This window comes from Nostoc sp. CALU 1950, from assembly GCF_051172895.1.
In the GTDB taxonomy this organism is placed as follows: domain Bacteria; phylum Cyanobacteriota; class Cyanobacteriia; order Cyanobacteriales; family Nostocaceae; genus Nostoc; species Nostoc edaphicum_A.
The window spans coordinates 1-57,671 of sequence record NZ_JBDNJQ010000017.1; the positions used below are offsets into that span (position 1 = coordinate 1).

Sequence of the window (57,671 nt, forward strand, 5' to 3'; positions counted from 1 at the left end):
CTTATAACTTTATTTTAGAAGCTCTTTTCTATGCAGCTTCATATTAAATTGGTATTAGACGATAAATTTACCTTTAAAAGGTTCAAAGAAGAACTGACTCAAAATAATTTTCCTATTGTACATATTACTACCCACGGTCAATTCAGTTCTGATCCACTCAAAACAGTACTGGTAGCCTATGACAAACTAATTAATATTAGAGACTTTGACAGCTTAATCAGAGACAAAACTGAAAATAGTCAAGATGCAATTGAGTTACTTGTCCTCAGCGCCTGCGAAACTGCAAAAGGCAACAAGCAGTCAGTGATGGGAATTGCAGGGATAGCTGCCCAGGCAGGTGCGCGTAGTACTGTCGCTACTTTGTGGCGCGTGGATGCCAATTCTACCGCTTTGCTTATGCAAGAATTTTATAAAGGGTTGAATAATGGCTTACCTAAAGCAGAGGCACTACGTCAGGCACAATTGAGTTTACTGTCAAATCCCCAATATCAAAAATCTTACTACTGGGCCCCGTTCCTCCTAGTGGGAAGTTGGTTGTAGAATTTCACCCTCTTCAAACCTTCTTGCGCTTTTTGTAACTCTTTTGAATTATTACTACTTTTCGCTATCTCAAAAGCCTTGGTGTATTGGCGTTTAGCTTCGTTTGTCAACCAAGCCCTCAGATAGCGATCGCCCAGTACTCTGTAAAGAGTTGGATTTCGGCTAGGAGTTGCGGTTTCCGTGTGTGACTTCAGCATCTCAATTGTTTCATTTAAAAGATTTTCTGACGCATAGATTGCGTCTATATCAAGAACAGTCTCCTCTGGTGGTAGTCCTAATTCTTTAATGCGTTTAATATTTTGTGCAATTTCTTCTTGTGAAGCTATAGACAATAGGTTAACAGGCGTTGAGTCATAGCTAAAAGCATTACCATCTTTGTAAGCAAAGACATATATTGTATATATGCCCTCCGGTTGAAACTCCTTTTCATCACTTGGGTAGGCAAGCAGAGTTTGACTTACAATTTTTTCCCATCTTAACTCGTAACTTTCTACTTTGACTTTGTAAGAAGTAGCACCCTTAACAGGAGTCCAAGTTATTTCCGGGCGAGGATTCAATGTTGAAGTACTGTAAGGAGAAATAATTGTCGGCTCATCGCTTTCTTCTGTGCCTCCTTTGGGACGGAAGCATCCTACGACATTGTTAGGGTTGCAATTAGCATTAATAGTTTCAATCTTGGGGCATTTGTCTGAAACAATACCACTAGATAATTTTAAAATTTTCCCAGAACTGTAACAGAGAAAGTCAATAGTACCACCGTTTAAAACTTCTATGCTTTCTTTTTCACAAATCAAGCTTTTAGTGCCAAAGCGTTTCTCGCCTCTGCCCATTATCCTGCCAATTGCCTCACAGCGAACTTGGCTTCTTTTAACTCTTATTAGTGGTACACTTGCGACCAATGGCACATCTTTTAGTATCAAAAAAGTCAAGCAGAAAAATGCCCAATATTTTGTACTTAATCCCACAAAAATTTCTCTATTTTTAGTATTATTTCCTTTTATTAGCTTATCATTTTTCCAGTATACGATCTAGTAATTCTTGTCTCCAAATAGTAACGTCTGAATCTGTAGAATTAGCAAGTAAACAGAACTCTATAGAAATTCTGGCATCATCGATTTTACCTAATGTTTCTTGCGCTTTAGCTAATAGGCAATAAGCATCTATTCTTTGATTATCTAAACTCAGTGCTTTTTGTAAATATTTTTCAGCATCACTTATTTTATTTTGTTCTAAGCTTGCCCAGCCCAAATTTTTATATAATGCGGATTGTATTAATGGGTCGTTATTTTTTTTTAATCCTGACCGAGCTAAAGAAATTGCTAGATTGTAGTTACCCATTTTAATCTTAAGTCTGGACAAGTTGTTAAGAGCTATCATCGCTGAACTACTACTGTTAATAGCTATACTATATTCTTTTTCTGCTAATTTATAATCTCCTTGCCCATCATAAAAACGTCCTAAATTATAATGCACTGTCCAGTCGTTTGGGTTTAATTGAAGCAATTTTTGATAAACATATTCTACACATTTATTATCTGATAATTGCTGACAGTTTATTCCTAAGAGGTTGTAGGCATCTATATTTTGATTGTTATATTTTATAGAAAGCTCATAATCCTTTTTAGCCGCGCTAAAATTACCTATTAGCATGAGCTGAGAAGCTTTATTCAAATAATACTTAGATATAGCCAGTTTAGTTGAAGGATTAGTTTGGATTGCCCAACCAAAAAAATTTTCTGCGCTTTGATAATCATTCCTTGCTACTGATTCCTCTCCTTGAGCAACTAAATAATTAGCTACACTAGGTGCAGATAACTTGCCTATTACAAAAATTATTAATGCACTTGCTACAAATCTTCCAATCTTAAAAACTTTAGACTTGAGAAAATGATGAACTTTACTTTCCCAAGGAAGCTTTTGTATTCGTTCAGTTATTATTTCTGTAGTTTGTGGTCGAAACCCTGGAAAAGGATGTATCATTTCATCGATTAAATCTGCTACAGGCTTATCAATCTGCGGTGCTTTATCTCTCCAGATTAGCTTTCCTGTCCTATCTTCTGTTGGTAACTGCAACATTGCTACGCCAGTAACCAAATTGACGATAGTTCGTCCCAACGCATAGAAGTCAGATTGCGGTAACGCTCGACCATCCATTTGTTCAGGTGCAGAGAATCCAATCGAACAAACTGCTGTTACCTCATATCCACTTCCTCCTCCTCCTGTTATGCTATCTTTTCCGCTAGACCCCACTTTCGCTAAGTAAGTTCTAGTAATTTTCCTTACAGTACCAAAGTCAACAAGTGCCAGATTACCCGTTGGTTGATAAATAATGTTTGTTGGTTTAATATCTCTATGGAAATATCCTATCTTGTGTACATGATCAAGAATGTCCAGCAATTGCAACATCCATTCTAGTGCTACATTTTGAGAAATTTTGCCATTCGTTTCTAACCACTGTTGTAAATTCTCTCCTTCCATCTTCTCCATTACTAAGCAATGCAATTCTAGACGTGGTTCCTTTGGTAGTGTAAAAGTAAAGTAATCACTACTAGCAGCTTGAGGAATTCCCGGATGAGATAAGTTGATTAATGCTAGTACTTCTCGTCGCACTAGCTCAACGTATTTAGGTTCATTCCACCTTAATACTTTCATCACTCTTGTTCGAGGTTTTGTTCCCCATTTTGGCTCAATATCTTCAACCTCGAAAACATCTGTATAGCTATCTATATCTTTTTCTAAAGGTCGTAATGGTCGCAGCAAACGAATACGTTCATTTATTAGCAAAGGAGTTCCGCAGGCTAAACAGTTTTCAATATCATCAGGGTTATGGCGCTGATTACAAAGGTGATTTATACAGTAAACCACTTTTACTCCTGAATATGATTACTTGCTTTTAAGCCATTAAGTTTGTTATTTGAACTATTAAAATTTTTATAGATTAAGCTTAATGGATCGACTAAGATATACTTTCTAATAGCTGGTTCCAAACTATAAGAAACTTCATCTTTAGGAGATTTCTGATTTATTTCAATTAAACAACGCTGTTCTAAAACCTCTATAGCATCCATCATATTAGAAATTGAAATTTCACAATTATTTTTTTTCCTGATAATATCAATCATATCTGAAAACTTCAATGGAGGTAATTCTTCTGATGTATGTTCTGCTAAACAAAGCATAATTTGTTTTTGAATATCATTTAAAAGTCCATTTCCTCCAAATTGTTGATTTAACATCTTCAAAATATTCTCGCTAATCAAAGTAGTCTTATAATCCAAGAATTTGGTTATATCCCCTCCAAAAAATTTATTAATCCGGCTGGCAACTAATTCTAAAAGTGATGGATTTGCACGGTAAATTTTAATCAATTTTTTACATTCTTTCTCTCCTTTCAAATCTTTTCTACGTAATATTTGCATTGCTGCATTTTGTTCTAAACCTTGTATCTGCACGTATGCTGGTAGGAGAGTTGTAGCCGTGTAAGCAATTTGATCTAAAGGTAACTGACTCGTCACTATTATGCAGCTTTGATGCTGCTCTTCTATAAGACGACGAAATAAATTTCCACACTCTATTTTCTTTTCAAATACCTCTATTTGTGCTAAACCTTCCAGCCCATCTAGTATTAGTAAACATCGATATTTTTTTAGTTGGTCTAATATCAAATTAAGTTTTGATTCCCTAGATTTATTTTCTATTTTTAAATTTAGTATTTTAATTATTTCCTCTAAAACATCCTCAAGTGAAGAACCATAATTGATACTTTTCCAGATGACGCAATCGTATGAATTTGGTTGCTCTAAAAGTAATTCTTCAACTATTTTGGTAGCAACAAAAGTTTTTCCAGTACCCGCAGATCCAAACAAATATACACAATGATGATTAAAAAGCTTAATTTGGTTTTTTAAATAATTAATTTCTTTTTCTCGCCCATAAAACAGATTTATTTTAGGCAACTCTCCATAAATTTTAGTCTTACCTATTAAACTATCGTTTTGATTAAGGTAATCTTTTTTTACTATTTCAAGCAAAACATTTTTCACAGTTGCTTTTTTTATTTGTACTCCACCACCAATAGCTTCAGAAAGCATTGTCCATAAGTTTGGCCCTACTGCTGTCCGCAAATAATGCATATTATATCCTGAATTAGCTGCTATCTCTTGATAATCTTGACCATTCCAAGCCCCTTTTATAATAGCGATTTCAGCTTTTGACAAATGCTTACCAGTAGATTCAAACACTTGTCCATCTAGACCTTCAATTATTTTCTCTATGTCTAAATTTTTATATGAATCCATATCGAGCAGTAAATTTACTTTAATTTATCAATACCTTTACCAAAAATAAGAGCCTACAAAAATTGGCAAAGTTTAGCTTAAAAGGTAGTTGGACTGTCAAAACCTTGATATTACAAGCAACATATAAAAAAACCTTGTGGGAAAATTTAAAGGAATTTTTAGAGCTTATTGTTTTTGCTAAACCTCAGAGAACGGGGAGTTATATAGTGAAACATCATCAACTCACCCTCGTAAATTGGCATAAGTATTGATCTATACTGTAATCTATTCACGTTAAATCTAACCTATACTTTTTTAAAATAACCTATACTCCTTCACAAAAATTCATAAAATTATTCCTTCCTAGTTTCCTTTCTAAGGTGTATGATTTAATGGCTACATCCCAGAAGTAGTATTACGCTATCTCAAGTTACAGTTACATCTAGCTCATATTCGTGAAAAATAAGCAAGGCTAGCAGCCAGGAACCACCCTCAGTGAGTATCTATAATTGCTAGCTGACTTCGTTAATAAACGAAGATGAGCTTGTATCAAAAGAGTCGGCACTTATGATGCTTACTCTGAAGCTTGGCATAGATAATAGTTAAAGTAGTTTGAGCCAAAGCTACTATTAAACCTAGTAATTACATACAGAGATGAGGAGGCTTGAATTAAAAATTAGGATAACAGTAGATCCAAGACGGGTAGAACTTCTGCAATATCAAGCTAATTGAAGGTAGGTATGGAGGTGAAGAATTTATGACAATACCCACATTTAACGTACAAAGCGCCACTAAGGAGTAGCGCTTTGTCCGTGGTTTAAATTGCATATAACCTCAGAGCGGGGTTGATCTCGAAGGAACAAAATAAGTAGACGTTGAAGTTTGGCGACAGAGACGACTACTAAATTTGTCCGAGAGTTTTTACCACGCTGCGATATCTATTATAGGATCTACTGCTTAGAAAGTCTATTTCTTGCAGTATGTTTTGGCTGTCGAAATTCCTTAAATTAGTTAAATGTAAGTTTAATGAAGATAAAACCTGAATTTTGGAGCAAAGAATATTAGCAGCGTGAATAACCCCCTCTGAAGCTTGAAAACCAAGTAATCAGGGGAATAACCGTGTTAAATAACAAAACTCCCAATAGCTCAGTAGTTGAGCGTGTGGGATCATGCATTGCAGTGTTCGCACTTCAGCTTTATGCTGTGGTGTCAGGTAGTTTTAAGAATATCCTTGCAAAAGCTAAAGTTTCACAGCTTTCAAATTGGTTGTGTTTAGATGATAGCGACAGAAACATTACTGGAGTAACTGTCGCAGGTGATTGCAACACAGGATTTTACTGGCAATTCTTGCTCGTAAACGCAGTTCTCTCTAAGGAACCGCAAGGGGAGAACTAATGAACGCAGTGACAACTGAACATCCAAACAACCTCACTGCGGCTGAGTATCATGAGTTAACAGTGGGTAGCGCCATTCATCCGGCGTTGATTGAGCGCAACTTTTTCCATGTAGAGGGAGAATCAGTTTATGATTTCCTGTTCATATCTGATAAAATCCCACGTAAGAATGCGGGTCGGGTAACAGATGGATACATAAAAATGTATCAGCACCTATTACTAGGTGGGACGTGGATTCAGTCACTTGACCCCTTTAAAAACTGGCAACCAATGGACTGGGGGCGGATTAAGCCGAACTTCCCTCGCATTGATTGGGAAAAAGGCAAGCCAGTTAAGTACGAATCACCCCCCAAAACCCCCAACCGCGTTACCTACTTTGATGTCGCTAACCCTATCTGGGACAGAGTTACAAAGCGTTATTTAATTAAGCGCTATCATTCGCTTTTAGCATTGCGCTTGCTGGATCAACTCAATCCACTAATATTTTGGGAGTGGGTGAAACAGCATCCAGAGATTCCGATAATATTATGCGAGGGTGAGAAGAAAGCCGCTTGCTTGCTTTCGTTGGGGTTTGTAGCGATCGCACTTCCGGGAATTTGGAATGGGCGTGTAGGCAAACAAGATTTTGATGAACGGTTGCATCCTGACTTAGTACCAATGACTCAGGCGGGGCGCAAGTTCATAATTCTTTTTGACTACGAAACTTCTTCTAAAACCAGGTGGTCGGTGTTTCAAGCCACTGTTCGCACTGCAAAAGCAATCTTAGCTGCTGGTTGTGAATGTGAAGTTGCGCTGTTACCAGGCCCAGAAAAAGGCGTTGATGATTTCGTGGTTGGTCGCGGTGAAGATGCTAACGCTCTACTGACCGCAATCATCGATGATGCTAAATCACTTGCTGATTACAAGCGCTCGTATCGGGCTAAAAAATGGGGACTAAGTAAATATAAACCAGATGTCACAGTCAATATTAAATATTTGACCCAAGCACTCTGCATTCCGGATCTGGAGGAAAAATGTTCATCTGTCCCGCCACTTTATGATATTGCAGAAGAAAAATTGTTTACCCCAAGTGTTAGCTCTACAAGCTGTGGAGAGGTAGAAGGAAAACAAGAGTTAATAATTTCTGACTGCCCTGACCACAAACCCAGTACCCAAAATCCCAAAAAGTCTTTCCGTTTTCCAGAAAAAGGACTAGTCGTACTCTGGAGCGACATGGGCACTGGTAAAACTGAACTTATGCGCTGGTGGCGTGACCAAAACCCCGATGCCAGATTTCTCAACAATGGGCATCGCGTAAATTTGCTGAAAAATCTTGCCGAACGCTTGCGGACGGCGATGTATTCAGACTTGGGTTACACAGGTTTAGCCCAGGCTCAAGCCCTTAGTATTACTATTGACAGCCTGCATAAGCTGAATACTCAGTCTCTCACCTACGGCTGCATATTTATAGATGAAGCCTGCCAATACCTCACTCACCTACTACACAGTAATACTTGCAAACAACACCGTGCAGCAATCCTAGAAGTACTGGAATATATAGTATACAACGCGCCGTTAGTGGTGATTGCCGATGCACACATGGATGATTTAACGGTAAACTTCTTTCTTGCAATGCGACCAAAAGGTGAAGTACCTTACATCATTAAAAACGAGTGGCGAAACGGTTCACGCACAATTTATTGGTACGAGGGGGATAATTCTAGCGCTCTAGTCGCCCAAATCTCGGCAGCGCTGATGCTTGGTGAGAAAGTCATGGTTGCCAGTGACAGTAAGCGTTTTATCAAAAAACTCGACAAATCCTTTACTATCAAATACGAAGAATCTAACTCCGAAAAATCACATACACCACAAAAATGGCGCATTTGGTCGGTTCATTCCGATAATTCTGGCAGTGATGAGAATGTCGCTTTCATCAAAGATATCACCAACGCCGTCAAAAACTTTGATGCCTTGTTCACTTCCCCTAGCCTGGGGACTGGTGTCGATATTTCCGAGTATCATTTTGATTTAGTGTTCGGTGTCTTTCACGGCGTTTCCCAAACCGCTACTGAGTGCGCCCAACAACTGTACCGCTATCGCCCGAAAGTCCCGTTTCATATTTGGGTGGCCCCGCGTCCTCCCTTTGGTTACAAGGATACCAATGCTACCAAGATTAAAGAGCGCTTGCTCCAAACCAATGAAATGACCGCTTTTCTGTTGCGGATTGACCGTCAAACAGGCAAGCGGGGCGCAGAGAAAGATTGGGCGCTTGAGGCTTACTGCCAAATTATGGCTAACCGCCACTATTCTCTGAATAATCTGCGTGATGACTTGCGATCGCTTCTCACCGAAATGGGCAATACATTTATATATGTGGGCAGTGAAGATGATGAGCAATCTCTTGAAAGTCTAAAAGCAGCAGCACAAGCTTTGGATCGTGCCCACAATTCGGCTGTTGCCAAGGCTAATAATATTACTTTGAGCGAGTACCGTGCCCGTCAGAGCAAAGATTACCTTGACCCTAATGAAATTTTTGAATGTGAAAAGTTTCGCATTTCTGATTCTTACGGCATCGAAGTAACCGAATCGCTCGTAGAAATGGATAAAGGTGGTCGCTTAATTAGAGCAATTGCTGGACTTGAGGCCATTTTAGCCCCACCCGAAGAATCGTTTACTGACCCCAAAACCGGGCAAAGTTATCCTACCCCACCAACAATTGTCACCCAAAAAGACCGCACCGAGCGCGACAATCTACCTTTGTGCATCGACTGGGGCAATTATTCCGCACGGTGGCTGGCTAGATTTAACCTGGGGCTGCATCAAATTCTCACTTCTTTAATGAAGGGTGATGAAGTTACCGCCGATGACCCCACTTTGCTCAAGATGACGGAGATCGCTATACATTGTGCTGCTCACGTCAAAGCAATTCTTGGGTTTACTATTCCCCTAGACTGTAAACCTATTTGGTTGCTAGCCACTTTAGTAGAGCAGCTGGGGCTAAAGCTGACCTTCCGTAAGCAAGGTAAACGGGGTCAACAGGTGAAACTTTTCTCTTTATCTAAAGAGGAATTAGAATTTGCAATGCATGTAATTGCTCATCGCGTGGAAAAGCGTAATCAAAAAGAAAATCGAACCTATTATGCCCCCAAAACCCCTGCTGCATATAGTGTAAACCCCAATCAGCAGGCCGTATCCGCCCCCCCCCTTGATGCTATAGGGAACTCCCATTGGCAAGGGGAGGATACTACCGTTTATGTTCCGCCCCAAACTGACCGGATTACTCTACTTCATTGTGTGGAAATACTTCGCTCTGGTATTTCTCGTGGAGTTGAGGCAATTAAAGGCATTCTCAAGCGATGGGTTGAGGATTTGCGCTGGGAGACGGTACTGGAACTTGAAGCGATCGCAGCGAGTGAACTGCGACTTGTGGAATCTCTTGTCCCGGAATTTTACAGCTTGCTAAGTGAAGAGGTGTTGCCGATGGAGTTCTCCTAAACTTTCGTCATAACTAACCGCATCCTTGAAGTAATTTCTACTTTTGCTTTCAGCAATTGTGCTGATGCTGCTTTGCTAAATCGATTTTTCGGTAAAATGGGGTCAATGCCTTTTCTTTACTGAATTATCGGTCACTTCGACAAAGAGGGGTTTCCCGAAGTCGTCTTCATCAACCGGAGCAAGTAGTGCTAAAGATGATACCGCTCCCAATACTTGATCTTCTCTTACCTCCAGGTACTTGTATAGCTCGTCCAAGGTGCGATGCCCAGAGATTTCCTGAATCACTCTTAAGGAAATTCCGGCATTACTCATCGAGGTGAGTGCTGTACGCCGAAAGCTGTGAGAGCTTACGCCTTCAACTCCTACTTTTTTGCAAGCGACTCGCAATATCCACAGTGCCGAATCCCGGTGCAGGTGGTTATTGGCTCTTGAGTGGTCAGCATTTCCAGGGAACAGCCAAGGGGAATCATCACGTGGTTTATATGCTTGCAACCTGACTCGCAATTCTTGAATTACTGGGATGGCACGGGTAGCCAGTTTCCCTTTCGTGTTACCTTTGCGAAAGATGATTTTGGCTCTGACTTTTCCTTTGGCATCATATACGTCGCGCTTAAGCAACGTCACTGCTTCATTCACCCGACACGCTGTGTAAAGCATCACCGCAAACAGCGCTTTGTCTCGTGGCGAGTCTACCCCCTGCGAGAACAGAAGTTGGATTTCCTGCAAAGACAGAATCTTTGCTTGACCATGCCTATCAATTTTCAAGGTTGCTGTCCCATCAACACCCCGCCCTGTTCTTATTATCCCAGTCCACGGGACAGGAATTGCTACGGGGTGCAATTTTCGCAGCTATGCAGTATGGGTATTTTCAGGCAAGTCAATTTTCCCGATTTGGGTGGTAAGGCACTTACCCGCTCATAAAGATACGAAAGTACGATCCAGATCCACGCCACACAACGGGCAATTAACAACAAGGCTGGTATCTTTTTTTGTGGTTCCCCCTAAAAATACACCTTTAAAAGAAAAACCTAAAAATCGATGAAAAAAATAAACTAAAAATGACTTTATAGTTAAAAAGTAATGCAATAGGTTAAAGAGCATAACAGTTAACTACACAAATATTACAGGTGTAGGTTGGGGTTAAAGAAAACGGGCAAAGGTGCTTATTTTAAGAAACTTGTACAAAATTTCCCCCTGCTTCAGTGCCAAATGAAGCCTTATCCAAATAGCCCACTATTTAATCGCTATCACGCCATAAAACTATAGAGTCATTTTTAGTTTATTTTTTGAGAGTGGCTTGATTCCTCTATAAAAAATTCTTCAAGAAACGGGTAAAACTTGCGTGCCAAAAACTCAAACTTTTCGGACACCACCAGGGCTTAAAAGCAGGGGCAACTTTTAGAGACGCTATGCGTAGCAAGATCCCCGTAGTAGTTCGCTTTCGTGACTTGGCGGGGTAAAGGGTAAGGGGGAAAGGTTTCAAATCCCTTACCCCTTTCCCTTACCCCTTTCCCCAGTCCTCACTTAGCATTTTTGGGTTAGCAGACTAGTAGGGGTACAGACTGACTGTACTGGATGCAATTATTGCTTTCTTACTCAGCAATCTAACTAGGTACTCAGCACTGTTTCGATGAGCAAAAATTAGATAAAGGAATCCTGCAAGTGTTTAAACCTGAGATAATTGTTGATCGCCAATGGTAGCCGTTGGCAGTAGCATCTCTTTACAAAAGCCATCGCTTGAAGAATGCGCTGACACACTTGGCGATGATAGCATCAAGGTAATTCATCATGATGAATTACACGATTTAATAAGCGTGGAGAGTCCAAGTTTACCTAGATGATACGCTTTACATGAGCAATACAGGGCGGAAAAAAAAATTAGCATCTTTCAACTGTGACCAAAGGAAGTGGGAGCAGTTTATCGCCTGTTGCAACTCGAAAGGCACAACAGCAACAGCCACGCTGCTCGAATTTATCGATCTCTACTTAGGCGATTCCCAAGATAACGCTGGTGCAATAGGTGGTAACGATTTAGACGAACGCCTAGACTCTCAGATTAAGGCAAGTGTTGAGAAGTACTTAGTTACGAGTAACAATAGTAACGCCAGTCCGACCAACGAAACAATAATAGCTATTTGCGAAAGACTTGAGAAGCTGGAGTCAGAGTTTTCAAATGAATCTAATGAATCTAATAGCAACCAAGCCACAGTAATTGATAATCTCGCCAATTTAGAACAAAAAATTGAAAAGATGACAGCCCGAATGACACAGTTGGCTGAGGCGATCATTAAAATTCAAGACTATCTCAACAACCAACAAAAGCGGGGGCAAAAATCGTACTACAACAATTCATCCTATTCTGGGCAAAGTCCGCGAATGCAACCGTTAACTGAAGAAGGTTTGGCCAAGAGGCTTGGTGTAAGCGAGGAAACTGTACGCAAGGAGCGAATTAATCTTCCCCCACCGCTTTTTGTAGCATGGTGTAAGAACAAGGATAGAGCGGGATTAGGATGGGAATTTAACGAAAATACGGGATTCTATCAGCCAGCAAGTTAGTATTTTATCGAAACAGAATACATGCGTCAGTCGCCAGAATACAGGAAAGGTATTTTGAACTTCATAGTGGATGAATCCAGGGCGTTTTTGCACCCCCACTAAATCTTTTATTTAGTGGTCAAGAAGACAGTGGTGGGTCTGAATCCCCCACTGATTCATTGTGATTCCTGAATTCTGACTTCTGACTTCTGAATTCTTCTTCAATAATTTCAACTTGTCGCAGGGGATGTGCGCTCTGCTGTTGCCAATTTGAATTTTTTAAAATGTGATTAGTTCACAACCTTCAAGCAATTCGTCGTAAACAGTGAGTTGCTGTGTTTTTAAGTGATTTGGTAGTGAATCATCATCAAAGGTCAAAGTAACAATATAAGTATTTTTGAGACTAAGAGATGATTTGCTGATATCGGTTATTGCTGCACTCATGCCGCTTCGAGTACCGATTAGATACTTCACCGATTGCCCGATCTTTAACTGTGTTGCTGGAATAGCCATAAATGTTAAAAGTGTAAATTAAGCAATAGTCTGGTTGGATGCGATGGATCAAGCGCCCACGCCCAGGTGATCGCCTAATCGTTTCTACTTATTAATCAAATCCAAGTCCCAGGTATAAAAACCAATCTGCTCAGGAACCCTAGTGAATCGCCCTGTGCGATGACCCCGTGATAACTCATTCAATACCTTGTTTCTCACTTCTCCAATCTCAGTCGCAGTGAGTTCGCCATAGATTCCGTTGATAATTTCTGAAACCCCAAAAACTTTACCGGAATTATTTTCTAAAAAAGTTGTTAGTGCATCAATTAAAAACTGACCCTGAAATTCTTTTAGCATTGGTATGTCTTTGGCCTGGGGCGGCAAAACTTGTTTCTTATTTTTGCCTTTGACTCTGGTGGACGAATTCTTCGTCTCCGGTTTTGGTAGCAAAGTTAAAGAGAGAGTATAATATCCGGGTGATCCTGGGACACTGAACCATTTGTTAGTTTCCCTGCCTTTAGTGAGGGATGATTTAACTCTGTGTTTAAGCACTTTAAAGACTTCTGGCTCTAATTCCCCATAGAGCATTTTGACAATAAAATCGATGTGAACAATTGTGCCAATGTGTTCTGCCAAAACGTGTTCAATAGCTTCCGGGCGAGACAGGGATTGAAAAATAGGCAGCATGGCCGTCTCGGTTCCATAGAGCGCTTGCTGTTGAGTTGATGTTTCTATCGGTGGCTCTAGGAGTACTGGAGTATCTGTAGCTGCATCAGATTCTTCACCTGACCAAGCTTGTATAAGTGTGAATATGTTTTGTTGAGTGGAGTCTGACGGCTGGATTGCGACTGTTGAGGAATAATCCTGTGAATTGTCTAATAAGAGATGCGTAATAGGTTCAACATCGTCATTAACAGATTCCTCACTTAAGAATAAGAAGAAGTTTTTTCCTTTTTCAGATGTGAATTCTTCATTAGCCACCTCCTCAGCCAAAGGCCAGTTAGATAATAGAGCTTCTACATGAGTGAGATTTGCTTTGGCTAGGGTATATAATTTCTCATACTCTTCTACCAGAGGTGCGTAGTAATCTCGCAATGCGAATAGTGACTCGATTGCTTTTTGGGGAGGTGATAAAGGAACGGGGCTATTCATCAAGTTTGAAATTAACTATACCTTGCGACACTCGTATAGTTATGAAACGACATCGAGTGAATTGGAAAAGAATTGACAGTTTCAGACCTATTGTAAAGTATTTGAGTAATCAGATATAAAGCGATGGCATAACCGTAAGAGTGTGGATGACAATGCTCCGCCCCGCGCCAAGTACCGCCACTGATACGCCGAAAGCACTGGCGATCGCTGTTGACTGCGCTGCTCACATCAAAAATTTTGGGTTTCACTGTTCCCTCTGTCCCCAAAGCGATTTGGCTGTTGGTGCTGCAATTGGAAGCGATCGGTGCGCTGGACTATTTAGATATCTGTGGCTGGTGATGCTGGAATGGGAAGTAATTGCAGAGGTTGAATTGCTCCCTCTCTAACAACTAGTGCCTAATTTTTACGATTGCGTCTTCTTCCATTCGTCTACTGTTAAGCAAGTTTTTCCAGTGGGTATTAATCCTGTGGTTGCTGACACACCGAAATTTGTCAGCGCATAATTTTCTACTTCTGCGTCCTTGAAGGCAAGTTCCACTACCTTTTGCTTCTCTTGTTTTGACAAAACTTCAACTTTCACATTCTCTGGCGTAGGAGTAGTGCCTGTCTTCTTGAGCATGAAATTTTTCACATTGTACAAGCCTTCTTCTCGCGGCTTCCCTAAATTTAAGCATCCTCTTGATTTCACAAATAGTCCTGTAGTCCAAAAATTACTTACAAAATCCTGTTTGTTAACAAACTGAACTCTATCCGCTCCCCACACATAAACAGGCTGGAAATATCCCTTAGTTCGAGGGATTTTGGTTTCGTTGCACCTTGTTCCGTTGTTGTACGGAGCGTTCCAGTCTCCGCATACCTTCCAAGTTATTCTATATAAGTTAGGTGTCTCTTCTACATATTGCCTGATTTGCTCCAGTACTTCCTTATCTTTTTGGCTTTGCACATCAGTTAACTTAGCCCCAGAATCATTCTCTGCCTGAGCTACCAAGTCTTTTTCAGACTGGCAAGCCCCAGTACCCGCACCTATCAAAACAAGGGCTATAAGTAAACCTATTTTATTCATAAAAAAACTCCAACAATCAATACGCGAAATTAATTAGCGATTTTCTTGTTTAACAAGAAAGAATTCAGGAGTCAGTCGCCAGAATGGGCTAAACGCCCCGCTTCCGCTAACAGAATTAAATTTTGAATCGATTTAGCGTCTGAATAAACGGGTTTAAGTCCCCCACAAAACAAAAAACTTTGGTGGTCAACTTTCGTAGTGGCGGATCAGAATCCTCCACTAATTGATTCTGACTCCTGACTTATGACTCCTTCTTTAAGCAATATCTAATTCTAAGAATGCTTGACTACAAGCTGCAAATATTATACATATTTGTTGCATATATGCAATCAAGTTTTAACAGTTTTTAGTCATAGTTCTACCCTTCCACAGCCATCGGCAACTGAAATCACATAGAGGCAATGGCGCACAGAGCGTCCAGATATATCGTCGCACTACTGTTTGATACAGTTCACAGCCCTAATTAATGGTAGGTGAGGTGATAGCGACCTCTGGATCTTCCTATAGCGCAGGATGATTTTGTGTTACTACGTTTTGTAAAAAAGCAAATAAAAAATAGTACAACAATTATGAAGAAAGAACAAGTCACTTGAGTACGGAAAAAAACAGTACTAAAGTTTCTTCATCTTTTTAGTCGGAATATGTCATAGATAAAAGAGCAAAGTTGAGAAATAATTTGTGCGTGAGCATAATTGGCGTAAGTAACATCTAAATCAGCAATGAAAAAAATATGGACATTTTGGGAATTTGACCATACTTTGGGTAGCGCGGTTCGAGTAATATCAACCCCATTAGGGCTAGAGATATTTGCTGAAGATGTATTTCAGATTATTGCACCAGAATTAAATAATGAAAAAGTAGTGCCTCTGCATATCCAAAGTCGAGAACGTCATGTGGTTATTGGTGAGCAAGTAACAATAGTAAAAACTTTAAATTCGGGAGATATATATAATTTAAAAGGCATAGTGGAAGAACAAATGATTAATAATTTCACGCAATGGATAAGGAGTAATGTCTTACCGATATTTCAAAAAGATTTTTTTTTAGAGAATTGAGAACAAATCTGAATTATGAGGAGAAGAAGAAGAATGACACAAACTATCAATAACAGTCAAAATGGAAATATTAATGGCAAAGCTGATATCTCGGCAATTGAAGCAGAAGAAATAAAGCTAAATGATTTAACACCAGAGCAGCAGTTAGAGTTAGAGAAACTAAAGTTAGACCCGGATATGGCCTCAGATGCAGATAAAGAGGCAGGAGAAATTAATAGAAAAACAGAAGAGGTAACTAAAACTCCCCCAAGAAGATTAGTAATAGTAGACGGGGGGAAAGGTGGAGTTGGTAAATCGATGTGGACGAGAGGATTTTTACAAACTTGTATAGATGAGAAAAGAAGAATTGTGGCAGTAGATGCAGATAATTCTAATCCAGATCTGTTGAGATATTATGGTGAGAACGGTGAGCATTGTCAAATACAGCAGTTAAATATTTTTAAAGATGGAAGTATAGATAGATTTTTTGATCAGGTAAAGATAATGATGGAGCCAGAGCTAGATACATATAATCAGCTACCACCACCAGAATCACTGTTTTTATTAGAATTGCCACCGCAATCAAGACAAATATTTAAAAAGTTCATAGAACAAGAGTTCTTGGAAACAGCCGCCAATGATTATGACATTAGAGTAACAATGGTCGTGGTAATTAGTCGAGTATCAGATTCGGTAAAGCAATTAATAGATTTATACAGCTTTTGCGGAAATAAAGTAGATTACATAGTCGTTAGAAATTTATTTTATGGCGAGGAGTCAGAATTTTCTAGATATAGCAACTCATCAATAGTTCAAGAGATAAAGCAAGACCTATTAAAAGCAGAAATCCCTTTATTTGATATTACAATGCCGGATTTGCTTGAATATGCCTATGATTATTTAGATGAAAAGTCACTAAGTTTTTCTGAAGGAATAAAGCAAAAAGAACTACCAGGAGTGAAAATGCGGGTGAAGAGTTGGCTAAAAAATTTTAAACAGCAAATTTGTCCAGTTAAGCATCTCTTAGGGCTGGAGAGTATAAATGTTGAAATCTTCTAAAAGAATGGTAATGACTGTAGGTGACTCTCGTGTAGGCAAGTCTACAGTTATGAAACTATTGCTGGAAATTTATCAACTTCAAGGTAAAAGATTGAAAGTTTATGATCATGATAATCGTGACAGACTTTTGGCTTACAAAGATTTAGTGTGTATTGAAAAGATAGATTTTTTCAATAAACAAACGGACAGAATGTTTATTGATCTGGTAGCTGATGATATAGATATCATTTTAGTGGATATGCCGGGGCAACACATAGACAAAATTTGTCAGTATATTGTTGAGTCTGAACTATTAGAAGCTTTAGCTGAATATGGATGGAAGCTAACGTTTCTGCAACCGATATCACATAGAACGGACTGCATAGACTACTTAACTCAAATCATCCAAACTGCTACTAACAATGCCAACTATGTGATAGTGAAGAATTATCATTTTGCGCCAGAGTTTAGGGAATATGACGAAAAAATGCGGAAAACTCTGTTAACAATAGGAGGAGCAGAAATAAATTTGATGGCTTTACATCGAAATCACTATCAAGCGATGGAGAAAGCTGTCAAGCCATATTCAGAAGTTTGCCAGGATTTCTCAATAATATTGTTCTGGAGAAGTTTCATTTTTCAGTGGATTAAAAATTTCCGCAATTCAGTGATAAATAACAATTTGGCTATTAAATATTTAGGGCTTGATTGATGACACTACAAGACACATTACAAGGTTATTCTCAATCAGAACAAAGGCGCATAGTTGAAGGGGCATATCAACTAGGAATTACACCAGATGATCCAGTTTTTAGGATGATGGCGACGCTGGGCAGATATGAAGAAACGATCATAGACCTCCAGGCAAGAATGGAGGCAATGATAGAAGCATGGGCAGCACTGATAGACCAAAAACTTGAGAAGACAAGCAAACAAGCCGAGTCAATGCACTATACGGTTGTCTCCAGTGCTGTGCGTGATGAGATGAAAAAAATTAAGCCCACCGACTCAGGTATGAAAGTGCAGGCAGGCTGGGGATTGGGGACAGTATCTCTTGTGTGTGGATTAGTAGCGGCTGGCAGTACCTTGCTGGGTTCGCTGACCACATGGAATCTGGTGCAAAATATAGGAACGAATCAGTCAGTAGTAGTCTCACGTAACGAGATAAAGATTCTCCAATGGGCAAAATCTCAAGAGGGTAAGCAAATGTATCAAATAATCTTAAAGAATCAAGCAGCAATTGAAGCCTGTCAAACACAGCAGAGTAAAACCCAAGGCTATTGTTTAATTCAAGTAGGTAAGTGAAAAGCAGTTAACTAACTTGGGTAACAGTGTTTGAAATATAGCCGAGTTCAGAGGCTTTTAGAATAGCATTGATGCGATTATCAACACCTAATTTAGAATAAATATTCCTAGCATGATTTTTGACAGTGTTTTCACCAATGAACAACTTCTGACCTATCTCCTTATTAGATAATCCAGCAGCGATTAATGACAAAACATTAATTTCTCGCTCGGTTAAGTGGTCATCAAAGATTTTCCCTTTGATTTTGGGCTTGTGAAGAAGATTTAACAAACCTCTTTTAATAATTTCGGAATCAAATAAACTTTTATTATTATGAGTGGTTCTGATCGCCTCTAAAATCAAAGAAATGTTATTTTTTTTGAGAATATAAGAATCAGCGCCACTGCCGATAGCAGCATTGACAATTTCTTGAGAAGAATTGCAGGAAAGGACAACAACTTTAGTGTTACTGCGATAAATCTTGATTTGCTTAATGACCTCGACTCCAGAAATGTCGGGTAAACCGATATCCACAAGGACAACATCAGGCTCCCACTGTTTGACGATATTAATACCCTGCTCACCAGTAGAAGCATTAGCGACCATCTCCATATCTGGTTGCTGTTGAATAGCAGTAGTGATGCCGAGTCTGAATACCTCTTCATCCTCAATAAGTACTAATCGAATCATATAAAGTTTTGATTGTTTCGATTGTTAGATACTAAAATATTTATATCACATTTATTGATGCTAAGTGTTTTAATATATATATATAAACGTAAACTGAAAACAGTTACTTTAGAAAAATATGGCAGTCAAAATTAAGTAAAAGTATTAGTACTAAAGTCTGAGTGGATAAAAATTTGTAAGAATTCAGGAGTCAGGAGTCAGGAGTCAGGAGTCAGAATGGAATTAGCATAGCGTACTAATTTCTCAAGTTGAAGCATTAATCCTGAAGTTTCACCTTGCCAGACTATCAAATCTTGAAATGTTTTAGCTGGCTGTCTCCTAAATTCTGAATTCTGAATTCAGGATAGCTGAATCCTTACAAAAATTTTTTCAGTCTAAAATAAAAATATTCGAGATTTTGAAAATTTAATTAGCATTCATAAAAGTAGGGAAAATCACAATCTATCTTGGGAAGCATATATGCAGCAAGAATCTCTAAGCAAGCAATTGGATTTATCATCTTTGTTACATGATGTATCAAGCAGTTTTAGAGCCACATCATTAGTGCTGAATCAGATAATTGATGGTGCTTATGGACAGTCTTTAGAAGAAATCAGACCTCTTTTGATAGGTTTGCAAGAAATGAATGAGCGAGGACTGGGCTTGGTTGATAGAAGAACGCCTTATTTAGAACCTAGTCTAGCAACGTTAGGGCAGTTTGATATGTTAGATTTTTTACAAAAGCTATATTTTCAATACAAGGTAATAGCACAGTATCATTCCTTAAATCTCCACTATGAAACGCAAGTAACATACAAGCATGAAACGCAAGTACGGGGTGACAGCATAAGTATTGACAGAATGTTATGCAATATCATAACTAATGCTATTAAGTACACCTTGCGAGGAGATATATTTATAAGACTGCTCAATCAAGATGATGATTTAATTGTTGAGATTGAAGATACCGGCTGTGGGATTGCCGCCGAACAGCTATCAAATATATTTATTCCGTTTTGGAGAGCGCCCCAAAGTAAGTTATCTGATAAGCCGGGCAGAGGAATGGGGTTGTATATTGCCTGGATGGTGGCTTCTGCTCACGGACTGAGTATGAGGGTAGATTCGGTAGCCAAACAAGGAACCAAATTCACCATTATATTTCCTTACAAAGATGACGAGATATATGGGGTTGATGATAGGATGTTGTCCAAATCACCAAAACAAGTCGGAAGTCGGAGTTCGGAAGTCGGAAGTTTTGAGTTTAAAAAGGTTTGAAGTTCCTAATTTTAATCATGGAGAAAGATCAGAATTATGGTGAGACAAGAAGAAGTATGAAGTGTGAGATCGAAAGTCGGAAGTTTTGAGTTTAATTTCTGACTTCTGACTTCCGACTTCCGACTTCTAAAAGAGGTTACAAGATGCGTTACTTATATGATGTAAAACTTTGGGACAGGATTGAAACAGGAGTGGAATTTCTAATTTTTGCGGCTTTGATGATAGCGGCAATTATCAAACTGGGGCACAACGATTTTCTACAAGCATTGTATTACATAGTATTAGCTGTTATCATCTCGCCCTGGTCACAATTCGAGCGGGTGACTAAGCGATATGTCTTAGTAAGTGCGTACATTCTTGGGTTGTTTGTCGGGTATTTTAGTTAGTCTAACTCTGGGCCGTCAGAAGATGGCTCGTTTTGTTGTTGCTGTGGCTGTTGCTGTTGTTGTTGCACTCTTATATCAAAGTTGATCAGCTTTTGTGTTTCTTGTGGTGAAAGGTGATTGTGTATTACTTTGTATTCTTCGTTATCATCTACTTTATAAGCACTAAAAGCCGATTGATTATCACTTTTGCGCCAAACAGTCAGACGCTGCATACCTTCTCTCATCAACAAATTTAATTGATAAGCCATGCCTTCATAGACTCGACCGCCAATAGTATCTTGTCCCTTTGTAACGATAATATTCATCAGCGCCGGAATCAGAGATTTTTTAGCAACCTCATCATTTTCACTCTCAAGCGATTTTGACTGTTGGCTGTCAACAAAAGGCAGTTTGCGCCCTTTAGTTTCTAATATCTGCTGCAAAAATGTCTTTTTCTTTTCATTGATCAAATCTTCAACTCTTGTTGAGTTATCTTCTATATCAGGTGTTTCCTCGGATTTATTTAAACCAAATTTTTGAGTGTACTCTTGGTAGTATTTTTCCTTAAGGGATTGCCTGTAATCTTCAGTACTTTGAGCATTTTGGGACAGGTCTAAAGTATTTCTCACCTCACCAATAATATTTTCGCGCTGTGTGGGGTCTAGTGCGGGGGTTATTGACGGTGAAGGTGGGTGTTTTTCCATCATCAGCGCCAGTCTGTAGGCCAATTGGTTGTCAGAAAAGCCACTGTTGCGGTTGATGATAGTAATGGTTTCGGCTACTGAGCTAGATTGCATAGCGATTACAATTCTAATTCCTGTGAATTAGTAGTAGGTTGTTGTGGAGTGTGAGATTTCTGGGAATGTACTTCAACCTTTGGCGTATAAGTATTGTTAATAATCTGGCTACGAGTATTGAGCAAATCTTGAATAATATCACTCAAAGGAGGAAGTGAGATATTCGTTTGCCCTTTATTGTGCTGCTCGAATTGACTTTGAAGGAGAATTTTCTGGTAAAGTTCACGTTGCTCCCCAATAGTCAGCTTGCCAGTTAAGACAAGTTTTTCCCGTAAAGGGTTGTTGTACTGATTGGCAACACTAGACCAAGTATTATTAGTTTCTAAACCTTGCCAATGAGAGGCAATGTCAGGGTGAAGAGGCACGGTTGTATCACGTTTTGGGTCAGAATAAAACTGTGGCTGTGCTTCCTTTTGAACGTGCGATCGCAAATCATTAACAATGTGGGCTAATGGTGGAAGCACAATATCAGTACGCCCTTTGTGATTTATCTCGCTCCAGGCAAGATTTTGAATCTGCTGGTAGAGTTCACGCTGTTCACCAACAGTTAATTTTCCAGTTTCCTGAATTTTAGATTGAAATTCTAAATGTCCTTGCGCTACAGTCTCATCACTTGAACCATCTTTTTCTAACTGCTCCCAATATTGTTTTAAAACTGGATGTAGTGGTAGCACAGCGTTATCTAAGTTAGAAGAAAGATTGGATCGTTTTGTTGGTTGTGATGGTGTTGTGCTATTAGGTGTAGTTGAATGTGATACAGCGTTCTGTTGTTTTGGAGAATTAGAGCTTACTCCTTGTGGGTTTGATTGTGTCTTGCGATCTGGTGCGTTGGGCGTAGATTGAGTAGATTGGTGTGACTGATCATCGTTTAAATTACGGTTAATTTCGGGGTGAACGGGCAAGTCGATGTCACGGGTGTCTGTCGGGTTGCCAAATAATGTTTTGTAATTAATATGCAGTTTTTGAGCCAACAGTCTTAACTTCTCCAAATCAGCTTCAGTGATAGCCATCGCTTGGACTTGATGAGTCATACCAGTGTCAGTTTTCTCAAACTGAAAGCGAACAGCTTCCCGATTTGTACCATTGTGTTCAGTTTTGAGTAATTGCAGAGTAGATGTATTGTCACTAGTTTGCCGAAAAATAATCCGGTAATTGCCCAAGATTAAGTCGTCTTTCTCGAAGCTAGTAATACTTTGTGTGAGTATTTTTAATACCTCGTTTTCTTTGAAACTTTCTAAAATATTGTGTGTGCCTTTAGGAGAGACTGAACCAACGACAGAAGCTATTTTGCGAGGGTCTTCATCAACAGAGGGCAATTCTTTCCCAGTTTTCAGGTAGTCAGCCACTAACAAAAACTCCTGCCTTTCAATAGGCAGAATGTTAATTTGTTTTTCTCCCCAAATTTTTGGCTCAGACTCTATTTCTGTGTAAGAAAGTTTAATATTGCCTACGTGTCCACATTTATCAGCTTGAAAAGTCATTAACTCTATATCATCATGACGACGATAGATGCTGTATTTATCAGCACCATGATTCTTGATTACAAAAGCATCAGCATGGTAGATTTTGCCACTAGTCTGCTGTTGTTCATCTTTAGCTTCAACACCATACTTTTTTAACAAAGTATAAGCAGCAAAAGCTATTTGTTTATTCTCGCTAGCTTCTAGGCGCTTTCTAAAAAAATTAGGCTCATAAACTGTAACATTTTCTTTTTTAGACCAAGAAGAACTAGTTACAGGAGTTTCAGTTGGTTGGGCTAGCTCCGGGGCAACATCTATATGGATAATGTCTGAATCAATAACTTTTATATCTATAATCTGTGAACCAGGGTCAATAGGTGATTTAGCACGACTTTTTTTAAATACACCAATGTTTGCTTCTAATTCGGGATCATCTATCACAGTAGAGTCTCCTTTTTGTTGATCAACAGGGGAGGCAGGAGGCAGAGGGCAGGAGGCAGATCGCGCTTCTCTGCGAGACGCTCCGCGAACGCGTCTCCCCTTGGGAGAAGGAAAACTGCTTTCTGCCTCCTGCCGCGACCAGAGGGAGCTTGGATTTGAGTCTCCCACTGAATCAGAGATTTCAGTGGCATTCCTAAAGTGGGGGTCTAAATCCCCCACCAAATTCTTCCCTTCTGCCTTCTGCCTCCTGCCTCCTGCCTCCTCTTCAATTTTTTTGACTGTGCCATCCTTGAGCTTGATAGTAAAACGTAAATTATCAAGTTGATTTTGATGCCACTCCTCTAGAGATATAGCCCCGGCAGATAACTTTTCAAAAGCTTCTTTTCCTTGTGAAACTATAAAATCATCTACACCTTTATCCGGCCCTGGCAGCGTTATTACTTTAACGACAGCACCAAATTCTTGTAATAAGCTTCCTGTTTTCCAAATATCTCTTTGGATATTGAGCTTAGTTTCAGGCTTCGTTTCATAATCAAAGCAGATTTTGATTTCTCTACCAGAAGTTGCGAAAACAGCTAACTCATCAGCCAGATAGGAATCACCAATTTTCTTGCCCCACTCGTTTTTAGGTGAGCGATAGCCGGAGGAAATTCCCGGTAGTCCGATGGCTGCGTGACCATGTGATAGTAGACTAGCCGCCTTCTTCGCGCCCTCTGTAATGACAAGTGGAATATTGTGTTTGCACACACAATACCAAAAACCACTCAAGCGATCGCTATCGGTGGGGTTTACTCCAGCTTTTGAGTAAATATTTTGGGCAATCACGCCTGGGACATCTAGCAAGAAAATACTCAAATCAACTGATGGTGGATGCTCATATTTGATGAACTTGCCTTCAACCGCAACAGTGAACCCATCTTTTTTTACGGTTTTGAGTCTGGGGCGGTTTGGCTTATAACATCCCCATTCTTTAATTTGAGGTTGCTCACCAGGGGTAAGATTAGCAAATGTGCGCGGATCTACTCCAGAATTACACCACCAGCCACCTGCATCTAAGTGGGAATAGAGTTCTAAAAGCCTAGTAGAGAGGCTACCTGTATTTGTACGTGAAAGTTTGTCGCTGATCATGAGCCGTTCCCAAGCTTCATGTTCGCCACCGACATAGCTAAAATGAAGACTAGAAAAGTTGAGATGTGCAATTTCTGGTGCGATCGCACTGCCTACTACTAGCTCGTGCCAATGTTGCGGATCAATATGTTCTGGGTGATGAGGGATATGTTGAGTATTTTGTGGCTCAAGTTTTTCACTAGTTATGGGAATTGTGTGGTCGCTAATCAACTCTACTGTTAAATGCTCATCGCCAACTTCATGAAAATTAGTTACTTCACTCTGCTCATAGTCTTCATGAATGTCATTCTTTTGCACAACATCTTTTTCTAAAATGGAGGAATTATCTACAATTTGAGCAAATGATATATCTTTGATTTCACCTGCATCCGTGACATCATCATTTCTGTTTGTAAAATATTGATATTCCAGAGTATTATTGCTTTCGACTTGTATACTTAAAAAGTCAACGACTGTACCCGAAGGAGGAAGGTTTTTAGGAAAATTCGGGTTGGGTAAAACTGGAGGTAAATCAGGAACAGGAGGAAAATTTGAGGGTGTTATATCATTACTACCGGGGAGAAGTTTAGGCAATAAATATGCCACCATCTCTTCTACTTGTTCTATTTCCTCATCTGTTACACCTTCAAAGTTATTTTTAGACCATTTCCAGCCACCATCCTCATCAGGAGTAAGAAAATAAGTTTCTTCTCCTATTTCGATTCGACATTTTAGGTCGATAGCTGATTCGATTGATTTATAAATAAACTCTCCTAAAGGGTAAATAAAAGCTCTAATAAAATGCTGACTAGCTCTAGCGTAAGCGGAAGTGAGTTGCAAATGTCGTTCATCAAACATATTTATTTGGGTGTAGCAGAGTAAAGGATAAAGGGTCAAAAGAGGCACTTGAGCAGGGGAGCAGGGGAGGAATGAGAAAAATTTAACCCTGTTTTGTCAATCTGGGGAAAGCTAATCCCTGTAAGGCTTTTGCAGCTTTAGTTTTCAGATTTTGGCAAGAAATTTTAGTTACTGTTAGAAAATAAAGGTTCAAACCTTAGCTCAATCAAAGTTTCAGACTCTTGCTTCGATTATTGTTTTCCGAGAGTGAAGAATAGAATAGGGTTAATTCTCTCCCTGCTCAAGAACAGCTTTTCTTTCTACATTCTTGTCTAACCACAACAGTTACAGAATCGTCTTTGCAAATATTTGTTATGAACAGGGTTGTCGATGATGAGAGAACAAGATTGGCGTAGAACCTCATATTGTTGCCAGTTAGCCCCCAAGCATTTGATATCGATGAGTTTACCTTGGGGCGTAATGCGATTAAAAATAATATGAATATAAATATTGCCCTTTTGAATATCTAAAAAACAGATATACTGCAAATCATGCCAGCCGATACCGTGAATATATCGGTTAACAATTTTCAGACAAGATTCTTGATTTAGTTGGATGTAAGTGTTTTTTAGGTTGATGATAGTATATATGCCCAAATTCCTCAGCTTTCGTCTAGTTTTAGATAAAGTCTTAAACTCCTGAATAATTTGCAGGGGAGGCAGACTAATATCAATAAAACTACCATTTGCTAAAATTTTCTCTTGAGATAGTGTCTGAATTAGTTCAAAACTGCTAATTTTTAATTCTTCAATAATCATTTTCATAATAATCAAATTCCACTGTTAGATTTGTTTTGATTAATCATGCTGCCGACTTCTTTGAATGTTAGTCCCGAATTATTAGAAATAGCTTGAGGGTTTTCGGGAAGCGGAAAGCGTGAATCAACTTGCTTAACTCGCAAAGCTAAATCTTGCTGTGAGGGAAATTTTTGTGTACTCTTTCTAGCTAATAAACTGACAATTCTTGTCCATTTAAGTTGATTGTATTTCTCAATATTTTTGAGTGACTCATTAATTTTGATAGTTTTGAGTAAAGGAACAGACCCCTCCTTTTGATTGGCATAAGCCGGATTAATAAAAACACATTTGCCAGCAATTAGTTTGAGAAATTGAGCCGATTCAAAAAGCTTTTTAGTTTTCTCTTGGTCACTAATACTAGTGCTATTATTTTTACTACCAGTAGAACGGCTTTTTTGCTTGTACTTAATCTCTTCATCACCCAAGAAGTTGGAGAATAATTGGGCTGACTCGTTCTCACCAGGATTGAATATAAACTTAGTGCTGCAAGCCCCCAGGATCGCCTTAGCAATATCCTTACCGTAGTTCTTCTCAAGCTGCCCCATATTTTGGAAGCCGATAAGACCGCAGAAGCCCTCAGAACGAGATTCATTCAGCCATCTATATAAATCAGGCAGATAAATAGACGGTAATTCATCCAGTGCAACGATCAGTGGATCTTTCCGTTTTTTGGCAATGTTACGGGCGATGGTCATGTGTAAAATGCTGGTCATGAGAGGCCCTACTGCATCTCGGCGTTCTCTGTCCAACCCAAAAATAATCATCTGCTTACCTTTAATTTCCAAAGGTAAAGTTGTCTTACCGATGAAACAGCCCAAGGTGTTTTTCGCCATAAAGCGAGTGAACATAATACTGGCGGTAGCAACAATGCCTGCAACAGTTTTTTCAGATGCAGCAGAACTGAACAGTTGCCCAAAAGCAATTTTTACCCAAGGATTGAGAGAAGCAGCCATCAGGCGTTTGACCATTTGTTCGCTAGAAAGTATCGCGGCGCAAGTCATAACATCTGCGAATTGACCGAACTCTTTAGCTAACATCAGAATTGCCTGAGTCAGCTGATCCCCCGACGGGCCAAAGAAACCATCTTCAGTTGAATTGCCCAAAAGTCGGAAATTCTTATTGATCACAGTGGAAATTTGTCGGGACGATTCGGCATCACTACTATCCCGAAGAAAATCTAAAGGATTGCAAACTTCAGATTCAGGAAATCCCGGTGCAAAGATGTGAACATCATAGCCCTTATATTTAGCATAAGCAGCAACTTTCGCTTGAGATGGGTATTTGAAGTCATAAACTATACATGGAAATTCCTGATCAATTGCCGAGTAAATCATCGGGTTAATGGCGCTGAATGTTTTACCGCTACCGGGAGCGCCAATGACTGCCGTACCTCTTTGCACATCAGGAATATAAAAAGTAGTATTAGCACCTTTTCCCTGATGCTTACCAATGTAAAGTGCCGCACTATCACATTGGGGATTGGCGATTTGCAAGATGGCTTTTTTCTGAGCAGTAGCAGTTTCTTTAGCTCCACCCCAATAAGAGGTAGCAATTTTCTTCTTGTTAGAGTCGCCAAAAAATACCCTGAGCAAAATGTAAGCGCCAAGCAAGGATAAAACTGCTAGTCCATTGGGGGTGAAAAGAGAGTGAGTGTACTTGCCAATTGCGTCTGAAGGATTTTGTAATTGCTCAAACTGAAATGTTTGAGGATTAGCGCTATTTATTTTGAAAGATTTGCTCATATTTAAGGTAGAGAATTAGGTTGACCAAGAACGATAGGGTCTTTCTCTCGGTACTCAATAAAAGGTACAGGCCCAATGAAGTATGGACTGCAAGTGCGACCAATGAAGGGTATAGTTTTGCAGATGCGGAAGAACATAGTAGTCTCCACCTTTCCACTGCCTTCATCAATATTCCAAACAACTTGCTTAAAACTAGAGCCAAAGGGGTTCCTGCCAGTAGGCTCTTGACCATCATTGAGAGCTTTTAAAATGCCAAATCCACCATTAACCTTTTGGAATTTCCCGGATATCCACTGTGTTCCAGTAGTCTCACCAATGCCGGACATTTCCGCATGAGCGCAATTGCTTTGTAGACAGGGAACATTAAAGCCATCTTGATAGCTACCAGATATGGAACGGGTACGGTTAGCCTCAATATCTCCCAATGGCAGATCAAATGAAGCAACAAATGAAAGGTCAAGTGTTCTCAACCCCGGTAAATTATCCCAGGTGAGTGTTGATAATCCTGGTACACCATCAATTCTGGAGTCTTGCCAATTCCCAAATCGGTTAATAGATGTGTTCTGGATATTAGGAATGGATGTCAAAGGATAATTTTTTAAATTAATTACTCGACCAAGTTGAACATTACTTAAATTGTCATAGCGGCTGAGATTAGCAATTGTGCTGCCATTAATGCCAAATCTTCTAGCAAAATCACGGATAGGTATAACACTATTAACATTTCTATTACCCAAATTAGGAACGGCTTTGACCAAATTTGGTAAAGTTTGCCATTGAGTTAATTGAAAATCATCTAATGTTAACCCACTTAAATTGATTCCTTGCGCTAAAGCTATGGTTGAGAGATTTAAATTTTCTATTGCTAATTGAGGTGTTTCAAAATCTCCCAGTTCCATAAACTCGCTAATGCTTTGTCCTGCCGTCCAAGTTCTAGTTTCTGTACCTCTTGTGCCTGGATAGCTAACACTCCCACTAAGAGAAATAATCATGTCGCTAAAACGCAAGCGCGACCAATCAGGAGTAAACCCATTAGGAGAATTGATAACGGGTACTTGTGCTGAAGCCTTGGGTAGCAAAAAGCCTACAAAAGAGTTCAATAGCCCATATCTTATGAAACTATGAAGAAATAAGCTACCTAATAAACCAAAACAAATGAAGTAACGTAAGGCGTTATCATTGAGGCGAAAAGATGATTTCATAAACTATTACCTTGTCTTAAGTTATCAGAATTATTATTCAAAGCAATTAATTTATTAACTAAGTCTTGAGAGACAGAAGCCTTATTAGTAGCAGTAGAAATGTCATCACCTGCTTGTAAATAACCGATTAAGTTTTGCAATCGTTGATGTAGTTCATCTTGCTGATTAATCCATCCACTTCTAATAGCGACAACAATACCGCCTCGAATTTGATTAATTGTTTGCTGTGTTTTAACTAATGATTGGAATTGAGGCTTTGGGGCTGTTTGTTCTCGTGCCAGATCATTCTGGATCGTTACCTGACTATATTTAGGAGTGCCATTACTTGTTGCTAGCCGAAAACTGTAAGCTTTACGCTCCCCAGAGGATGACTGCGTAATTACTGTTAACAAAGTAGTAGATGTTTGCGGTATTCCGGGAATGTTTACTCTCTTGATCCGCCGCAGGTGAATCAGTCCAGCGCCGGGGCTAGAGCAATTCTGATCTAGTCCCGATAAACAACCATCTGTGTCAAGCAGAATTTGCGACGGATCATCTAACCAAACCTTTTTAATTGTCTCGCCAATTTCATAGAAAGAAATTGCTACACCGTGACCATTCCAGACGTTGATAGTTTGTAGTTTGGCCTGCGTCCCACTAGCTTGAGTTTGTTTGATGGTGCGAACGACTGGTGCAGCAATTGTGGATAGTGGAGTCGCGGCGAGAGCCAACGCTAGAGTGCCGCTTGTAACTGTGTTAATTATGCTTTTCATGGCAACTCTAAAGAGCGATTTACATTAAAGGTAACTTTGGTTCCCTGTGGAATAAACCAAGTATTAGGGCGAGAAGTAATTTCTTGAGTATTACGTTGATTACGTTGGCTGATGTTTTGGCTAACTTGACCAAAAAAACCTTCTACTAACGCACCAGTGAGATTGCGCTGATTGCCACTACTACGTCTGCGAATCCTGCCTGTGAATTCATCAGAAATTTCTTCTTCACTATCCGGTTGGTTCATAATCTCCCCAACCTTCCCCAATGCAGACACAGCACCACCAAACAAGTCACTACGGGCAATCTCGCCACCCCTGTCCTGAAATCTTCGAGCTATTAGGGGTCTACCACCAACTCCTGTCACGGAAATCGCACCCGCAGAAATAGGATATTCTGTATTATCTAATATGATCGCTCTGACATAAGCGACAGCGTAACTGCCGCCATCAACTGAAGCTAACTCGACTGCTAGCATTGTTCCCGAAGGAATTGCCACTTGCCCATAGTTATCGCGTAAATCCTCTTGCAGTCTAGCGACAGACCTAGTGTTATTAGAGGTTGGTGTTTGTGTCTGTGTCTGCCCTGAATTATTAACTGTGGCTTGAATTAAAGATGTAACAAGGACACCACTAGCAAAAGTGCCAACGGTAAGGTAGCGAGTTTGTTTGCCTTGGAGAATTTGGCTTTCTTGAGGTAAATAATTGTTAGCTAAAGTAATCTTGTTAACTTTAGAAGTTGCTTGCCACCTGGGGCGGATCTTTTCAATCGAGTCGCTTGAGTTTTGCGGCGTGGTTTGGTCAAAATTATTTGTATCTGTTTGTTCATTCGGTTGATTTTGAACTGCTTGAGTAAGATCCGGATCTAATAAAGATTGTTTGCTGGTGCTAGTTTCGGCGTATGCGATTTTGCCGTAAGAACCGATGCCACGGAGTTTGTTCAATTGCTCAAGGGGATCTAGGGGCGTTACTGTCCGTGCAGATATAGAGGATCTTGGAGAAAAACTCGTGCGTGTTGGTGGCGGAGTGTAGGTTCTAATCGCTTGTGGAGTAGTCTGAGTTACGCGACGTGATTGTGTATTTTGAACACTCCGTGGCGCAGGTCGTGGAGATGGTGGGTTAGATGGCACAACCTTTTGGTCTACTGAAACTGGTACTGGCGCTGGTTGGTCAAATCTATTTTTGTTAATGCGACCTAACTCATCTTCTTGATCCGACAGAGCGAGTTTTGCACGCGCATCACCGTCTCCATCATCACTTTCTTGGGCTTGTTCAGTGGTCGGTATTTCCTGCGTTTTCAGACCAATCTTTGGTGATGGTGCGGGATTGAAAACACCATTGAGCATCAAAAATATCGCTAAAAATCCAACTCCAAAAGGGACAGCAATTATTGCTAGTCTTGACCAAGGAGAAGTAACAAATGTGTGCTTAGTTGGTACTAATAAACTTTTTGGTTCTGGTGCTTTATTACCATTAGTTTTATTAACATCATCTATTTTAAGCAAATCCTCTAAAGTCGATACAGATCCATTTTTATTATTCTCTTCACTCATTTCCTTCTCCCGAAGTTTAAATCTACAATTTCGGTAATTTCTAATCCGGCGCGACGGGCTGCATAAATCTTCTTGGCTAAATCAGTGGTATTAGCTGGGATATATTCTGGATTAGAAATTGAAGAAACTGTAACGGTTTTGTTGAAAGCAATTCCTTTACCTAAGTTATTCTCACGGTCAAAAGTTACCAGCGTCCCAATAAAATCTATTTCCCATTTCCCTGCTTTAATTTGGCGTGGTTGAGATATGAATCTGGGGATTAAAGATACTTGAGTATCACCATTGAATACACCCGTCGGAGTGATTGATGCTAATTTCTTGAGAAAGGCGGGGCGAAATCCTTCATTTTCACTTAAAGCAAATGCAGCATCATAGGCTCTAGTCGTAACCTTACTATTAGATTTTTTATTAAGTCTACCTACTTCTACCCCAGTATCTTGCTTAGTGATAGGTTCTCCTTTCTCATTAAATATTTTTACTAATCCATCCCAATTAAACGTAGTAATAAACGTATCAGATACAAATTTTTTAATTACTTCATCAGACCGTTCTTTTGGGTCTACTGCTCTAGCGGTAATTGTCTCTCCTGATGAAAGTTGTACTAATGCCAATTGTTTTTTATTTAAAACACTAATTGCTCCATAATTTAGGAATTGTAATAGCAGAGAAAGCGCAGCCATTGAAAATCCAGCTAGAGAAATTATTCCAACTCTTGTTGTTACATATTTGTTGTAATTAAGTAATTGTAATGGTTCTTTTGGTTGAGTTTTATTTTGATGATTTAGCATAGATTTTATTGTCAGAATCCAGGAGTCAGAATCCAGGAGTCAGAATGTTGGAGAAGAAGAGTGAATCCTTTTCAATCAATAGAAGAGTTATGCGCTCATTACTTTTAAATTCTGGCTTCTGAATCCTGAGTGCTGAATTCTTACGTTTTATTTAGCTAATTTTCCGACTAAACTACCACCTTTAGTAGCAACACCTTTAGCAACCTCAATGGCAATCCCACTGTAAGTTTCAGCCGCTTTATTAATTTGAATTAAAACAGAAATACCACCACCAGCCGCTAAACCTGTAGCTAAGAATGGCGCAATTATACCAATTGTAAATAGGAAAAACATTGGCTGATAAGATTTAGAATCAGCGACTAATTGCCCGGCGAAACCAACAATGATATTGAAGCAAAGTTTGCCAAAACCTATACTGAAATATCCGACTAACCAACTGTAGATTGATTTAGCTCCGTAAGGTAGCAGAGAGCCACCAACAGCTATAGGCCCCAGCAGTGCTGTTACGAGCATAGTCAGTTCAATTCCCCATTGGTAAGCCCCATTCATTCCGACTAAAATTATCGTAACTATGTCAGTAACAGCAGACCCAACAAAAGCATTAATAGGAGATAAAATTAAATCAATTCCATTTGCTTTACCATCTTTCACATCATTAAAAGCATCGATAGCGCCATCAATTGCATCTACAAACCAAGAAAAAACTCCATTATTTTTGTTAAACTTATCTGGATATTTTTTGGTTAAATCTTCTTTAGCTTGATTCAAACAGTTGATTTCTTCTTGTTGACTTAAAGATGAATTTCTACATTTATTTACAGCAAGACCAATAGCGCTACGTGCTGCTTCAGTTCCCAATGCACTTTCATACGCTTGCTTGAGGTCAATTCCCGCAGCAGCCTTGCTAAGAACTATATTATTTACATTATTAATATAGTTTCTAATCCCCAAAGTTGATTTTCCTAAAACATCTCCGCTATTACTTAGGAGATAGACAACTATTAACGGCCAAATAAAATCAGTATAAGCTCTTTGTTCTTCCCCCGCCATCATTTTTTTTGTCCATTCAACGACGAAGAAAGTTAGTGTTGCTATAGCGAATAAAGCTCCGACTGTACAAATTGCTGAATAAACACCACCTGTAATAGTTTCGTTCCAAAGCTCATCAAATCCTTGTGCTACTGAAGCTGCATTTTCTCTTGCTAAATCAGCTAAATCGCCACCATCTAATTGCGCTAGTAAAAACATGATTTGAATCCTTGCTCAATACAGTAATTTTGAAAGATATTTGAACGCTACATCAGTCAGCAGAAGTAGGATCTAGCCGTGCATTAAGTACGACTTCATGTAGTAGAGACAATCTGCCATCTTCTTCGGAGTTCTCCTTTTTCCGTTGGGAGTCAAGATGCTCCGCCACTTGTGTCAGCATCAGGTTAGAGTAAGCATTGTCCTGTCGGGCTAACAGCGAATCAGTACGTTGTTCTGCTAACATCGACACAATTAAGCCGTTCTGAGCAGCGATCGCTTTGAGAACGTTTTGAGAGGCATCCATGTCCTGAGCTTGATCAGAAATATCTTTTGCTTGCTGGGCAATTTGTGCAGTAGTATGAATTTTTTCTTGAGTTTGCTGCTGTCCTTTTTCGCTGACCACGCTAGCGACAGAAGCCAAAGCTAGGTCACGTGAGAGCTTCTGTGCTTTTTCTTGGGCGACAGGATAAGAATAATCGTCCTTAAGTGAATCCTTCAATTGATCAGCCGAAGCAATTGGGTCAGGCGCACCCAATTGTCCGATAGAACTATCAATTGCCGCATTAGCGTTTTCTTTGATGTCAGCCCAAGCACTGTTAATCTCATCAGATGCCCAGGTTTGAATTTCACCAACTTCACTTTGAAGATCCGAAACAATAGAACTAAAAAAATCGTTAATGCTGATGCCATAGCTAGGTGCAGTAATAAGTAAACTGCCAAAAGTAGCAGCAGCTATCGCACCAATAGTCAATTTCTTCATGATTGGTTTCATATTAGGCAACCTGTTTGATATTTGAGCGGGAAATCAAATGTTTAGCCAAGTCTGATAACTCTTCCCCCCGAATCATTCTGATATAATCCTCACTAAATTTGACTAACCCAAGCAGAGGATTATCTTGATAGTGTTTGAGAAACAAACTGCGTAATTCCTGCTCGTTGGGATTATTAGCAACTGAGGCTAATAAACAGTAGGCGGGATAATAGCGGCAGAAAGTAAGCTTGCCATTATCATCAAGCAACCACTGAGAGTAAATCCCTGACTTTTTTGGATAAAAAGCTTCTGTACTATTGACCCTGATGATTTCAATAGGATATTTAAAGCGAACAATAAACGGGTCAACGGCTGATGATTGAATCCTGCCTACTAAACGTGTAGTAATATTGGCAAATATCTTTTGTGCAGATGCGCTCTGATATATAGTCTCTGGTTCTTGGGCAGAGATAATGACGCGGATACCAGACTTCGCACCATTGGCACACAATCGCCCAATCAGGTCAGCGATCGCATCGAATTGAAATAAGATTGGTGCTTCATCAAGGAAGAATATCGAAGCTTTTGATGATAATGCGCGACGTAATGCCGCAGCATAAGCACTAAGAGCGAGTATGGCAGCATCAGCTTCACTCGATAAATTACGTAAAGCGAATACTAACAATTTGGCATTAGTTCTAAAACTGGATGGGCGTGAGATGGATTGCCCGACCCTGGTACTCAACCAATAATTTATTCTCAGCCTGATTTGCTCTAAGGCTTCGGAAATCTCTTGACTCTTACTAGCAATAGAATCTAATTGTATGAAAGCTGGAGAACAAAAATTATAAAAATCTTTGAGTGTCGGAGTCTCGTTCCAATATTGAGTTCCAAATCCATTTTGTATTGCTGACTTGTAGCGTGATTTAATTTCATCATCATTAAAAAATGTTTTTAAAGCTAAAGCAATGATTGACTCAATATTGGTGGTAATCGTTGGGTTGACACCAATCATGCTCGTCCCTATCACCATTGTCATCAGCACTGATTTCAGAAATTCCTTAAAATCGTTCAATCGCTCATTTCTTAGTTCTGCATCCAAAGAGCGCAAATCAGGTAGTTCAAAAAGATTGTTTGATTCTTTGGAGATGTCAAAGTATGCCCCATCTTCACCCAGCAGATTGGTGTAGTCGGTAAAAGTGGATGTCCCGTCTGGTTTGGGATAGTCTAATGCCACTACCGGAATATCTTGTGCAAGCGCCGGAGTAAGAATACCTGCCACCAGCACAGATTTACCTGAACGAGTTGCGCCGAAGACTGCCAAATTCTTATGATTCTGGTATAAGTCTAGATGTACTGGTGTGCCGCCTTCTTCTGCGATTAGCTCAAAGCCAGTGCGATCGCCTGTGGCAGTCCTGATCAACGGCATCAGCCCTGGTGCTTCCGAACTAAAATATGGCAGTCGGCGGTTAAAAGGCTTGGTTAACAACGGCTCCCAAACAAATGGGCAACACTGCAACCATGTCTTCCAGGCGTATTCAATCTCCCGGTCTACTACCGCCGGACGCAAGAAATAGCTGGCAAGATATCGGCAAGCTTCGTCTAATTCCCGTGGGGTTGGGCGGTGGACGAGAAAAGCAACTGCGGTATGCACTACTACACTACCTTTATATATTGTCTTCTGCGCCTCTACAGATTCCTCAATATTCATTCCCGATTTGACATCAATATTTCCTTTTCCTGTAGATAAAGAAGTGCTGGTAATTGATTGTTTGGTAATGCGTTGAAGATTTGTTTTAGAAATAGCTTGATTTGCCTTTGTTAGCTGACAAATAACCTCTGTATCAGAAATACTATCTCTAGAGATTAATTCCCACAAATAACGTAATTGGGCTTGTTCGTCATACCATCCCCCTGGTTTTTGGCTGAAGTTAAGCGCTCCAATATATTTATTTTGTAGTCTTATCCATTTCCTATCAAAAAATGGCACAGATAGCTCATTCTCTAACAGATGGTGGCGGATATGAAAATCACTAGTTTGAGTTTCTACTAGTCCATTGGCAGAATCTATCTTTAAAGGATTAGGAATTGCTGGTGGCGATGACAGATTGAATTGCTGCCAAATCATTTCCCATATTTCTTGGGCACTCAGCACCCTAATCCCAAGTTTCATTTTACTACTTAGTATGGCTGACCATTGCAAAAAACCATTGCTAAAGGAATTTTGGAGAATATTTTCAATTCTGGTATTGTTATGGGCATGAATTTCTCCAGTAAAAGAAAACCAACCTTTTTCTAATTTTCTGATAATCGATTCGATAAAATCATGATAACTTTCATGATCATCAATAACAGTGTATGTACACCATAGCCGGAGAAACTTATTCTTTCTAGTGCCACTTTGAGTTAATTCTTTAACTCGCAATCTTTCACTGCGAATCAATAGCTTTAACTGATCTTGAGAGCAGGTTGACTCTAAAGAAGATAGTTCCTTTTGTCTATAAAAATCTGAGGTAAAAGACCCTAAGTGTATTGTGAGACTTTCGCCTTCGGGAATTTCTTTTAACCCCGCTTCTATGCCCTCAAAGATAGGCAGCATTTGCGATGATTCCAAATTCGGATGAATTCCTAAACAATCAAAGCAGAATTTGATTTGAATATTTTCACCTTTCTTGAGAATTAATGCGCCTACGCCCTGCCTACCTCCTAAGTTGAGGTCGCAAATCCCCCCTAAATGGATAATATCTTCAAAGGGAGTGAGCATTTTCACAACACTAATCTGCTCGTTTTCTAATGCGATTTTACCTAATTTATCTTTAACTTTCTTAGAAGAATTTGGCATAACTTTACTAATCGCTGAAATTTAACTAGAACTTAGAACTTATTTTTCTGACGACTTCCGCCTTCCGACTTCTGTTGTATTGATTGAAATCTCATATATCCCCTACTAATTCGAGGGACGCTGACGAACTTACCGAAAAAGTCTTTGTTTGTAGAAATTGTCCACCATGTTGCCCATCCCCAAGCAATACTTAAGCTAGTACCTAACCAACTTGTTTTCAGTAGATAATTGAACAGAAAAACATTGACTACTGCTATTAATGTCCAGGCAAATATTTGGTCAGCAGGGAATGGCCCTAGTCTTGGTCTTTCTCCTAAAATCCGATTTACTGTCCGAAAATCATGTTTATTTGACATATTTACTGAATTTAATCAAGAGTTATCAGCTATTAATTCAAATACGTATTTATCAATAACTGATAACTTAAAAAGCTTTCTTACTAAACCTGAACAATCAAACCAGTAATTAAATCTCCAACAAAAACTGCCATAACTATGATTAATGGAGTTCTTGCTAGCGTCTGCCAGTCTTCATCATTCCGGGCAGATTGAATAATCCGAACTAGACTGATCCCAACATATAATAGGAATAAAGCTCTTAATACATTGAAAAAAAGCGCGATAACTGCTGCTGTTTGTCCATTGCCGGCATTACCAAAAGTGGTGGTCATCCAAGTTTGAGCATTATTGAAAAACTGAGCATTAGCTGGAGCCGCCGCAAAATCAATTAGGCAAATTACTGCTAACAGCGCAAACAACACAGCATAGAGATTAACTCCATACTTTCGTTGTAGTTTATCGAAGTTAGTAAATAATGCTTGTGACTGTTTCGGCAAGGCAATCACGATGGCAGACGCAATCATAAATCCACCCATCAATATATTGTGGACGGACATCTCTGCTATCATCAACACACCAGTCACACCCATCAGTGTAAGTGTGCTTTTTGTCGCCCTGTCATTCTTTGGAGAAGGTGAGAGGGTTGCCGTTGCCGAAGTGGAAAAACTTTCTAGATATTCGTAGTCAGTACGCATCTCGTTCTCCTGAACGATTGGATGAGGAATACGCACATTCTTAAATAAGTCAGCTTCAAGATGGAGACACTTTAGTACTAAAAAAAAATAGCACAAAAGTACTAGTATAATATTGCTAACATTCATTCTCTAAGTATGCAGAAATCAATTATATTGTTAGCAACCTTTTTGCTTGATATATAATCCCTGCAATTATTTATTAGTATAAATAATTTTGTAATTAGCTCAGTAAGGTAGAAATGTGGAGATTGACTTTTGCTTGGTTTTGTGTGTTAAAGCCTGTTTAATGCAATACATACGTTTTTGGCAAATTGCCATCACAACCTGATCGCAATCGATATCATTCTTTGGCTGATGATAACGGTTGGATGTTAAGCCTGTCGCCAACCTTGATATTGGCAGCGCCTGTTGCTAGTTCTAGCACTTGATTGGCAACTTTCCCCTTGTAGATAGGGCAAGGGGTTTTGTAACACGGTTGGGCATTGTAAACCGCAGTTGTCACCACATTGTCCTTAAGATAAAAGATGTCTAATGGAAAATTTACCTTGTACATCCAGAAAGGCACGTTGTAAATTTCTCCTCCCAGGTTGAATAACATTCCGCGCGAACCGTTTAAGGATGCTCGAAATTTCAGCCCTTTCTCTAATTGCTCTGATGTAGAGGCGACTGAGAGCTTAAATGTGCGATTGCCTTTCGTGAGAAGGTGCGTAACTGGTAAATCCTGGGGACGAGTTTGGACGTAACCAATCGCCACAGTGCCAATGATAATTGATACTCCAGCGACAGGGCCTAGTATGTTCAGTAAGTTGAAGGCAGCAACGTATAAATCCTTTTCGGAACTAATTTTTAAAGTTTTCATGTTTCACCAAAAATATCAACATTGCCGAGACTATATATAGATGAATCAATTGAACTAGATGGAAGGCCATGTAAAGCCGCAATGTTACGCATACTTTCAACTCGGTCAGCTTCGCGGATGGCCAAAGGATTCATACTCTGCCTTGCAGCCAACAATGCCGACAATGTAATCTCAAGTGATGGCAGTTCGCTAGCTGGTGCAACATCATCACCAAACATTTCACAGAAACTAAAGACGGCGGCACGTTCAACAATGGCTTGAATCTCCGCCCCCACACATCGCTGCGTGGCTTTGAGTAACCTTTTCCATTCTTCTTCGCTGTACCCATCGCCCCGATCACGGAAACGAGGATCGAAACGGGCTAAGTGAATCTTGAATATTTCGTGCCGTTCGCCGTAATTTGGGAGATCCACCTTGAAAATCTCGTCGAAGCGTCCACTTCTGGTTAGCTCTGGTGGTAGCCATTGAATATTGTTAGCCGAAGCGATAATTAAAACCTCACTAGTACGTTCTTGCATCCAGGTCAAAAGCATACCAGCGAGGCGTTTGGATAAATCATCATCCCCGGCAAATCCTTTGTCGAAGTCGTCCAAATACAGTATTACACGGTTAATTCGGTCTACGAGTGCGAGTAAATTCTTGAGCTTATATTCAGCCAAATTACCGTAACTGCGGAAACTACCCCACTCCAAAATAATCAGAGGTAGCCCCAATAGTGCAGAACTTGCTTTAGCCGAGTAAGATTTTCCTGTTCCCGGTGGGCCGATTAGTAAAATCCCCTTGGGTAAGCGCAGATTATACGCTTTCGCCAATGAGGATAGAAGGCGCTTATAAGTTTTAAACGCTTGCTGGATAAGTTCTAAACCACCAATGGGTGTGCTTGGAGGTTGAAGGAACTGAATATTATAAATTCGCTTAAATAGGTCAATTTTGTAAGTGGACAGTTTTTCTACTAACTCATCCGGTGTAATTTCATGATTTGCAATAGCCTGTCTAATTCCATAGTCAATGTCTGCCAAGTACATGCCTAAGCCGGCGTTCGCTGTGGCATGAATATCGCTGCGACTGTAATCAGGTAATACTTGGGCTAAGTAAGTGCTTATTTCCTCTATAGCTGGCAGTTGTTGAATGACTGTCGGAACTTCGGGGGCAATGTCAGATGACACAGTGGCGTTTGACCCTAAGAGAATCGCTGCTTTGTTAGCATTGCAATTGTACAGCTTTAGGTTAATGAGCGCTGACTTAATCCACTCGGAAGTCAGAAAGAAATCGGGGTCAGTGGTAGACTCTCCCAGCCAGGGGAATATACCTTCTAGTATCAGGATTCCTGATAAATCAGTAGTTTTCCAAAACCGCAGAATTTCAAAGTAATGTTCGCGTCGATTCTTGGCGATCGCCTGATACTGGTTAACAGTTTTTAAACTTAATCCCTCCTCATTAGTAGATAACTGCTGTAGCGCATCATCTTCCAGCGTCCACAGGTAACAGTTAATGTCCAGGCGCTGGCATTCACTGGCTAGATTGATGAGCAGCCTGACCCTCTCTTGCAATGGAGACTCGACAGCAATCAGCTTATTGTTAAGCTTAATTAATCCAAATATTTGCTTTGTTAACTCATTATTCATTAGGGCTTTAGTTAAATTTCACCCCAATATTATTGATAGCTAAAACTCTTTACTAGCTACTTTAGTACTGAAAAAATCGGTACTACAGTAGCTTGACTTTTTTGCAACTATAGCTCTAATTCCTCGTGTTTTTGTTGTGAATAACGCTGTTGCAATTGATGAGAGAAATTGATTAACTGCGTATTCCAATCCCGACTTTCGCACTTGAGTTGAGTCGAGTGTGGCAGCAGTTCTTTAACAGCCCATGCCACTGTTGGTTGACTAAAAGCTACCTGTACATGAGCCACATTACGTAATCTTTCAACAGGTAAATTTGAAGTGTCATCTACTGCCATGTAAACTGTTCTGTTTTCTGGTATTCCTTTAACCTGATATTCCAACATGGCTACTGAAATGGTATCAATGGGAGAGTCAGACAGTACAGCAGTGCTAGTTTTATCACTAGGCTTTTTCCCCAAAGTAAAGTAAAACCAGCTATTACGGCGAACAGTACCTAACTCATAACCAGAGAATTTATTGGTTGTACCTTCTAAGAAAGCCCCTTTGGTATTCCCTTCCAAGTCCCGCATCACAAACACTACATTTGCTTTTGAGTCGGCATAAACTAGACCCTGGTTATGTAACATTTGTACGCAATCAGAAGGTATGCCTCGTTTCTGGGTTAGGTAATGTTCAACGCCTGACCAGTTAGCTTTATCCTCAACGGGTGGGGTGAATTGGGATGCTGGTTGAGTTTGGATAATGTCAGCCGTAACTTTTTGAGCATGAGCGCTCGCAGCACGTTTTGCGCCGACTTCACCAAATCGCTCCCCTAACCATGCGATCGCTTGGACTTGGTTGCATTGATTAACGTGTTTCACTAAATCAATTGCATGATTACCTTCAAAATGAGAACCGGGAGCAAGGTCACTAAATTTAGAGCCATCTATATTAATGATGTGGCTTCCTCCTACCCATTCATTCCCTTTACGCCACAGCCCTAACTCCCAAGCAACATCATTTAAAGCTAAATCAGTTGACCACTCGATAAGCTTTTTTATTGATTGATTATCTTGTTCTAATTGTGCAATTTGTCGCCGTAACTGTTCATTTTCAAGTGAGAGAGCTTTGGCTGTAGCTTCCATTTCCTGTTTTCGCTGATTCGCCCTGTCTCGGTCGGCAGCTTTGGCCTTTAATTGCGCTGTACTTAGCTCATCAACTTCTAAGTCACGCCCCTCCTCCACAATCCGGTAAAAGTCTTTGATGTCCTGGTGCTGGGCTTTGCTTCCCTTGATACCGCGCTCTAGCCCAATTAGGCGCATCGTGTTGTAGTAAGAATCTTGAAATTGTTGGATTTTCTGCCGCCCGTCAAAGAAATGATTGCACCGTAGCTGCCCTTGATCATCAAGGGGGACAAAATAAGCGTGAATATGGGGGGTGGCTTCGTCCAGGTGTAACTCGGCGCGGACAATGCGATTGCCATATTCATCCGCTAACCACTGGTGAGTCGCTTCTACCCAGTTATCCAACTTTTGTGGTTCATAGTAACCGGCTTGGGTGGGGCAGTCGGGACGGAAATAACTGGGCGATGCACTCAACAGTAACTCCACGCAGTACACCGCATCAGTGCGAATCTTCCGCTTCTGCTCCGAGTCCCCTATCTTGGCTAAGACTAAATCCTCTAGTCGTTCCTCTGGGTCGAGGCTACCGATGAACCGAATATTTTTTTGAGTGGGATCTGCATTCGGGGTTTCTCTTTCTCGTGCAGTGTGAGATGCACTCCCTGATATATTACCCCGCTTTAATTTTTTTAATCGCGCGATCGCGTAGCTCATGGCTTCACATCTTGGATAAACTTGGTATCATTCTCAAGTAATGCTGATTTTTTTAAATTATCTAAATTTTGGCTACCCCTAAAATAGCCAAATTGCTGAAATGCGGAAATGGGTAAAAAACCGTAGTAAGTACGACTATTTTATTATTTTTTCAGAGAATTGTTAGCGGTTTATGCCCCCTTATTTCAGCGACAGTCATAGACCAGTTGTAGGACAGTCATAGGACAGTTGTTAATTAGGAGTGAGCCTGTGACTTTTATGCCCTAGAACAGTCATAGGACAGTTGTAGAGAAGTTTTAGAACAGGTGTAGAACAGTCACGAAAAAATGTATTGAGATATACAATTTATATTTTTTAACCACAACAAATATATATTGTTAGCGGAGTGAATAATGAATTTGTAAAAAGAACTTTCTTCAGCTAAACTGTACATAAGAAATTTCTGAATTTCGACTGTGCAAAGAAAATGGAACTACCTAACAACAGTGACAACAGTGCAATGAATAATTGCACAGAAACTTTGCCCAGACAAAAAAATGGAACAAAATCAACAAGTAATTCTTTCAGTTAAGCGGACGGTAGATACCGCAGAAGGTCATCTCCTAAATTATCTACAAACAGAACCATTTGACTTAGGGAAACTACCAGAAGTAGTGATGTTGACCCTGAAACAACATTGGTCGCCTTTTGCCATGTCTGCTGATGGGGTAGATGGTGAGCCTTTAAGACAAAGGGCTATATGGGCAATTCAACAGTTGGAAGCACAAGCGGCTTTAATTCGGACGGTATTTCTAGAACCATCAGTAGTGAAGACGGAGACATCAAGGGGCGAAACTCAAGCTCAAGCTCAACAGGCGAATGGTGTAGAGTCGAGTCTACACCAGACCCAGACAGAAGAAGTCCAAGCGTTAGAGCATCGTGATGACGATGAGATTGATGACGATGAGACTGATGTCGAATGGATAGATATAAAACCGTCACTAGAAATGCAACAGATTAATAAACTGTTTGGTATTGGTTAACTAAAGTGTCCTAACTATACCAATAACCAGTTAATGATTGCTCTCAAGGGTGAATAACCCGGATTTGTCACAAGCTCCTTTGCGTTTGATGATGAGTAATAAGTAATGGGTAATAAGTAAAATTTTTAACTCATAACTTCTTACTCCTTACTCATTACTCCTTACTTACTACTCATTACTCCTCCATTCGAGGTGTGGTGAGAAATTCGTGAATAAGACTTTTCAGGCAATGTCTATTTTCTTTTGCGATCGCACATAAATAGGAAAATGTATGAATACGCCCAACAAAGAGATAACCTCAACGATGCCAAAGATAGTAGCGTCGTTTGATTTAGGTGGCAGTCATAACCGAGGGATTGTTCAGATATACCCTTCGGGTGTGCCAATAGTGATAGCGATGAGTCCAGAAGTGGCAGATGTCAGCAGGGATTCAATAGCGCACTCATTTACACAGGTGCGGCTTGACTCGACTTGGGTAGGAATTGGGAATGAGTATTATGTATTAGGTGCTGTAGCTAAAGAGGCTTTTTTCGGTACACCAGCACTCAAAGAGTTGAAATTCCACTATGGTTTGCCAAAAATAGCGGGTTTGTTCTGGTTAGCTAGTTGGCAGTTGGGTTTGAATCAGCCAATGGAGGCTTTTGCACAATTGCTGCTGCCCGGAGGAGAAATTGCCGATGGCAAGGATTTAGGGAAGACATTAAGCCACAAACTCAATAAAGGAGTTAAAACGCCTAATGGTCAGTTGAAAGTGAAACTACTCAATTTTTCAACTTCTCCAGAGGGAAGCGGGATTATGTCGTACCGTCGTCGTGCTTTAGGTAGTGAGTTTGATAAAAAAAGTATTGGCTTGCTGATGCTGGGTTATCGTAATGCCAGTTTTTTACTATCATCCAAAGGGAACTTAGCTAAATTTGAAACTACAGATTTAGGGATGAGTTGGTTGGTACACCAATTTGTGGAGCGTACTGCTGTTGGGTTATCAAAGGATGATTTCCGATTAGCGCACTTACTGGTGCAAGCGCAAAATGGCAACCAAAATGCACTGCGTTCAATCTCACGTAAAGCTACCCCAACTGGTGTAGAGTCTGATTTAAAGTTATTTAACTCGGTCTTACCGCCTTTAGTTGATGATTACTGTCGAGCAATAATTAGATGGGTGAAAAATCTGGCTGTTTTGGATGAAGTGTTAATCTGCGGGGGAACTGCGGATTTGATTCGCGCCCCGTTAACCCAATATTTTGAAAGCGTTGGCATCCCCATTGTTTGGAATGGTGGAGTGCAAATTCCCAAAGGGCTTGATACTCAAGGGTTAGAAAATAGAATTGCTGATGTGTGGACAGCACATATTAACTATATCAAAATGCTCGATGAACATCTTGGCTATGAGCGCAAACAGAAATTATTCCCAGATAATTATCAAGCGCCACCCAATATGAATTGGACTCCAGCTAAAGACCTGTTCTCTATCAATGGGTTTTTCCCCCAACCCCAAACATCTAAGAGAAATCACAATAGCTCAAATTAAGCAATCTTGATGTTAGACAGAGATTCTGTCTAACATCGCCAAACCCTCTACCTGCAATAGTTTCAGAATATGCCCAAAACTTTGACTTTAAAAATAGACCAGTACATCAATGCGAGTCCTAACTGCATTATCGCTACTGCCCATGTAGATAGTTTTCCAGACCTCCCACTAGAGCCAAACATTAGAGAGCCGAACCGCAAAAGCTCAACCTACAGACAAATATTCGATTCGCTCTCCACTGAACCTGAAAAATTCTTTCAAAGAAATAACGGGATTGTGCTGTGTGTTAACAAGGTTAAACCAATAAGCAGGACTGAGCTAGAACTAGAAATACTTCTCTCAAACGAAGGCGGCAACGACGGCATTATCAACGGTGGGCATACGGTATTAGCATTTGAACAAGCTAGAGCAAATAAGTACGACCTCTCTCTAGCTAGGGTTAAAGTTACTATTCACATTGGGTTAAATGAGGATGAAGCGAAAGACATCGCCTTAGCATCCAACACATCAGCCCCAGTAGATGCACGTTCTAAAGTTAACGCCAGAGGTGACTACAAATTCATCAAACAGTTTTTAGCAAAATTAGAGATGGAGTCAGAAACGAAATTCCGCATTGCTTACTATCAACATCAAAGTGGTGCGCCGAAAAATCCACAGTGCAATGTCAACCATTTGATTAAGTTGATGAACTGCTTGGACAGGAATAAGTACAACCCGAATAAATCTAAAGGTAAACATCCACCTGTCAGCAATAATCCCTCTTTAAGTGATGCGGAGAGAGAAAGGTTGTCGAAATTGTTGCCGCTACTGTCCAAGGCCATGTGGATTGAGGAAAGGCTGTTTAAGACTATTGAGGAACACATCACCAACCCACGAAAGAAAGGAGTGATTGACCTAGCTTCAATTGATGCGCGAAAGAATACCCTTTTGCCCGACAGCCGTTACTCATTTGGGTTTAGTGCGCCAGCAGATATTGCTATGCCCATTGTTGCTGCTTATCGCGTGTTCCTGGACGAGAACTATAACTGGTTAATTCCTTTTGATGATTTCGCGGAGGACTTTTTACAGCATTTATGGGCAAACTACTACCGCAAGTATTTGGTATCAGAGAAGTTAGCTGGCAATACAGTTGGCAGCAAAATCTGTCGAAACCCAATCATTTGGGATAATCTCTACGTTTCGGCTCAAAACTATCTTAATCAACAATTGCTCAAGATGGTTGGGTCAAACAATAACAAGCGTGAACAACTGAAGAAGAATTCAGAAGTCAGAATTCAGGAGTCAGAATTAATGAGTGGGGGATTCAGACCCACCGCTTGATTATTGCACCACTGAATCTCCGATTTAGTGGGGGGTCTTAAACGCCGTTTATTTATCCGCCACTCGCTTAACCTTCTTCTGAATTCTGGCTCCTGGCTCCTGACTCCTGTTCATTAACATTGGCAAATTAATATGTCAGAAACGACACAATTACAAGTACAAGAATTAGCCTGCTTCGCCCAAGAGCAAGACTTCAATCAGCAATATCGTCAGTATTTTGGCGATGTCTGGGAAGAAGTTGGAGTTAGAGATATCTCCAAAATGACCATCCAAGATGCCGAGCAAACCTTGAAGGTACTAGCTGATAGTGAAGCATCTCCCCAATTCATCAAATCTCTACTAGCACAAGCAGCAATTGATGGTGCTACACCGCAGGTTTTGGAGTATTTCTTGAGTAGTGACATTGACTCAGATGGGCGGACTCTGGCGACTGTTTTATTTCAGGATCAAACGAACCCGTTGGAGGCGGATACACCTCTATCACCATCGAAAGCACAGGTTCTATCCCCATCTCTACAACCAGATTTGGAATGGTAAATATAGCATAAACTCGCTAACTTTACTAGTTACTCTAGTACCGATTTTTTCAGTACTAACGTAGCTAGTTCTTTTTAGAGGGCATATTTAAAATTCTTAAGTTAGGTATGAGTTCCATTTTTCAAAAAGCACACTAGTAGTCTGCCAACCCAAAAATGCGCTTTTTCAGACTGGGGACTGGTTTTGGGATTTAAACCTTTTCCCCCTGCCCCAAATCCTTGACTTCGTGGGGGCCCCAGCTTCCCCCTTCCCCCGCTTTCGTCACGAAAGCGAACTACTAGGGTGTAGTTGAATTATCGATTACACCTGTTCCCTCAGCTAACTCAACAACTAAAGAAGGCCATACTATGACTATATTAGGTATTAATAGACCTTTAGATACAACCCAGGCAAAACTGTGGGACGAGCGCGATTTGTCTACAAGCGATCGCCGCCGAGAGCATTTAGAAATTCTCCTGTGTCAAAAAGTCCAAAAAGGAGAAGACCCTACCTTGTGCGAACAAGTTTTGAATTATCTGTACTTCTCCATATATCAACAGAATCTCAATCGCATTACTGTCCAAAAGGAGAAAGAAAAGTCGGTCTTTGCATCCGTACAGCAAGTGATTATTACGTCTTTTGCTATTTTAGGGATGTTTGCGTTCCTTGCCGCCGCTTCCAACAAGTCAGTTTTGCGCTCGTCTGGGGTAATCCCTCCAACTATAGAACGGCAAGCCAATTAAGCAAACAGTTCGCTTTTTCGCCCGCCCAGCAGACAACGGAAGACCAACTGAAAGTATATGTGGGCTGAAGTAGTCAGAGAACACTCGGCATTCAATTCACTGCACATATTAATCATTACACCCTTTGCCATTTTAGGAATGATTGCCTTTTTTAACGGGGCGTTTCGCTCTGCCAAACCATCGGCTGCTGCTAACCTGCCTGCTGTTCAAGCTGATTAAAAGGATGTCACTAAAAAGCTGAAAGCGCTGTTTTATAATGCTTTCAGCTTATATTACCACTCGCTCTGCTTAGGGTGAGCTTAATATGCTGTGTCCTTGTCGAAAGGTAGACTGTCAACATCCTCAAAGTTACGCAGGTCTTGCTCCATCTGCTGCCGACGTTGAACGTATGTTCTGCTAGCGCCAATCCTTTCTTGCATTTCCTGTTGACCGAAATTGATGCCCATTTCAGCGTGTTTGGCTGATACTCGATTGTAGTTATCGACATCAATTTTCTTACGCCGTTCCATTTCCTCTAACCATCCAAGGCTTGTACCTTTTTTAAGCTCAGATTCAAAGTATTCCTGTTTAAGAGAACCGTCAGGGTTAAACTGTGTTTTCTCTGTTGGGGTGAAAAAGTCGTATGCCGTGTAGACAGGCCAAGGTTCTGGGTCGGTTTCGTCCAAGTGCTTCCACTCGTCATATTCTTCTTTCAATCTACGAGCATAGTCATCGACTGCTGCTGGGTTTGAGCCGGTAGATATTTTTTGTTGCCTTACTTCATCTTTTAATGTTCCATCTGAATTGAATTCTTTACGGTTCATATTTATCCAGCGTTTTATTCTTGACATGATTAATCCCTCACAAGATTGGTAAACATTTAACTAACTCAAAGTCTTATGACTCTTCAATTTAAACACTTTGACACGAGAATAAACCAATGGATTCATGATGACGGAGACAAGAATAATCCTGATTCAATTTTAACTGAAAACATAGATAATACCCTATTGGAATCATATTTTCCAGGCAAAGAGTTTTCTTTCGGACATATCGATGAATATAGTAAACCAGAGGATTTACAAAATCATCCAGAAGGACATATTCTTTTATTATCTTCTAAAACCAGACTTCTTTATGGCTCTCCAGAATGTTTAGAAGTAATTGATAAATTATGTCCCGATAGAAAAGATAGAGGTGCTTATGGGTCAATTTTTCTAGGTGGTTGTAAAAATTCCATTAATGAAAAATTAAATATTTTAATTGTGAATGATCTTACAGGAGAGAATGGAGGATTTATTAAAGATGAGGATGCTTTCAAATTAGTGGGCGATTGTTATGGACAGATATCAACTCAACTTTATGACCGTTTGACCCAAACAGAGCAACAACAAAATAAAGATTATCATGTTATTCAGCATCGCTTTGGTTGGACAGAAACTGATGGAGAAGATAACCAATATCGTTTTGGCAAAGGGACTTTACGACCATATAAGTTAGATAAAATAGAATATTTAGACACCAAGATTAAATCCAAAATTGACTTAATCATTCCCATATCCAGTTTTAAAGGTACAGACAAGGATAACCCTAATGGTGTTAGTAAACCCCAAATTAAACCAGGATTATATCAGCAAAAAATCTGGTTAGGTGAAAAATTGCAGTCAGAGCGAGGTCAGACAGCCATATCACAACTGTTGGCATCATTTCCTCAAGGGATCAAAGATTTCGCTGAGGAGCTAGAGGCACAGGCTCAAAAGCTAGCCGAAAATCAGGATGACCCAAGGATTGTTGCACAACTTTACTGTGAAAAATACGAAAAGCGTAAGGCTTTGACTGAATCACAGAAAGCATCTTTATCAAAGCAAATTACTGAGCAAGCTGGTGATGGCTCATTAGCTAAACAATTAGAACTAGTGACATCGAATGATGCTGATGGAGAATATGAGATAATCGATGAAAATAATGAATCACCGAAAGATGATTTGTTGATGTATAAGCTCATAAAGGCTGATTTAGTTGGGGGACATAATCAGCTTTTAGAAACTGAAAAAATTAAACAAGAACTGAGTAGGTTTGTCCAAAGCGAGTGGAGAGATATAGCATTTGGGAGAACTTTAATATTTGACCGAGGAATGATTATCCCATCTAAAGAACTGAAAAATGGTGAAATCTGTGTTCCTTGGATGGATGATGGTGAAAAGGTTCTTAATTTTCGTTCTCCATTCCTCAACTCTAATGGTTTATGTGTATCCACTAATAAACTTGTTGATGATAGATTAGCCCCAGATGGGGTAAATCTTAAAGGCATTATAGTAGTCAATGATGAAGATCATAAACGCATTTTCGCAAGGCTTAAAGCCAATGAAGTTGCGCCAATTGAAACCGAATCAGAACGGCAAGCGCGAGATTTTGACGGTGACTGTATTGGTGTGGCGCTGGCTAGTAAATACCCTAACTTCACGGCCGAAGCCGAGTACAGAAACCAACCCCAGAATGCTTATATTCCGACAGTCAAACTTAAAAAACAATCATTTTATTTGGAAAATGGAACCCAGCCGCCATTTGAAGAAATAGCTATCCACATGAGTGATAGCATCAGCGTGGGCATAATCAACAATCAAGTGACAGCACTGGAGGCATTAGAATCGGAAATTGAGGTACTTAAAACTTATGGTACCTTAGAACAGCAATCAACTTATTTAGACCAAGTATCTAAGCGCTATCAAAGTTTATTTGAACAGGAACATGGCGAGAAGCCCAAATCAATTAGAGCAGAGTACAAACCTTTCATGCAATCTGTTGTAGCTCTAGCAGAGAATCCTAACAGAACGCCAGAAATTATTCAGCAGGCGATGGATGTTAACCGCCTGATGTACCGGGAAATGATTGGTGAGGGATGTTATCAAAACCAAATAGCGGTTGATTTATTCAAAAGTGCTAAAAAACCGGAGATGGATAAAATCCGGGAAAACAGCCGCTACTTGTATCGTGATGTTAATTATATTAAAGATAAGAAATCTTCGTCAGTTTATTTAAACACGGGGATAACACCAAAGGGCTACTCACCAGTAGAATTATTGATTAGCCAAACTAATAAATATTTCCAAGAATCACAGTTAGAATCGCGTCCCATAGTCCAGTTTAAAGACTTATTCAAAGGAGTAGAATTTACACCACAGCAGAAATTTGCAGCAGTTGCCGCCAAGTACGAGTTCGATCTGAAATTCAACGCTGCGGTTCGGATGTCCCAACTGCGTGAAACTGAGAAAGGGCCATCCGCAATTGTGCAAACTCCACAGTCTTGCAAACTGGAAATTACCAATCTAACCCGTTATGGGCATCCCTTAATCTGGAAAGCTCAGACGCTGAACATTCGCTTAGATGAAATTCCAGAGAAATTGAGAAGTTTTGAACGCCCTCACCGATTATTAGTAGTTGCACAGATAGATGGCGAGGTTGGGTCAGATGGAAAACCCGCTTACCGCAACCTGGGGACAGTTAGCCAACAATCTGTGACTGACCACAACCTCAAATCGGGGATGACCATGCAGGGAGCTAAACTCCTAGAACTAAAACCAGAACTTACTAGAAGCCAAACTAAATTACTTTTCGATAAGGCACAAGAGGCGGCTCTCGCATTTTACGCTTCTATCCCAGAGTCAGAAAAACTTGCATCCTCTGCCGCCGCTTGGAACATCTGTGCATCCCGCCAGGATGAACTTGAAGTTGCAAGAAAAGAAAACGCAAACCCCCAAGCGATCGCGAAAAAAGTCTCTAATTTTGCCTTCGCTGCTTTCCCCAATGAGATTATCTCTCGCTTAGATAAATTGCAATTTACTGAACCGAAGTTAGTCACACTGAATAATGAAGCGAATCAATTTTTGGGTCGAGACTGGAATCCCACCGAAAAACAGCCGATAGAGATTAGAGCTAGTCACCACCCACCGGGGCATGAGCGCCACGTTTCCAGGCTGTTGTTTGTACAGGATAGTGACGGCGAATATAAGGAATTCGCCATGCTCGAAACCAGAACTGCACAGCTTCCCATTGGAACGAAAGCGCTCTCTTGTATGGTTGGGGTAGAACCAGCCACAGCATCAGCAACTATTGGACTGCCAGGAAACGAGCCGGTTGAAATTACTATCCGTGAACTCAAGAACTTCTCTTATGCAGGACTTGTTTTTAACGACGAACCCGTAAACTTAGAATTTGGCACTGTGCCGGTGACTGACAAAACAGTAAAAATCAAAATTGATGCTTTGACTCTGGGCGAGTTAGACAACGATTCTCTTCAACAGTTAAAACAAGTTGATTACCTAAAAAATGGTAATCCCCTCAAATTAAAACTTACCTCTATCTCCGAAACTGGAGATCAAGCTTTTGTGCTGGGTGAGTCTCCTAATGGGAATCTCCTCAAAATTAATAAAATTAACTTTTATGATTTTTCTGGTCAGACATTCAATGATCAAGATTACCGAAAACTGAGTATCGAAACCTCAGCTTCTAAAACTAGAGATGCAGTATTTCTCAATGGTGAACCCTTGGGAGTGCTGCACTTCAAAAAAGACAAAGACGCGCTCAGACAACTTGGGCTACTCAAAACCGGACAACTTACACACGCCGACGCTATTATTCAAAGTAATTTTTCTGTGATTTGCGCTCAAATTGACCCTAATACCGTTGAATATCCCCAGAAGTGGACGAAGGAATTTCAGGCTTTTGGGACTCAATCGGTTAATTCTGAACAACAAGAGATGATTGAGAGTAGTGCGAATATTCTACATCAGATTAAAGAGCGTCCTACTTTCTTATTTTCGACAGAATCAAACAAAAAACTTGGAGTCATGGGCTTGGCTGTTGACAACCAGAAAGCTGAGACTGTGACTAAATGGTTAACTGCTCAAAATGTTAAATTCTCGCTTGCCCCAACAGAAGATGTTATCAGGGAAACTAAAAAAGGTCTAGCTGTATTTAACTTGGTTGATAGCTCCATCCCTGCCAAAACTTTAGAGAGCATGTCCAAGAAATTTGGGGCTGTGATTGAATCTACTCTTGAGTATCAACAAAGGGTTAATTCCCTCGCCACACGACCGCAGTTTTTGAAACCACCGGAACAAACAGCACAATCCCCACCTAACCAATCTATAACTCCATTACTCCCCACTACTCTTTCTACACCAGACATTAGTAATCATGTGAAAACCGAACCTCTAGGTGTAGAAAAGCCCCCGACAGTTACTATTGATGACTTGAGAAATTGGTACAATGCCGCAGATAAGTTAGGGAAGTCGGAGAATTACAAAAAACGCATTGTAGAAGTGGCTTATGGGTTTAAAGCTGGTGAGCAATTATCAGCCGAAGCGTTGACAGTAATGAATAAAGATAAATTTGAGCTTGATTCTATCAGTCGGTTGACTCAAATTGCTCAAAGGATTGGCATGTTCTGGGGTAAGTCTGATGAAAATGGCACTCAAGTTCAAGGAAAGATTTATGACTTGGCTTTCAATACCCAGCAGAGGGATTTAACTATTTCGCAGAAAAATGGAGAGGTAATTTTAAACTTGCAATCTGGTCAGGTGCAGACTAATAAACTAACTCCACAGATATTGCAAACTTTTGAGGATGCTAATAGCCAGATAGATAAAATTTTAGCGGAAAATAAAAGCCAAGAATTAGAAATACAAGGATAAATTAACTGACTCAGCTAAATATCCGAGTCGATGAATATTTAAGGAATTAGAAAAATCACTCTTTGATTTAGAAAAAGCATTATAGCAGCATTACGTTCGATGCGAAAATCACTGTTTAGCTGACAAAACTCGTAAAACTGATCTTCGGTTAGTGCGTAGGCGTAGCCCGTCGTAGACATCGCAGGTTGCAATTGCAAAACCACTGGTATAATCTCTGTGGCTACAGGTAAATTGGTGGTCATAATCGCTTTGTGGCTACTTTACCTGCTTTAACTATAATCTTTTCACAATCTACGGTGGAATGAGGGTTAACTCATGAAGATTGGAATTATTGGCAGTGGAAACATGGGGCGCTCTCTAGGTATACTCTGGGCAGAGCAGGGGCATGAAGTTTTTTTTGGCTCTCGTGATGCCGAAAAAGGAAAAGCAACAGCAGAGTTCGCCGGACGCGGAACGCAAGGTGGAACAAATGATCAGGCGGCGGCGTTTGCTGATGTAATTTTGTGGACAGTACGCAACATTATGGCAAAACAGTTACTTTCTCATCCTGAAGTTCTGGTTAATATGGGAAATTCCGCAGATTTACCGTCTATTTACGCAGATAAGCCGATTGAATTAGCACCTGCTAAAATTATCACCTCGTTCCCGGTCAATACTTTTTTGGAAAATCTAGCGATACCTGCGGCGGGCTACGCCTACGCATCAGATGGCACAATTTTTGTAAGTAATCATGAGGTCGGCGAGATTGTTAGCATTACCCCAGATGGCAATCAGCAAATTCATGCCACTGTTGAAGGCAAAGTAAGTGGTCTTGCTTTCACTACCAACGGCGATCTGGTGGCAACAGGCTGGAATGGTGATTCTATACCCGTCGTTTCTCTAGTTAAAAGTGATGGCACGGTGGAAACGTTGCTGACACTGCCAGACGCAATATTTCTCAATGGCATCACTCCACTTTCTGGCACTCAGTATTTGACAGCAGATTCCTATCGTGGTGCAATCTGGCTGATTGATGTTGCTCAACCCAGTGGATCAATTTGGCTAGAACATCCAATGCTTGCTCGTAGCAATTCGGAGAGCGTGTTTCCTGCTGCTAATGGCTTGAAGCGTTTTGGTGATTTCCTCTACGTTTCAAATACGGAAAAAATGTTGCTGTTGCGGATTCCTATTGATAGTACTAATAAACCAGGTGAGCCGGAAATTTTTGTTGAGCAGACCAATATTGATGACTTTGCCTTTGATGTAGAAGGCAACCTTTATGGAGCAACGCACATTTACAACAGTGTGATACGAATTGCGCCCGATCGCACTACTACTATCATTGCTCAAGCCGAGTCAGGTGTAATTGGTAGCACAGCAGTGGCTTTTGGTCAAAGTGAGGGCGAACGCACTGCAATTTATGTTGTAACTAATGGTGGAATGTTTTTACCCCCACCCACAGGGGTTGTTCCTGCTAATGTTGTTCGACTTGAAGTTGGAAAAACTGGGTATTCCTTAACTTGAGAATGACTCAACCATGCTACGGTTACAAAAACTTATAACTATTAACTTGATGGTGACATAACTAATGGAGATGGAACAGGACGAGCAATTTGTAACCGTGGTCATTACACAACTTGTCAAACCAGGATGCGAAAGCGCTTACGAAGCTTGGTTGAAAGATATTACCAGAGTTGCTAGAACCTATATAGGTCATCTGGGAACAAATGTAATTCGTCCCCAACTTGGAGTGCGAAATGAATATGTGATCATCTTCCGGTTTGACGGTTATGAAAATTTAAAGGTGTGGATGACATCGCGCGAGCGCGAATATTGGCTGAATCAAGGTAAGCATTTGGTTGAATCCGATGCTTATGTTCAACAAATCTGTGGATTAGAAGCTTGGTTTTCTCTTCCTGGTCAACCACTGAAAACTCCACCGCGCTACAAAATAGCATTGCTAACTTGGGGAGCCGTATATGTGTTAATTAATTTGTTGAGTACGTTTATAGTTCCCCTACTTCGTGGTTTACCACCCTTGATTATTTCGTTGATTGTTACGATTACTATGGTTTTGCTGTTGACATATATTGTTATGCCTAGAGTTAGCCGTTTGTTTAGCTTTTGGCTATATCCTAAACCACGAAAAGTTTAGCACGTTCAATGCGAAAATCACGGTTTAGTTGACAAAATTCATAAAACTGGTCGTCGGTTAGTGCGATGTCTTCTCTTCGAGACGCTACGCGAACGACAACCCACTTTGCGTCTACGCAGGTTGGAATTGCAAGACCATTGGTATAATTTCTGTGGCTACAGGTAAGTTAATGGTCATAATTAATATTTTGCGGCTTCATCTGTCTTTAGGATATATCTTGCCAAAATTTTAGGGGTAGTTATGTAACTACCCCTTTATTGCCTCAGTATTAATGGGTGTGTCAGCTAAAAGTTGTGCAGGTAATCCAGCCTTGATAAAAACAAAATAGCAAGTCCCCTATAAAGTAAAGCGTGTCCAGGTAACTTTTATCTAGTTTTTGCGATTCTGCAAATATGCGCTCTCGGTAATTATCTTTGAGGCGAACTTTTCCCGGTGCTAAGTCTTTTTTATCTGCCATTGTTATAACTTCACTTAAGAGATGTGCCCGTTAGATTTTTGCTGCTAATGGTTTTCGCCATTTCTAGAAGCCCAGAGACATTAGCTTCTACCGGATTGTCCAGGATTTTGAAGCCGTTTTTCTCCAACAGCTTCTTAAATCCTGGTAAGAGACAGCCTCCACCAATCGCCCAGATTTCATCCCCTTGGTGCTTGGCATCAAGTGTGAGATTCACCACTTTCTTCAAGTATTTTTCATACCAATCTTTTAAAGAAGCACTGTATATATCTTTGATATCGATGTCACGGCTGTATCGGGTATGCCCCATTTCCAAACAAAATCGGATAATGGAAGGATCTCCGATTTTTCCGCCATTTAAATGTTTCATCTTTTGGGAGATATCATCGATGAGAACTTCTACACCTATAGGGTAAGCAGTGTGAACTTCTCGCTGACCCCGGTTGTAACGAGAATACAAAGTCGTACCATTGCCAAAGTCTAAAATGGTTAATTTTTTCGGTAGTGGATGCCCAAACAATGCACCCATCCCTTCTAGTACAACTTTCAGCACTTCTACTTTTACTTCTGATTGTTTGCCAGCAAGTATTGGCTGATATTCTCCATTGAGTACTTTTTGCAATTCTGAAGCTAGACCGACATCATGTAAGCTGACGACTAATTTTAAGTGCCAAGCCTTACGGTGTGGGAGATGTGCCAATGCACCCAATAAAGTCAGCAACGCGTTGTTGACTTTATTTTCATTATTGTCTGTGTTGCGGTCAAAATAATTTCCTGTCCGGTAAGCAGACTCTCCAACAGTGTAAGCAGTGCCGTTAAAAACTACACGCCCTGGAACATCTTCCATCTCGGCATTGGTTATATAGCTGGGGACACGAACTACTTCAAAGCCTTCGACTAAAAGTTTGAGACTTCCGTAACCGTTATCGAAACCCGCAGGAAAAATTTTTTGTAAGGTGTGAATGTTTGACATCTGCTCCAAGTAATACACTTTAATTTGTGAAAATGATCTGTTCAGATAATTTTGGGGAGCAGGGGAGAGAAGAATAAAATAGCTACTCCTTTTTGATCCAGAACCAAGAGTTTATCATAACCCCTTGGGGGCTAAATGGGGTATAAAATGCTAATCAGTCAAATATACCCCATTTAACACCTATATATGCCCTATACAGGGGTCAAAATGTTATCAAAGTCCTGAGATAATATTGGGGTATATATAGCCCCCATGTAGCCCCCAGCAGGAATTTTTGAAATCTTTTTTATCAACGCAGCAGAAATTAAATTAGATCATCGTTGACTCTTTGATTTATACTTTAGTGTCAATTTTTTGTTGAAAAGCAATTCAGTCTTGATAATTAACTTCTTGTTGACTACGTAACGAGTGGGTTACTACTTGCTTACAGGTTCAGCTTTTTCTACTGAATTATCATTCACACCCAAAGTCAATTCCAAAGGAGTTCTTTGGGGGTAGGCTTTTACCACTTGTCGATAAACTTCATAGTTAGTAGGTAGCGTGTTCTGAGTATTACCCACTCCATAGGTCAGTTTGTACTTTACATCTTTCACTAATTCAGGTTTACCTAACTCTTCTTGAGGTCTTTTGCGTTGTTCAACTTCATCAACACTTGGTCGAGGCGGTAAAGTAGGCCACCATAGCCCTTTGTCATCTGGGCCAACAACTGCTCCTGTCGGTTTCAATCCATTCCTATTCAACACTGAAGTGTTAGCAAAGGTTTCAATGCGTGGCTGTGGTTGACTAGTTAGGTTATTCGCATACTTAACTTGCCAGGAGTAACTGGTGAGTGCTGTAGCTTCATACTGTTCAGCAGTAGTAGTGCTGCAACTAGTTAGTGTCAGTGCCGTTAGTGCAGTTATTATTGAGGGTAAAAATCTCATTTGCATTATCAATCGTAAATATCTTTCACCAATCACTCTTGAAGAGGGAGTGTGCCATCATTCCTGCCAAGGTGAAGGAATCGGTGTT

At 40.2% G+C, this 57,671-nt stretch carries 49 protein-coding genes and 1 pseudogene (1 of these 50 running past the window's edge); 20 read left to right on the top strand and 30 right to left on the bottom strand.

Annotated elements, in window-relative coordinates:
* The first annotated feature begins 30 nt into the window (after positions 1 to 30).
* Positions 31 to 540, top strand: a complete 510-nt coding sequence (locus tag ABF638_RS07445) for a CHAT domain-containing protein (protein ID WP_435021568.1) — start codon at positions 31 to 33, stop codon at positions 538 to 540.
* Here ABF638_RS07445 and ABF638_RS07450 read toward each other — a convergent pair.
* The 3 genes from ABF638_RS07450 to ABF638_RS07460 form a co-directional block, all read right to left on the bottom strand.
* Positions 501 to 1,505, bottom strand: coding sequence for a hypothetical protein (locus ABF638_RS07450; RefSeq protein ID WP_435021570.1), 1,005 nt, complete (start codon positions 1,503 to 1,505; stop codon positions 501 to 503). The genes ABF638_RS07445 and ABF638_RS07450 overlap by 40 nt on opposite strands.
* A gap of 43 nt (positions 1,506 to 1,548) precedes the next feature.
* Positions 1,549 to 3,324 (bottom strand): protein kinase domain-containing protein, encoded by a 1,776-nt coding sequence (locus tag ABF638_RS07455; RefSeq protein WP_435021572.1) that lies wholly within the window; start codon positions 3,322 to 3,324, stop codon positions 1,549 to 1,551.
* A gap of 83 nt (positions 3,325 to 3,407) precedes the next feature.
* A complete protein-coding gene (locus ABF638_RS07460) occupies positions 3,408 to 4,838 on the bottom strand; it encodes an NACHT domain-containing protein (protein ID WP_435021574.1) in 1,431 nt (476 codons plus the stop codon).
* A 1,098-nt stretch (positions 4,839 to 5,936) separates the two neighbouring features.
* Here ABF638_RS07460 and ABF638_RS07465 point away from each other — a divergent pair.
* Entirely contained in the window at positions 5,937 to 6,212 is a 276-nt protein-coding gene (locus ABF638_RS07465) for a hypothetical protein (protein ID WP_435021576.1), read from the top strand.
* Entirely contained in the window at positions 6,212 to 9,685 is a 3,474-nt protein-coding gene (locus ABF638_RS07470) for a plasmid replication protein, CyRepA1 family (RefSeq protein WP_435021578.1), read from the top strand. Before ABF638_RS07465 ends, ABF638_RS07470 begins: the two co-directional genes overlap by 1 nt.
* 102 nt (positions 9,686 to 9,787) lie before the next feature.
* On the opposite strand, the gene ABF638_RS07475 is transcribed toward ABF638_RS07470, so the two are convergent.
* Positions 9,788 to 10,450 (bottom strand): tyrosine-type recombinase/integrase, encoded by a 663-nt coding sequence (locus ABF638_RS07475; protein WP_435021677.1) that lies wholly within the window; start codon positions 10,448 to 10,450, stop codon positions 9,788 to 9,790.
* A 1,086-nt stretch (positions 10,451 to 11,536) separates the two neighbouring features.
* On the opposite strand from ABF638_RS07475, the gene ABF638_RS07480 reads away from it, so the two are divergent.
* The gene (locus tag ABF638_RS07480; RefSeq protein WP_435021580.1) at positions 11,537 to 12,241 is read left to right on the top strand and encodes a hypothetical protein; all 705 of its coding nucleotides are present in this window, start codon (positions 11,537 to 11,539) and stop codon (positions 12,239 to 12,241) included.
* Positions 12,242 to 12,499: 258 nt separating this feature from the next.
* On the opposite strand, the gene ABF638_RS07485 is transcribed toward ABF638_RS07480, so the two are convergent.
* A complete protein-coding gene (locus tag ABF638_RS07485; protein ID WP_375495878.1) occupies positions 12,500 to 12,733 on the bottom strand; it encodes a hypothetical protein in 234 nt (77 codons plus the stop codon).
* An 84-nt stretch (positions 12,734 to 12,817) separates the two neighbouring features.
* On the bottom strand, positions 12,818 to 13,864 hold the full coding sequence (locus ABF638_RS07490) for a hypothetical protein (protein WP_435021582.1): 1,047 nt from the start codon (positions 13,862 to 13,864) through the stop codon (positions 12,818 to 12,820).
* A 146-nt stretch (positions 13,865 to 14,010) separates the two neighbouring features.
* Here ABF638_RS07490 and ABF638_RS07495 point away from each other — a divergent pair, with 146 nt between their 5' ends.
* Positions 14,011 to 14,250 carry a hypothetical protein gene (locus ABF638_RS07495; protein WP_435021584.1) on the top strand — a complete coding sequence of 80 codons (240 nt, stop codon included), beginning with the start codon at positions 14,011 to 14,013 and terminating at the stop codon, positions 14,248 to 14,250.
* Between the two features lie 17 nt (positions 14,251 to 14,267).
* Here ABF638_RS07495 and ABF638_RS07500 read toward each other — a convergent pair whose 3' ends face one another.
* Positions 14,268 to 14,927 carry a hypothetical protein gene (locus ABF638_RS07500; RefSeq protein ID WP_435021586.1) on the bottom strand — a complete coding sequence of 220 codons (660 nt, stop codon included), beginning with the start codon at positions 14,925 to 14,927 and terminating at the stop codon, positions 14,268 to 14,270.
* A 719-nt stretch (positions 14,928 to 15,646) separates the two neighbouring features.
* Between ABF638_RS07500 and ABF638_RS07505 the strand changes: the two genes are divergently transcribed.
* From ABF638_RS07505 to ABF638_RS07520, 4 genes are read left to right on the top strand one after another with little or no spacing between them, the layout of a single operon-like run.
* Complete coding sequence (locus ABF638_RS07505) at positions 15,647 to 15,982, top strand: hypothetical protein (protein WP_420758212.1); 336 nt, start codon at positions 15,647 to 15,649, stop codon at positions 15,980 to 15,982.
* 33 nt (positions 15,983 to 16,015) lie between these two features.
* Positions 16,016 to 17,020: a hypothetical protein gene (locus ABF638_RS07510; protein WP_435021589.1), complete on the top strand. Its 1,005-nt coding sequence runs from the start codon at positions 16,016 to 16,018 to the stop codon at positions 17,018 to 17,020.
* Positions 17,004 to 17,711, top strand: coding sequence for an ATP-binding protein (locus ABF638_RS07515; protein ID WP_435021591.1), 708 nt, complete (start codon positions 17,004 to 17,006; stop codon positions 17,709 to 17,711). Before ABF638_RS07510 ends, ABF638_RS07515 begins: the two co-directional genes overlap by 17 nt.
* Positions 17,711 to 18,304: a DUF6753 family protein gene (locus tag ABF638_RS07520; RefSeq protein WP_435021593.1), complete on the top strand. Its 594-nt coding sequence runs from the start codon at positions 17,711 to 17,713 to the stop codon at positions 18,302 to 18,304. Before ABF638_RS07515 ends, ABF638_RS07520 begins: the two co-directional genes overlap by 1 nt.
* A gap of 7 nt (positions 18,305 to 18,311) precedes the next feature.
* Here the strand turns inward: ABF638_RS07520 and ABF638_RS07525 are convergent, their stop codons facing one another.
* Entirely contained in the window at positions 18,312 to 18,974 is a 663-nt protein-coding gene (locus ABF638_RS07525; RefSeq protein WP_435021595.1) for a response regulator, read from the bottom strand.
* 459 nt (positions 18,975 to 19,433) lie between these two features.
* Between ABF638_RS07525 and ABF638_RS07530 the strand changes: the two genes are divergently transcribed.
* Positions 19,434 to 20,228, top strand: coding sequence for a sensor histidine kinase (locus ABF638_RS07530; RefSeq protein ID WP_435021597.1), 795 nt, complete (start codon positions 19,434 to 19,436; stop codon positions 20,226 to 20,228).
* 382 nt (positions 20,229 to 20,610) lie between these two features.
* On the opposite strand, the gene ABF638_RS07535 is transcribed toward ABF638_RS07530, so the two are convergent.
* From ABF638_RS07535 to mobV, 16 genes are all read right to left on the bottom strand, one after another.
* Positions 20,611 to 21,390: a hypothetical protein gene (locus ABF638_RS07535; RefSeq protein ID WP_435021599.1), complete on the bottom strand. Its 780-nt coding sequence runs from the start codon at positions 21,388 to 21,390 to the stop codon at positions 20,611 to 20,613.
* 5 nt (positions 21,391 to 21,395) lie between these two features.
* A complete protein-coding gene (locus tag ABF638_RS07540; RefSeq protein ID WP_435021601.1) occupies positions 21,396 to 25,256 on the bottom strand; it encodes a DUF3854 domain-containing protein in 3,861 nt (1,286 codons plus the stop codon).
* Positions 25,257 to 25,567: 311 nt separating this feature from the next.
* Positions 25,568 to 26,059: a relaxase/mobilization nuclease domain-containing protein gene (locus ABF638_RS07545; RefSeq protein ID WP_114083224.1), complete on the bottom strand. Its 492-nt coding sequence runs from the start codon at positions 26,057 to 26,059 to the stop codon at positions 25,568 to 25,570.
* 5 nt (positions 26,060 to 26,064) lie between these two features.
* Positions 26,065 to 27,834: a type IV secretory system conjugative DNA transfer family protein gene (locus ABF638_RS07550; RefSeq protein ID WP_435021603.1), complete on the bottom strand. Its 1,770-nt coding sequence runs from the start codon at positions 27,832 to 27,834 to the stop codon at positions 26,065 to 26,067.
* A gap of 2 nt (positions 27,835 to 27,836) precedes the next feature.
* Positions 27,837 to 29,036 carry a hypothetical protein gene (locus ABF638_RS07555; RefSeq protein ID WP_435021605.1) on the bottom strand — a complete coding sequence of 400 codons (1,200 nt, stop codon included), beginning with the start codon at positions 29,034 to 29,036 and terminating at the stop codon, positions 27,837 to 27,839.
* The gene (locus ABF638_RS07560) at positions 29,033 to 29,788 is read right to left on the bottom strand and encodes a hypothetical protein (protein WP_435021607.1); all 756 of its coding nucleotides are present in this window, start codon (positions 29,786 to 29,788) and stop codon (positions 29,033 to 29,035) included. Before ABF638_RS07560 ends, ABF638_RS07555 begins: the two co-directional genes overlap by 4 nt.
* Positions 29,785 to 31,338: a TrbI/VirB10 family protein gene (locus ABF638_RS07565; protein ID WP_435021609.1), complete on the bottom strand. Its 1,554-nt coding sequence runs from the start codon at positions 31,336 to 31,338 to the stop codon at positions 29,785 to 29,787. The genes ABF638_RS07560 and ABF638_RS07565 overlap by 4 nt, the downstream gene beginning before the upstream one ends.
* Complete coding sequence (locus tag ABF638_RS07570; RefSeq protein WP_435021611.1) at positions 31,335 to 32,126, bottom strand: hypothetical protein; 792 nt, start codon at positions 32,124 to 32,126, stop codon at positions 31,335 to 31,337. The genes ABF638_RS07565 and ABF638_RS07570 overlap by 4 nt, the downstream gene beginning before the upstream one ends.
* Positions 32,127 to 32,273: 147 nt before the next feature.
* The gene (locus ABF638_RS07575) at positions 32,274 to 33,374 is read right to left on the bottom strand and encodes a hypothetical protein (protein WP_435021613.1); all 1,101 of its coding nucleotides are present in this window, start codon (positions 33,372 to 33,374) and stop codon (positions 32,274 to 32,276) included.
* Between the two features lie 52 nt (positions 33,375 to 33,426).
* On the bottom strand, positions 33,427 to 34,146 hold the full coding sequence (locus ABF638_RS07580; RefSeq protein WP_435021615.1) for a hypothetical protein: 720 nt from the start codon (positions 34,144 to 34,146) through the stop codon (positions 33,427 to 33,429).
* A 1-nt stretch (position 34,147) separates the two neighbouring features.
* Positions 34,148 to 36,967 carry a hypothetical protein gene (locus ABF638_RS07585; RefSeq protein ID WP_435021617.1) on the bottom strand — a complete coding sequence of 940 codons (2,820 nt, stop codon included), beginning with the start codon at positions 36,965 to 36,967 and terminating at the stop codon, positions 34,148 to 34,150.
* A gap of 32 nt (positions 36,968 to 36,999) precedes the next feature.
* A complete protein-coding gene (locus ABF638_RS07590) occupies positions 37,000 to 37,323 on the bottom strand; it encodes a hypothetical protein (protein ID WP_435021619.1) in 324 nt (107 codons plus the stop codon).
* 83 nt (positions 37,324 to 37,406) lie between these two features.
* Positions 37,407 to 38,000, bottom strand: coding sequence for a hypothetical protein (locus ABF638_RS07595; protein WP_435021621.1), 594 nt, complete (start codon positions 37,998 to 38,000; stop codon positions 37,407 to 37,409).
* Between the two features lie 340 nt (positions 38,001 to 38,340).
* A complete protein-coding gene (locus ABF638_RS07600) occupies positions 38,341 to 38,859 on the bottom strand; it encodes a DUF192 domain-containing protein (protein WP_435021623.1) in 519 nt (172 codons plus the stop codon).
* Positions 38,856 to 40,484, bottom strand: a complete 1,629-nt coding sequence (locus ABF638_RS07605) for an AAA family ATPase (RefSeq protein ID WP_435021625.1) — start codon at positions 40,482 to 40,484, stop codon at positions 38,856 to 38,858. Before ABF638_RS07605 ends, ABF638_RS07600 begins: the two co-directional genes overlap by 4 nt.
* A gap of 107 nt (positions 40,485 to 40,591) precedes the next feature.
* A complete protein-coding gene (gene mobV, locus ABF638_RS07610) occupies positions 40,592 to 42,298 on the bottom strand; it encodes a MobV family relaxase (RefSeq protein ID WP_435021627.1) in 1,707 nt (568 codons plus the stop codon).
* A gap of 536 nt (positions 42,299 to 42,834) precedes the next feature.
* Here mobV and ABF638_RS07615 point away from each other — a divergent pair.
* From ABF638_RS07615 to ABF638_RS07640, 6 genes are all read left to right on the top strand, one after another.
* Entirely contained in the window at positions 42,835 to 43,320 is a 486-nt protein-coding gene (locus ABF638_RS07615) for a hypothetical protein (protein ID WP_435021629.1), read from the top strand.
* A 271-nt stretch (positions 43,321 to 43,591) separates the two neighbouring features.
* Entirely contained in the window at positions 43,592 to 44,848 is a 1,257-nt protein-coding gene (locus tag ABF638_RS07620; protein WP_435021631.1) for a hypothetical protein, read from the top strand.
* Between the two features lie 69 nt (positions 44,849 to 44,917).
* Complete coding sequence (locus tag ABF638_RS07625) at positions 44,918 to 46,168, top strand: AIPR family protein (RefSeq protein WP_435021633.1); 1,251 nt, start codon at positions 44,918 to 44,920, stop codon at positions 46,166 to 46,168.
* 132 nt (positions 46,169 to 46,300) lie between these two features.
* Positions 46,301 to 46,705: a hypothetical protein gene (locus ABF638_RS07630; RefSeq protein ID WP_435021635.1), complete on the top strand. Its 405-nt coding sequence runs from the start codon at positions 46,301 to 46,303 to the stop codon at positions 46,703 to 46,705.
* Positions 46,706 to 47,052: 347 nt separating this feature from the next.
* Positions 47,053 to 47,427, top strand: coding sequence for a hypothetical protein (locus ABF638_RS07635; protein ID WP_435021637.1), 375 nt, complete (start codon positions 47,053 to 47,055; stop codon positions 47,425 to 47,427).
* A gap of 57 nt (positions 47,428 to 47,484) precedes the next feature.
* Positions 47,485 to 47,646 (top strand): hypothetical protein, encoded by a 162-nt coding sequence (locus ABF638_RS07640; protein WP_176727056.1) that lies wholly within the window; start codon positions 47,485 to 47,487, stop codon positions 47,644 to 47,646.
* Positions 47,647 to 47,726: 80 nt separating this feature from the next.
* Here the strand turns inward: ABF638_RS07640 and ABF638_RS07645 are convergent, their stop codons facing one another.
* On the bottom strand, positions 47,727 to 48,257 hold the full coding sequence (locus ABF638_RS07645; RefSeq protein WP_435021639.1) for a hypothetical protein: 531 nt from the start codon (positions 48,255 to 48,257) through the stop codon (positions 47,727 to 47,729).
* A gap of 48 nt (positions 48,258 to 48,305) precedes the next feature.
* On the opposite strand from ABF638_RS07645, the gene ABF638_RS07650 reads away from it, so the two are divergent.
* Positions 48,306 to 53,099, top strand: coding sequence for a hypothetical protein (locus tag ABF638_RS07650; RefSeq protein ID WP_435021641.1), 4,794 nt, complete (start codon positions 48,306 to 48,308; stop codon positions 53,097 to 53,099).
* A 38-nt stretch (positions 53,100 to 53,137) separates the two neighbouring features.
* Here ABF638_RS07650 and ABF638_RS07655 read toward each other — a convergent pair whose 3' ends face one another.
* Positions 53,138 to 53,341 (bottom strand): hypothetical protein, encoded by a 204-nt coding sequence (locus ABF638_RS07655; RefSeq protein ID WP_435021643.1) that lies wholly within the window; start codon positions 53,339 to 53,341, stop codon positions 53,138 to 53,140.
* A 103-nt stretch (positions 53,342 to 53,444) separates the two neighbouring features.
* Between ABF638_RS07655 and ABF638_RS07660 the strand changes: the two are divergent.
* From ABF638_RS07660 to ABF638_RS07670, 3 genes and pseudogenes are all read left to right on the top strand, one after another.
* Positions 53,445 to 53,582, top strand: a pseudogene (locus ABF638_RS07660) (NADPH-dependent F420 reductase); the annotation flags it as partial.
* A gap of 81 nt (positions 53,583 to 53,663) precedes the next feature.
* Positions 53,664 to 54,602: an SMP-30/gluconolactonase/LRE family protein gene (locus tag ABF638_RS07665; protein WP_435021679.1), complete on the top strand. Its 939-nt coding sequence runs from the start codon at positions 53,664 to 53,666 to the stop codon at positions 54,600 to 54,602.
* 70 nt (positions 54,603 to 54,672) lie between these two features.
* Positions 54,673 to 55,233 carry an antibiotic biosynthesis monooxygenase gene (locus ABF638_RS07670; RefSeq protein WP_435021645.1) on the top strand — a complete coding sequence of 187 codons (561 nt, stop codon included), beginning with the start codon at positions 54,673 to 54,675 and terminating at the stop codon, positions 55,231 to 55,233.
* A 280-nt stretch (positions 55,234 to 55,513) separates the two neighbouring features.
* On the opposite strand, the gene ABF638_RS07675 is transcribed toward ABF638_RS07670, so the two are convergent.
* From ABF638_RS07675 to ABF638_RS07690, 4 genes are all read right to left on the bottom strand, one after another.
* Positions 55,514 to 55,690: a hypothetical protein gene (locus tag ABF638_RS07675; RefSeq protein WP_435021647.1), complete on the bottom strand. Its 177-nt coding sequence runs from the start codon at positions 55,688 to 55,690 to the stop codon at positions 55,514 to 55,516.
* 10 nt (positions 55,691 to 55,700) lie between these two features.
* Positions 55,701 to 56,660, bottom strand: a complete 960-nt coding sequence (locus ABF638_RS07680; protein WP_435021649.1) for a ParM/StbA family protein — start codon at positions 56,658 to 56,660, stop codon at positions 55,701 to 55,703.
* A gap of 416 nt (positions 56,661 to 57,076) precedes the next feature.
* A complete protein-coding gene (locus tag ABF638_RS07685) occupies positions 57,077 to 57,589 on the bottom strand; it encodes a hypothetical protein (protein WP_435021651.1) in 513 nt (170 codons plus the stop codon).
* Between the two features lie 51 nt (positions 57,590 to 57,640).
* Positions 57,641 to 57,671, bottom strand: partial view of a hypothetical protein gene (locus tag ABF638_RS07690; RefSeq protein WP_435021653.1) — the 3' end only. It continues 104 nt past the right edge of the window; 31 of the gene's 135 nt are visible here — the last part of the coding sequence; its start codon lies off the right edge, out of view — the gene reads right to left on this strand; the stop codon is at positions 57,641 to 57,643.

Bases quoted from the DNA above. Each gene is read 5' to 3' on its own strand.
- ABF638_RS07445 (WP_435021568.1), top strand. From the start codon at position 31: ATGCAGCTTCATATTAAATTGGTATTAGACGATAAATTTACCTTTAAA.
- ABF638_RS07460 (WP_435021574.1), bottom strand. From the start codon at position 4,838: ATGGATTCATATAAAAATTTAGACATAGAGAAAATAATTGAAGGTCTA.
- ABF638_RS07470 (WP_435021578.1), top strand. From the start codon at position 6,212: ATGAACGCAGTGACAACTGAACATCCAAACAACCTCACTGCGGCTGAG.
- ABF638_RS07480 (WP_435021580.1), top strand. From the start codon at position 11,537: ATGAGCAATACAGGGCGGAAAAAAAAATTAGCATCTTTCAACTGTGAC.
- ABF638_RS07485 (WP_375495878.1), bottom strand. From the start codon at position 12,733: ATGGCTATTCCAGCAACACAGTTAAAGATCGGGCAATCGGTGAAGTAT.
- ABF638_RS07490 (WP_435021582.1), bottom strand. From the start codon at position 13,864: ATGAATAGCCCCGTTCCTTTATCACCTCCCCAAAAAGCAATCGAGTCA.
- ABF638_RS07495 (WP_435021584.1), top strand. From the start codon at position 14,011: ATGACAATGCTCCGCCCCGCGCCAAGTACCGCCACTGATACGCCGAAA.
- ABF638_RS07500 (WP_435021586.1), bottom strand. From the start codon at position 14,927: ATGAATAAAATAGGTTTACTTATAGCCCTTGTTTTGATAGGTGCGGGT.
- ABF638_RS07505 (WP_420758212.1), top strand. From the start codon at position 15,647: ATGAAAAAAATATGGACATTTTGGGAATTTGACCATACTTTGGGTAGC.
- ABF638_RS07510 (WP_435021589.1), top strand. From the start codon at position 16,016: ATGACACAAACTATCAATAACAGTCAAAATGGAAATATTAATGGCAAA.
- ABF638_RS07515 (WP_435021591.1), top strand. From the start codon at position 17,004: ATGTTGAAATCTTCTAAAAGAATGGTAATGACTGTAGGTGACTCTCGT.
- ABF638_RS07520 (WP_435021593.1), top strand. From the start codon at position 17,711: ATGACACTACAAGACACATTACAAGGTTATTCTCAATCAGAACAAAGG.
- ABF638_RS07525 (WP_435021595.1), bottom strand. From the start codon at position 18,974: ATGATTCGATTAGTACTTATTGAGGATGAAGAGGTATTCAGACTCGGC.
- ABF638_RS07530 (WP_435021597.1), top strand. From the start codon at position 19,434: ATGCAGCAAGAATCTCTAAGCAAGCAATTGGATTTATCATCTTTGTTA.
- ABF638_RS07535 (WP_435021599.1), bottom strand. From the start codon at position 21,390: ATGCAATCTAGCTCAGTAGCCGAAACCATTACTATCATCAACCGCAAC.
- ABF638_RS07540 (WP_435021601.1), bottom strand. From the start codon at position 25,256: ATGTTTGATGAACGACATTTGCAACTCACTTCCGCTTACGCTAGAGCT.
- ABF638_RS07545 (WP_114083224.1), bottom strand. From the start codon at position 26,059: ATGAAAATGATTATTGAAGAATTAAAAATTAGCAGTTTTGAACTAATT.
- ABF638_RS07550 (WP_435021603.1), bottom strand. From the start codon at position 27,834: ATGAGCAAATCTTTCAAAATAAATAGCGCTAATCCTCAAACATTTCAG.
- ABF638_RS07555 (WP_435021605.1), bottom strand. From the start codon at position 29,036: ATGAAATCATCTTTTCGCCTCAATGATAACGCCTTACGTTACTTCATT.
- ABF638_RS07560 (WP_435021607.1), bottom strand. From the start codon at position 29,788: ATGAAAAGCATAATTAACACAGTTACAAGCGGCACTCTAGCGTTGGCT.
- ABF638_RS07565 (WP_435021609.1), bottom strand. From the start codon at position 31,338: ATGAGTGAAGAGAATAATAAAAATGGATCTGTATCGACTTTAGAGGAT.
- ABF638_RS07570 (WP_435021611.1), bottom strand. From the start codon at position 32,126: ATGCTAAATCATCAAAATAAAACTCAACCAAAAGAACCATTACAATTA.
- ABF638_RS07575 (WP_435021613.1), bottom strand. From the start codon at position 33,374: ATGTTTTTACTAGCGCAATTAGATGGTGGCGATTTAGCTGATTTAGCA.
- ABF638_RS07580 (WP_435021615.1), bottom strand. From the start codon at position 34,146: ATGAAACCAATCATGAAGAAATTGACTATTGGTGCGATAGCTGCTGCT.
- ABF638_RS07585 (WP_435021617.1), bottom strand. From the start codon at position 36,967: ATGCCAAATTCTTCTAAGAAAGTTAAAGATAAATTAGGTAAAATCGCA.
- ABF638_RS07590 (WP_435021619.1), bottom strand. From the start codon at position 37,323: ATGTCAAATAAACATGATTTTCGGACAGTAAATCGGATTTTAGGAGAA.
- ABF638_RS07595 (WP_435021621.1), bottom strand. From the start codon at position 38,000: ATGCGTACTGACTACGAATATCTAGAAAGTTTTTCCACTTCGGCAACG.
- ABF638_RS07600 (WP_435021623.1), bottom strand. From the start codon at position 38,859: ATGAAAACTTTAAAAATTAGTTCCGAAAAGGATTTATACGTTGCTGCC.
- ABF638_RS07605 (WP_435021625.1), bottom strand. From the start codon at position 40,484: ATGAATAATGAGTTAACAAAGCAAATATTTGGATTAATTAAGCTTAAC.
- mobV (WP_435021627.1), bottom strand. From the start codon at position 42,298: ATGAGCTACGCGATCGCGCGATTAAAAAAATTAAAGCGGGGTAATATA.
- ABF638_RS07615 (WP_435021629.1), top strand. From the start codon at position 42,835: ATGGAACAAAATCAACAAGTAATTCTTTCAGTTAAGCGGACGGTAGAT.
- ABF638_RS07620 (WP_435021631.1), top strand. From the start codon at position 43,592: ATGAATACGCCCAACAAAGAGATAACCTCAACGATGCCAAAGATAGTA.
- ABF638_RS07625 (WP_435021633.1), top strand. From the start codon at position 44,918: ATGCCCAAAACTTTGACTTTAAAAATAGACCAGTACATCAATGCGAGT.
- ABF638_RS07630 (WP_435021635.1), top strand. From the start codon at position 46,301: ATGTCAGAAACGACACAATTACAAGTACAAGAATTAGCCTGCTTCGCC.
- ABF638_RS07635 (WP_435021637.1), top strand. From the start codon at position 47,053: ATGACTATATTAGGTATTAATAGACCTTTAGATACAACCCAGGCAAAA.
- ABF638_RS07640 (WP_176727056.1), top strand. From the start codon at position 47,485: ATGTGGGCTGAAGTAGTCAGAGAACACTCGGCATTCAATTCACTGCAC.
- ABF638_RS07645 (WP_435021639.1), bottom strand. From the start codon at position 48,257: ATGTCAAGAATAAAACGCTGGATAAATATGAACCGTAAAGAATTCAAT.
- ABF638_RS07650 (WP_435021641.1), top strand. From the start codon at position 48,306: ATGACTCTTCAATTTAAACACTTTGACACGAGAATAAACCAATGGATT.
- ABF638_RS07655 (WP_435021643.1), bottom strand. From the start codon at position 53,341: ATGACCACCAATTTACCTGTAGCCACAGAGATTATACCAGTGGTTTTG.
- ABF638_RS07665 (WP_435021679.1), top strand. From the start codon at position 53,664: ATGGGAAATTCCGCAGATTTACCGTCTATTTACGCAGATAAGCCGATT.
- ABF638_RS07670 (WP_435021645.1), top strand. From the start codon at position 54,673: ATGGAACAGGACGAGCAATTTGTAACCGTGGTCATTACACAACTTGTC.
- ABF638_RS07675 (WP_435021647.1), bottom strand. From the start codon at position 55,690: ATGGCAGATAAAAAAGACTTAGCACCGGGAAAAGTTCGCCTCAAAGAT.
- ABF638_RS07680 (WP_435021649.1), bottom strand. From the start codon at position 56,660: ATGTCAAACATTCACACCTTACAAAAAATTTTTCCTGCGGGTTTCGAT.
- ABF638_RS07685 (WP_435021651.1), bottom strand. From the start codon at position 57,589: ATGCAAATGAGATTTTTACCCTCAATAATAACTGCACTAACGGCACTG.